Raw genomic sequence first — 57,003 nt, 5'->3', positions numbered from 1 at the left:
CATGCCAACAACCGCCTGCGCATCGGCGCCAGCGGCACCCTCGTCCACGCCAACTTGCGGCGCTGCCCGGCGCCTCTGGAGGGAAGCTGGGAGCTGACGTGGACCAACGCCGGTCACCCCCCGCCCCTGATCGCCGCTCCCGACGCCCCGGCCGGGCTGCTCGACGAGCACGGGATGATGTTCTTCCCTGGCCTGGCCGGTCCCGCCCGGACAGAAAACCGGATCACACTGGCTCCGGGCAGCGCACTGCTCCTCTACACCGACGGCTTGGTGGAGGGCGCCGGAAAGGATATGGACGAGGCGATCAACCTGGCCGTTCGCATCCTCGCCGACCACGCTCAACAGCCCCTGTCCGAGCTGCTGGCCTCAATCGTCGACCAGGTCCCCTCCCCCGATCCAGGCGACGACATAGCTCTCCTCGCTCTGCGCATCCCCCGCCTCGGCCCGCCCGGCGACGCCTGAGGGCTGTCCCGTTGATCCTTGGCGGGCACGCGACGGCAGCTACGCCACCTCACCGCGTTGCCGGAACACCCCATGCGTCCATTTACATCCGGTATGGGAACGCTCCTGCGACCGCCCGCCCCGAGTGGTTCGAGCGCTCACCCGCCCGCAGGACCAGCTGTCCGCCCTCTGTAGCGACCTCGCCGCGAGGAATAGCCGACCGCGTCCCGCCCGCCTCGACGAAACCTTCGACGCCCTCGCCGAACGGCTTCAGCCCGCGGCCGGCCGCGGGCTGAAGCCGAGGGGCGGCCTTGCCGCACTCGGCCTGGGCCTCGGCCTCGGCCTGGCCTCGGCGACGAGGAAACTCCCTGCCACCTCGTTCGCGCCCACCGAACGTCCGGCATCGCACCTGCGTCCGGCATCGCACTTGTCCGGACCGCTCAGCGACTCCTTCCGGTACCGCCTCGGCATCGCCGACGTCACCGCTTGGGTTTGCCGTCCAGCCCACCCTGGCCCGTGTGCTCGCCGCTGGAGAGGACGGGGCGTAACCGGGCTCACCGATACGCAGGACGGCCCGACCACGTGACGCCGTGCCGCGGCCCCGGAAACGACCTGCGGCCAGGCTGTTCTGCGCGGGTGGCGTTCGGCGCGCATGGTGGATGGAGGTGCTCCATTCCCTCGCCCTCGGGCTGCACCGGCCGGTGGGCGCCCCTCTACCGGAAGACGGTGAGCTGTGTGAAAGCGCTCGTGTACCAGGGCCCGCGGGATGTCGCCGTTGTCGACGTCCCCGACGCCAGGATCGAACGTCCCACCGACGTGATCGTCAAGGTCACTGCGACCAACATCTGTGGGTCCGACCTTCACATGTACGAAGGGCGCACCACGATGGAGACCGGCCGGACCCTCGGCCACGAGAACCTCGGAGAAGTCGTCGAAGCCGGTGACGGAGTGGACCGGGTGAAGGTCGGCGACCGCGTCTGCCTCCCGTTCAACGTCGGCTGCGGATTCTGCGCGAACTGCGAGCGCGGATTCACCGGATTCTGCCTCTCGGCCGACTCCGACACGCCCGGCGGGGCCTACGGCTTCGCCGCCATGGGCACGTACGCCGGCGGCCAGGCCGAGTACCTGCGCGTTCCCTGGGCCGACTTCAACTGCCTCGTCCTGCCGGAGGACGCCGCTGAGAAGGAAAACGATTACGTCATGCTCGCGGACATCTTCCCCACCGGCTACCACGCCACCGAGCTGGCAGCCGTTTCGCCGGGCGAGTCCGTGGTCGTCTACGGAGGCGGGCCGGTAGGGCTGATGGCCGCGTACTCCGCGTACCTGCGCGGGGCGAGCCAGGTTCTGGTCGTCGACCGCCAGAGCGACCGGCTGCGACTGGCCGAGGAAGCCGGCGCGACGGCGATCGACGATTCCCGGGGCGATCACGTCGAGCGGATCCTCGACCTCACCGACGGCGGCGCCGACAAAGGCTGCGAGTGCGTCGGCTACCAGGCACACGACCCGCAAGGCGTGGAACGGCCCGAGGCGACCATGAACGACCTCGTCGCCTCGGTGAAGGCGACCGGCGGCATCGGCGTTGTCGGCGTCTTCCTCCCCCAGGACGACGGCGCCCCGACCGAACTGACCCGGGAGGGAAAAATGCCCTTCGACTTCGGCCAGTTCTGGTTCAAGGGACAGCGGATCGGAACCGGCCAGGCCAACGTGAAGGCGTACAACCGCCGCCTCGGCAACCTCATCCACCGCGGCAGAGCGGAGCCGTCCTTCATCGTCTCGCACGAGCTGCCCCTGGCCGAGGCAGCCGACGCCTACCGCCACTTCGACGACCGCGACGCCGGCTGGACCAAGGTCGTACTCAAGCCCTGACCCGCCCGCACCGAACCGCCATCCGGGCCTTATGCCTCGGCCGCGCGGGATACGGGCAGTCCGGGCGGGTAATCGGAGGGCGTGAATACCACTGGAAGCAGCCCCCTGCGCGCCGTCGCCCTCGTCTGTACTCTGTCGCCCTCCCCCGCTCCGTCCAGCTCACAATTGCTGGCCGAGCAGACCATCGCGGCGCTCGACGGGCACGGCGTCACCGGCCGTGTGATCCGGATCGCCGATCACGACGTGAGGCCCGGTGTGGAGACCGACATGGGCAACGGGGACGCGTGGCCGGAGATCCGCGCCGCGATCCTGGGAGCCGACATCCTGGTGCTCTCCACACCCATCTGGCTGGGTCACCCCTGCAGCATCGCCCAGCGCGTCCTGGAACGTCTCGACGCGGAGATTTCCGAGACCGACGACGAAGGCCGCATGCTCACCTACGGCAAGGTCGCCGCGGTCTGCGTCGTCGGCAACGAGGACGGCGCCCACAAGGTCAGCGCCGACATCTTCCAGGGTCTCAACGACGTCGGCTTCTCCCTCGCCCCGAACGCGGTCACGTACTGGGTAGGCGAGGCCATGCAGGGCACCGACTACCAGGACCTCGACGAGACCCCCGAGAAGACGGCCGCCACCACCAAGACTCTCGCCGCCAACACCGCCCACCTCGCCCGGCAGCTCAGGACCGCACCCTACCCGTCCTCCTCCTGACCCCGTCGTGGCCTCGCAGCCGCCCGACCGCGGGCGGACGAGGCCGGTCATGCGCCGACAGGCCGTCCCGTCCCCGGCAGGGGCACCAGTCGCGGTGCCCCGCACCGGTCAGGCGAAGCGGTCACGCTTCAGCGAGCCCACGACCCGAGCATGTCCTTCATGGCACCGGTCATCGCGAGTTGCAGCAGCGGCCCGTAGGTGATCCGGCCGACTCCGAGACGCCGGAAGCGCTCAAGATCGTGCTTGACGGGATGAGCCGTGGAGTTCACGGGAACGGCGACAGCGCCGGTCACGGCCGTGAGCAGGTCGTCGTCGTCCTGGATACGCACCGGATACACACTGTCGGCACCGGCCTGTTCCATGGCCCGCAATCGCTCAACCGCCTCGTCGAGGACGTCGGAGGCGTTCTCGGCGTGCAGGAAGAGGTCGGTGCGCCCGTTGACCCAGACCGGGATCCCCGCATCGTCGGCCGCCGCGCGCAGGCCGGCGATGTAGTGCGCGTGCTCCTGCGTGCTGCGCACACGGCCGCCCTCGGAGTGGACGGTGTCCTCGATGTTGAGACCGACGCCGCCGACCTCGGTGAGCCCGGCGATGAGGTCCGCGGGCTCCTGCCCGTACCCGGCCTCCAGGTCCACGGAGACGGGTACGTCGACCGCCGCGATGATCGGTCCGACGGCGGCGAGTACCTCCTCGAAGGTCTGCCCCTCGTGGTCGTCGGCACCCCGGGAGTCGGCGAGCGGATGACTGCCGATGGTCAGCGCGGGGAACCCGGCGTCGGCCGCCGTCCGCGCCGACCAGACATCCCACACGGTCGGCAGCACGAGCGGCTTGTACTCGGCGTGCAGTTGCTTGAGGCGTTGAGCGCGCTCAACAGTGGTGCGAAGGTCCATGGCGAGCACGCTACCCCCGGATGGCCACGGACCACGTGCTCTTCCCATGGCGCCTTCTCGGGCGAAGGCAGGAACGTCCGCGTAGTCGTCCAGTTCCGCGGCGAAGACCTCGGGAGCGTCATCACCGTCGTAGTCGTCGCGGCCGTATTCGTCTTCGTGTTTTCTTGAAAGGCCAACCAGCCCGCCGTCCCGGGGCAGGCGCGCCGGAGAGGGCCGCTCGCGCCGCATCGCGCCTCGCCGCCTCGGTGGGTGCGGCGCGAGGGGCGCGTACGAGGTGACGCCCCCCGCGTGAGGTCACCGGACGTGGGTGCGGTCCTCCGGCCCGCCGCACTCGTTCCGGGGGAAGGTGCCGACGGCCGGGGCTCCGTCGGGAACGCCCCGGCCGGGTCCCGCGTTCAGGCGCCGAACTCCTTGAGGAACGCGTGGGAGAAGGCGCTGAGGTCGTCCGGCTTGCGGCTGGTGATCAGGGTGCTGGGAGCGGCCGTACAGATCTTGACCTGTTCGTCGACCCAGGTGGCACCGGCGTTACGGAGGTCCGTTCGCAGGGAGGGCCAGGACGTCAGCGTCCTGCCGCGCACCACATCGGCCTCGATCAGCGTCCAGGGCGCGTGACAGATCGCCGCCACCGGCTTGCCTGCCTGGAAGAAGCCCTTGACGAAGGCGACGGCCGCCCCGTCCGTCCGCAGCGCGTCCGGGTTGGCAACGCCCCCGGGGAGCACCAGCGCGTCGTAGTCCGCCGCGCCGGCCTGGGAAACCTTCCGGTCGACGGGGAAGGTGTCCGCCTTGTCGAGGTGGTGGAACGCCTGGATCTCCCCCTCGGCGGTGGAGACCAGAGTCGGCTCTCCGCCCGCGTCGACCACGGCCCTCCACGGCTCGGTCAACTCGACCTGCTCCACGCCCTCGGGCGCTACGAGGAATGCCACGCGCATGAGACTCACGTCCTTCTTTCGTCGTGCTGTCCCGTACCGCCCCTTTTTGGGTGCGGCACGGCTTCGCTCCCGCCTGCCCGAACGTCCGTCTCCCACACCGGGCGGGGAGTACACCGGGCAGGGAGTACACCGGGCTCGCACAGCCCAGTGGATCGGGCGCCCCGGCCAGGAGCCGCGCGAGGTGCGCGGCGTTGACGGCGAGGGTCCGGGGCGTGAAGGCCGTAGGCGTCTCCTCCAGGTTCTGGCAGTCGGTGCCGTGCCTCGCCCGCCCGGTACGCGACCGCTCCCGGAGCCGGAGTGAAGCCCGTGTGCGGTCGGCCTCGATGTCGGGCCCGCTCCCCCACCTTGCGGCATGTGACGCGCGGGCGCAGAGCGGGGAGAACGCTGTGGGACGGCATGCGGGTGGGCAAGGGAGGCCGTCTGTGCTGTCCGTTGCGGCGGCGGCCCGTCGCGTTCTCCGGCGATTGCGCCATCCAGTAGCCCAACGCCCCGCCGTTTAGGTTAATGCGCTTGCCGGAGGGCGATTCGGGCAGGGGGACAGGGAACCACCGTGCCGAGTGCCGCCGCCAGCAGTTTCGCCCGCCGGGCGAAAACATCCTCGGTGCGGGCGGTTCCGCACTGTTCTGGAGGTTTCGCATGTCTGTTTCCGCCGACTCGGGCCCGCTTGCCGCTCTGTCCGCCGCGGGGGTGTCGGTCTGGCTGGACGACCTGTCCCGCGAGCTGCTGGCAGGTGGGCAGCTCAAGAAGCTGATCACGGACAACCGCGTCGTGGGGGTCACCACCAATCCCACGATTTTCGCCTCCGCGCTGTCCAAGGGGGATCGCTACAACAAGCAGCTACGCCGGCTGGGCGACGAGGGAAGCAGCGTCGATGACGCGGTGTTCGCCCTGACCACCGATGACGTGCGGACGGGCTGTGACGTCTTCGGTCCCGTCTACGCGCGCACCGGCGGCATCGACGGCCGGGTCTCCATCGAGGTCGACCCCCGGCTGGCGCAGGATGCCGACGCCACCATCGCCGTGGCCCGCAAGCTCTGGGACGCGGTCGACCGGCCGAACCTGTTCATCAAGATCCCGGCCACCCGCAGGGGCCTGCGGGCGATCACGGCCGTCATCGCCGAGGGCATCAGCGTCAACGTCACGCTGGTCTTCTCCCTGGAGCGCTACCGCGAGGTGATGGACGCCTATCAGACCGGTCTGGAGCGGGCCCTCGCCGCGGGACGCGATCTGACGAAGATCCACTCGGTCGCCTCGTTCTTCGTCTCCCGCGTCGACACCGAAGTCGACCGTCGGCTCAAGGCGATCGGCACCCCCGAGGCCCAGGCGCTCAAGGGCAAGGCCGCGATTGCCAACGCCCGACTGGCCTACCAGGCGTACGAGCAGACGGTCGCGGACCCCCGCTGGCAGCGCCTCGCCACGGCCGGAGCCCGTACCCAGCGCCCTCTGTGGGCGTCCACCGGGGTCAAGGACCCGTCCTATCCCGACACGATGTACGTCGGCGAACTCGTCATCGCGGGCACGGTGAACACCATGCCCGGCGCCACCCTGGCCGCGTTCGCCGACCACGGCGCCCTCTCCGCCCACGCCCCGGCAGCCGACGACTTCGCGGCCGCCGCCGCCCACCTGGCGGCGCTGGAAGACATCGGCGTCGACTTCAGCGACGTCACCGACACGCTGGAGCGCGAAGGACTGACCAAGTTCGAGGACAGCTGGAGGGAGCTGGGTGAGTCGGTGGACCGCGAAATGCACGCGGAGGCCGCCACCTCCGACGCCGGCAGTGGGAGCCAGGAGAGTGCCGATCTGCTGGCGACCTACCTCAACGACCACTACTCCGGCGCCACCGGGGGCCTGGAACTGTTCCGGCGGGCCGCCAAGGCACGTACGGACGCGGAGGGGGGCGCGGCGCTGGCCGAACTGGCCCGGCAGGTCGAGGAGGACCGTGACGCGCTGGCCCGGACCATGGCGGACCTGGGTGTGGACACCAGGAACTCCAAGGCCGCCCTGGGCCGGCTCGCGGAAAAGGCGAGCCGCCTCAAGTCCAACGGGCGTCTCCTCTCCCGCTCCCCGCTCAGCGATCTCCTGGAGGCGGAGACCCTGCTGCTGGGCGTCCTGGGCAAGGCGGCCTGCTGGAGGACTCTCCGCGTGCTGGCCGACTCCGACGAGCGCCTGGACGCCGACCGCCTGGACACACTGCTGGAACGCGCCGAGCAGCAGAGCGCCACCCTGGAGGAACTGCGCTCCGCTGCGGCTGCCCGCGCACTGCGTTCCCGGCCCGCGCCCGAACAGTGACGCCGGCCATGCTCACGCCCATCACCACTCACACGGCAGCGGAGCCGCATCCCGTCGACAGGCGGCCCGCAGCATCCGCCCGTCGGCTTGACGAAGGAGCAACGGCATGACAGACGAGCAACCGGCAACGGGGCGGCGCGACAGGTCCGTGGCGAGCCCGGTGGCGGAGCGCGCGGGGTGGGACGAGGTGGACGTACGGGCCGTGGACACCGTACGGCTGTTGGCGGCCGACGCGGTGCAGAAGGTCGGCAACGGTCACCCGGGGACGGCGATGAGCCTGGCCCCTCTGGCGTACCTCCTGTTCCAGAACGTCATGCGCCACGATCCGGACGACGACCGGTGGCTGGGGCGCGACCGGTTCGTACTCTCCTGCGGGCACTCCAGCCTGACCCTCTACATCCAGCTCTACCTGGCCGGCTACGGCCTGGAGCTGTCGGACCTGGAGGCGTACCGGACCTGGGGCTCGGCCACCCCCGGGCACCCCGAGCACCGCCACACCCGAGGTGTGGAGATCACCACCGGACCGCTGGGGCAGGGCTTGGCCAGCGCGGTGGGGATGGCGATGGCGGCCCGCCGCGAACGCGGGCTGCTCGACCCGGAGGCCGAACCGGGCACCAGCCCCTTCGACCACCACGTCTACGTCATCGCCTCCGACGGGGACATGATGGAGGGCATCACCGGGGAGGCCGCTTCCCTGGCAGGCCACCAGGAACTCGGCGATCTCACCGTCTTCTACGACTCCAACCACATCTCGATCGAGGACGACACCGATATCGCCTTCAGCGAGGACGTCCCGGCCCGGTACGCCGCCTACGGCTGGCACGTACAGACCGTCGACTGGACGCTCACCGGCGAGTACGTCGAGGATGTCGACGCGCTCCTGGCCGCCGTGCGCGCGGCCAGGAACGAGACCGGCAAGCCCTCCCTGATCATGCTGCGCACCCTGATCGGATGGCCGGCCCCCACCAAACAGAACACCGGCAAGGCCCACGGCTCCGCGCTGGGCGAGGAGGAGATCGCCGCCACCAAGACACTGCTGGGCTTCGATCCGCGCCAGCACTTCACCGTCGAGGACGAGGTCCTGGCCCGGACCCGCGCGGTCCGCGACCGAGGACGCCGGGCACGCACCGCCTGGGACGAGGACTTCGCGGCCTGGCGCACCGCGCACCCGCGGCGCGCCGTTCTCCTGGACCGTCTGCGCGATCAGCGCCTGCCCGACGGCTGGGAGGACGCCCTTCCCGTTTTCCCGGCCGACAGCAGGGGAATGGCCACCCGCGCCGCCTCGGGCAAGATCCTCAGCGCGCTCGCGCCCGTCCTCCCGGAACTGTGGGGCGGTTCCGCCGACCTCGCCGGGAGCAACAACACCACCATGGACGGGGAACCGTCCTTCGTGCCGGCCGACCGTCAGACCAGGGACTACAAGGGCGGTCCCTATGGGCGCACCCTGCACTTCGGCATCCGAGAGCACGCCATGGGCGCGATCCTCAACGGCGTCGCGCTGCAGAGCCTCACCCGCCCGTACGGCGGCACCTTCCTGACCTTCTCCGACTACATGCGCCCCGCGCTGCGCCTGGCGGCACTCATGAAGCTGCCGGCCACCTACGTCTGGACCCATGACTCCATCGGCCTGGGCGAGGACGGCCCCACCCACCAACCCGTCGAACACCTCGCCGCGCTGAGGGCCATCCCCGGCCTCGACGTGGTACGCCCCGCCGACGCCAACGAGACCGCGGCCTGCTGGCGCACCGTCCTCGAACACCATGACCGGCCCGCCGGGCTGATCCTGAGCCGGCAGAACCTGCCCGTCCTGGACCGCGACAGCGGAGATCACGCGCCCGCGAGGCACGCGGCCAGGGGCGGGTACGTCCTCGCCGACGCCGCGGACGGTGTGGTGCCCGACGTCATCCTGATCGCGACCGGCTCCGAGGTCCACCTCGCCCTGGACGCCCGCACGTCGCTGACGGCCGACGGGCTCGCCGTACGCGTGGTGTCGATGCCCTGCCGGGAGTGGTTCGCCGCGCAGTCCCAGGAGTACCGGGACGAGGTCCTGCCGCCTTCCGTACGTGCCCGCGTGAGCGTGGAGGCCGCCGTCGGGCAGGGCTGGCGCGACGTGGTCGGCGACGCCGGCCGGATCGTCGGCCTGGAGCACTACGGCGCCTCCGCCGACTACGAGCGCCTGTACACGGAGTTCGGTATCACCCCTGGGGCCATTGCCGAAGCCGCCCGTGACAGCATCCACGACACCCGACAGCCACCACGGCCCGGCGGCCGGCAGCAGACGTCAGCCGCCACCGAAGCGGGTACGGGCGACCGGCCCTGACCCACACCGCGGGGGCTCGGCCGAGAACTCTTCGTCATCCGCCCGATGCGCGGGCACCCGTTGAGGTGCCCGCGCATGGCCCGCGTGCGGTGGGGTACCCGGGGAGCAAGCTGTCCCATCAGAAACCAGGAGGCCGTACATGGTTGTCCCGCGCCCGCAGATCCTCCGCGTGCTGCTGTCCCGCTACGCGGAGGCACGCATCCGGGCGCACGAGGACGACACAGCGGCCGGACGGCGCGCGCTGGACGACGTGGCCTACACGTTGTGTGTGATCACCGGGACTCGCTCCGTCGAAGACGCCCTCGCGCGCGCGGACCGCCTGCTGGCAGTGGACCAGCCGGATCGAGCCCAGCGCCGTGGCGGAGGCCACTGCGAAGCCGTACCGTCACTCGCGGTCTGAGCCCCAGGGCCGTCCGCTCCATGAGAGCGGCCGAGGCCGAGGCGCAGGAGACACCTCCGTACCTCTCCGTGCATCGGCAGTTGAAATGCCGAACGGCGAGGATCACCTGCCGGACAGCGTTTTATCGACGTTTTATCGACGAGAGCGCCGCGCGGTTCTCCTCGGGACTCGACGGGTCGCAGCCCGGCGCGGAGAGCGCGGAAGCAGTGCGGGCGGGGGCACGCCCGGTGCGTTCCTCGCGCGAGCCCTGGCCGTCGCCGTCGGCTTTCCCGGGCCCGACCGGCTCGACGTCACCCGCGGCGCCCGGCCGCCACATGGCCTTCGGCTCCGGCATCCGCCCGTGCCCGAACGTGTCGAGCCGTCGGGACCGGTCGGCATGCCGCCGAGGTGGAGGAAGAAAGTATCGGTGCCGCAGATGCCGCAGGCGCGGATCCGCATCAGCACGTCCTTGGGTCCGGGCACGGGGCGTGCGACGTCCGCCACGTCGATGCGGCTCTGGGCGCCCGTCAGCACGGACTTCATCGTGGTCATGGAGGCTACTCGCGCCAGAAGGTGAACTTCGACGTCACTCAGGGCCAGACGCATCAGATCCACGTCGTGCGACCGGGGCTCCGCGCCCGCGCTGTTCGTCAACGGCACCTGGCGAGACGGCGGCCCGCGCAGATCTGCTGATCCGTGTGCCCGCCGGTCCGTGCGCGGAGCCTCGTCAGGGGGTGCGAGGCGAGCCGACGGGCTGCCGGCCCGCACCGCGCCCGTGAGGGGCGGCGCGGGCAGCCGGTCACTTCCGGCCAACCGTGGAGGAACACCACCGGGCGCCCCTGGCCCCAGTCCTTGTAGAAGATCTCGACACCGTCTCGTGTCGCACACGTCGGCATTCCGCGTCCTTTCGCTCCCACAGGGAGAAACCCCGTCCCGAGCCTGCCCCAGGCCGATAGCAGAAGCCACTCACAGCATCACCCGGCGTAACGCCCCCTCGATCGGCCGAGCCGATGGCCAGAGCCCTCAGCCCAAGCCCGTGATCAATCTCAGCGTTGTTTCCCGCGCGGGACCCCGATCAGCGGTGCCCCGATGAGGGGACAGGGCCCATCGGCCGGAATCTCCGGTTGATGCCGGGGGACGGGCCGGCTGCCGGGTCCGGAATGCGGCGACGGATCGAGGCTGAGGCAGGACGGACGGGCACCAGGGGCGCGGTCCGCGGAGCGGAAATCACCCAACTGGTTACCCGTCGGCCGGGCACTGTACGACGGCGGGTGCGCGGCCAGGCACGGCTGCGTGCGCCGCCACCACCGCAGGACGAGGATGAAACGTTCCAAACGTGTGGTCTTCTCCGCGCGTGCGGCTTTCGGCGGTCGCGCGAAAACTGGGACGCGTCGCCGCGGTGAACCCGAAGGCCGCGCGAGCAGTCCTTACCGACCGCGCAGGATCGTTGGCGCTACCCGCTCATCCGCGGGCGCCACGGTGTCCCGCGGATGAGGCGAACGGAGAACGCGATGCACGGACCGACCGAGGCCCGATCCGCTCGGCAGGAGAACAGGAAACCGTCGACCGGCCGGCTGGGCGCCGCCATCGTGGGGCTCGGCGGGGCGGTCGCGACCACCGCCGTGGCCGGGGTGGAGCTGCTCAAGCTCGGCATATGCGGGCGCGACGGCTTGCCGCTGGCGTCGCGTACCGACCTGGTGCCCTACGAGGAACTGGTGTTCGGCGGTTGGGACCTCTCGGCCGACGACCTCGCCAAAGCCGCTCACCTGCACCGCGTTCTTGAACCGGCCCAGATCGAGGCGGCCGCTCCCCAGTTGCAGCGGCTGAGCCCGTGGCCGGCGGTGGGGGACCCCGACTACTGCCGCGCGGTGACCGGCGCCAATGTCGTACCGTTCGACAGCCCGCGCGAGCGCACCGAACATATCCGGGAGGACCTGCGGCGCTTCCGGGATGAGCAGGGCCTCGACACGGTGGTCGTGGTCAACCTCGCCTCGACCGAGCGGCTGCCGGACCCCGCTTCGCCGGCCCTCGCCTCGCCCGAGGCGTTCGAGACGGCCCTGGACGCGGGTGACGAGGCGCTCACTCCCGCGATGCTGTATGCCTACGCGGCCCTGCGGGAAGGCATGCCGTACCTCAACTTCACTCCCAGCTCAGGGGCCGACGTACCGGCGCTGGTACGTCTGGCCGAGCGGCTGGGTGTGCCGATCGCCGGCAAGGACGGCAAGACCGGGCAGACGATGGTGAAGACGGTGCTCGCCCCCGCGCTGCGCTCGCGGGCGCTGAGAGTGGAGGGCTGGTACTCCACCAACCTGCTGGGCAATCGCGACGGCCGTGCGTTGGAGGATCCCGACTCGATGGCCAGCAAGATGGCCACGAAGGAGTCGGTACTGGACGCGGTGCTCGGCTACCCGGTGGAGGACCATCAGGTACGCATCGAGTTCTACCGGCCGCGCGGCGACGAGAAGGAGGCGTGGGACAACATCGATCTCGTCGGCTTCCTCGGCCGCCGCATGCAAATGAAGATCGACTTCCTGTGCCGGGATTCCGTGCTGGCCGCGCCGCTGGTACTGGAGCTGGTCCGGTTGCTGGGCGAGGCGCGACGCCGTGGGGAGCGCGGGGTACAGGAACAGCTCGGGTTCTTCTTCAAAGCCCCGATCACGGCCGACGGGAGCGTCCCGGAACACGCTCTGTACCGCCAGGAGCAGACGCTGCTGGACTGGCTGGACAACGGGGGCCTGGCGGCAACCAGCGGTCGGTCATGACGCAGGCCGATCCCCGTCCCGCGATGCGGGACGGGGAGGTGCCGTACGGGACGTTGCGCGCCGTCGTTCCGCTGTTGCGTGAGATGGGCGACTTCAAGCGGGTGCGTACGGCGGCCGACGGCGCCTCGATGGCCGAACGCGCCTTCCGCCGGTCGTGGGCGGAGCTGACGCGGGACGGGGACCCCGAGCGGGTCGCGCTGCGCGAGTGCGCGGCGGCCGTGGCCGGGGCGCGTCTGGCGGGGATCGACGGCGCGGTGCTGCGGCGGTGCGGTCTGGCGGCCGACGAGGCGGTGGCCGTTCTGGAACGGTCCGTGGCCCAGCACGCGGACCGCGTCGACCCGGTGACGGCCCGCCTGCTGGTCGAGGCGCTGCCGGACCTGGTGGAGGAACGTGGGGACGGCCCCGTACCCGCGTTCGCGGAGGCGCTGTGCGCCCAGCCGCGCGCGGGTGCGACCTGCCCGGGGCGGCCCCGGTTGATGGTGGAACCGCCGGAGAGCCATGGCGACCACTGCTGGGCGGTGGCGGTCTACGGGGTGCTGCTCGCCGAGTCGTTCCACGCCGTTCCCGGCGACGTGTTCCTCCTCGGCCTGGCCCACCACCTGCCCAACGCGGTGCTGCCCGACGCGGGCTTCGCCGGCGAGGCCCTGCTGGGCCGGCACCTGCCCGCGGTCATGGCACGACTGACGAGGCAGCAGCTCGACGCTCTGCCGGAGGCTCTGGCCGCGCGGGTGGAATCCCTGCTCGCTCTGCGCGAGGCAGCGGATGCCCCGGCCGCGCGGGCCTTCCACGCCGCTGACGTTCTCGACCGCGTGCTCCAGGTGCGCCATCACGCGCGGGCCGCCGCCTTCACCGCCGAGCATGCCCTGGAGGAGCTGGACCTCGTACATCCCTGCGCGGTTTCGGGCTTCCACCGGTCGGTGCTGGACGCGGCGGAGTCGGCGTGAGCCGCCCGGTGGGCCGCGCGGCGGACAGGGACGCGGCACTCGCCCCCGCGGCGGCCGTGAACCGACCGGGCGTGGACGCTCCGACGTCCGGGGCGGCCGGACTGGTCAGCCCGGGAAACGGGGCCCCGTTGCGGTCCTCCGGCCCCGGGCTGTTGTTCGACGGAGAACGACACTGGCCCGTCGTGGCGGGCATCCCCTGGCTGCGCGCCAACCGCGATGATCTGCGCCGACGGGCGGTGCGCCACATCGAAGGAGGTGATCCGGACAGTGCCGCGCTCGTGCTGCTCGCCGACGCCGACGACTGGTGGGACGGGCCCGCCCCCTCCCCGGGCGATCTGCGTGCCGCCCTCGGGGCGGCCACTCTGCGCGAGGCGGTGACCCTGCTCGGCATGGGCAGGGTCGGGGCGTACTTCCTGCACCGCTGGAGCGATCCGACCTGGCTGGCGGTGCTCGCCCTCACCACGAGGCACTCCCCCGCTCGTCTGCCGGTGCTGGAACTGGCCTGCGGCGCCGGGCACCTGCTGCGGGAACTGCGGCTGCGCGGGCACCGTGACGTGACCGGAATCGACGTGGTCTTCGCCAAGCTGTGGCTGGCCCGTCGCTTCGTCGTCCCCGGGGCACGGCTGGTCTGCGCGGATGCCACCGCTCCGTGGCCGCTGCGTCCTCCGGGACGTCCTGCCTACGTGGCCTGCCACGACGCCCTGTACTTCCTGCCCCGCAAGGAGGAGGTGGTACGGCGCGCGCTGGCATACGCCGGCGGTGGCGGTGTCGTCCTGGGCCACTGTCACAACTCCCTCGTGGACGGGCCGGTTTCCGGGCTTCCCCTGGACCCGCCGGGGTGGCGCGCGCTGCTGCCCGGCGCGCTCTGCTACGACGACGCCGAGCTGACCCGCTCCGCCCTGGAAGGAACACCGCCCCGGCCGCGAGGAGCCGGTGAGCTGAGCGGCTGTGCGGCCATGGCTCTGGTGAGCGGACCGCCCCCGCCGTCCGTGTCCGGCCCACTCCGCTATGAACGGCCGGTTCCGGGACGCGCCTTGCGCCCCAACCCGCTCTACCACGACGGTCTGCTGCGCTGGCCCGGGGAACGCTGGCGTGACGAGTACGGGCCCGCCGCCCGCGCCTACCTGCCCGAGCGCGTCGACCTCGGCCGCGCGCTGCTCGCCGATGCCCGGTCCGGGCGGCTGACACCACGGGTGGCCGAGCTGGCGCGCCGCCGGGTGCTTCTCGATCTCCCGGAGCGATGGTGAACACCGCGAACGGGCGAGCCGCTCCCGCCGCCGTGTGCCGGTGGGCGGTCGTCGGATGCGGCTGGGTGGCACGCGACCACTTCCTGCCAGGACTGCTGGCGTCCGCCGGCGGCGAGGACGGCGGCCCGGTGCCCCGGCTCGTCGCCGTGACCGACGTCGATCCGTCGGCCGCCGCCCGGCTGGCGGTGCGGGCGCCCGGTGCCCGCACCGCCGACGATCTGAGCACCCTCCTGGACACGCACCGGCCCGACGCGGTGTACGTCGCGACGCCCAACCACGCCCACCGCCCGGCGGTCACGGCGGCAGCCGCGGCGGGAGCCGCGGTGCTGTGCGAGAAGCCGCTGGCCGCCGACCTCGACTCCGCCGAGCGGCTGGTCACCGCCTGCGACCGGGCGGGGATCCTGGCGGCGACCGCCTACGACCAGCGTTTCCACCCGGCTCATCAGGCCGCGCGGCAGGTGGTGGCCGCCGGGGAACTGGGGACGGTCACCGCGGTGCGCGTCACCTACTGCTGCTGGCTGCCACCCGCCTGGTCGCCGGACGGCCTCCCCTACGACAACTGGCGCGCGGATCCGGCGCGGGCGGGAGGCGGGGCCGCCCTGGATCTCGCGCCGCACGGACTGGATTTGGTGGGTGTCCTGCTGGGAGGGGACGACGTGGAGGAGCTGACGGCGCTGGTGCAGCGCCGGGTGCACCCCTATCCGGTCGACGACGGCGCGGTACTGGCGGGCCGAACCGGTGACGGCGTCCTGGTCGGCCTGCACGTCTCGTACAACACCCCTGACACACTGCCCCGCCGCAGGCTCGACATCGTCGGCACCCTCGGGCAGCTGACCGCCGTCGACACACTGGGGCAGGACCCCGGGGGACGCTTGTGGCTCACCGGTACGGGTCACGCGCGCCCCACGCCCGTGCCGTTCGACACCGGCCTCTCCCCCTTCACCGCCCAGGTCTCGATGTTCTCGTCGGCCGCGCTCGCGGTACGCGCCGGCCGCCCGGTGCGGCGGGCCTGGCCGTGGCCGCTGCGCCGCGACCTGGCCCTGCACCGGATGCTGCTCGACGCGCTGGCCCGCGCCGGCGCGGCTGCGACGCCGGGCACGTCCCGGCCGCCGGTCATGTCCCCCGCCGAGGAAGGCTGACGATGACGCTGTCGATGTACGCCTGCGCCAACTGCGGACACTGGCAACAGTGGTTCGCCACACCGCCGCTCTGCCCGGTCTGCTGTGACGTGCGCAACGCGCTGCCCGAGGACGGCTGGGACCTCCCCGACGAGAAGACGCTGGAGGCGCTCCTGGTCGCGGAGTGGTACCGGCCGGTGCCGGGCGTCACCGGATTCCGTGCCTCACCGTCCTTCGGTCTGAACTCGACCGGCTGGCTGATCGAGAGCGACGGCGGCAACGTCGCCTGGGAGGCCGCCCCTTACTACCCACCCGACGCACTGGCCGAGATCGAGCGGCTCGGTGGCATCGCCCGGCTGGGCTCCAGCCATGTTCACGGCTACGGCGCCCTGTGGCAATTGCAGCGCCGCTTCACCCCGTCGGTGGTGGCCATCGGCGTCCAGGATCTGGCCTGGACGAAGGCGTTTCGGGTGACCTGGCCGGTGGACGACCGCCTTGCGCTGGCGCCCGGCCTGACCGTGTACCGCACCGGAGGCCACTTCCCCGGCCACTGTGTGCTGCACGACGAACGCCGCAAGATCCTGTTCTGCGGCGACGCCCTCAAAGTCGAACTGGACGGCACCGTGCCGCGGGCCCTGTCCTGCCACAAGGCGTACCACGCCCGTATTCCGCTCTCGCACGACGAGGTGCGCCACTACCGGTCGGTGATCGGCGCACTGGACTTCGAGGCGGTGGCCACCCCCTTCGAGTTCGCCGCTCCGGTGACCACCGCGGACGTGTCGCGCCTGTTCGACCGCCAGCTGGCCGGCCGGCCCGACACGAGCGCCCTCGCGCTGGGAGGAGACCGATGAGCCCCGGCGCCGAGCCGTCGATGGTGCGGACGTACCGGGAAGCCCTGGCCCCCGGCCGCCAGCAGGACTTCGACATCAGCGCGGCCGATCGGATCGCTCTGCCGGTCGTCTCGGCCGACCATCTGGACGCGGCGGGCGCCCACAAGAGCGCCTGCGGATACGGAGCGGACCTCGCCCAGGCCCGAATCGGCGCGTACGGCGAACTCGCCGAGGAAATCCTGCTCGCACGGCGCATGGCCCGCACGGAACGCGTCCGCGCGTCCTACGCGGACCTCGTGCGCGAGCGGGGCCGGAACGGAGTCGCCGATCCGGTCGCCCTCGTACTGCCGGCCGGCGCGGACTACACCCCCGAACGCCCTCTGGACTGGGTGCCCGCGCGCCGACTGCGCACCGGTGAGGACGTCATGGTGCCCGCCGAGTTCGCCGCGTCCTGCGCCGCGGACCTCCCCGGCGACCCCCCGCCCGGAGGCCGGCTGACGACCCCGGTCACCAACGGGCTGGGCGCCGGAGACACCCCGCAGCGGGCCCTTTCCCACGCGCTGCTGGAGATCCTCCAGCGCGACGGCAACGCGACCGCGCACCGGGCCATGGACGAGGGCGTGGTCATCGAGCTGGACGAAGTGCGCGACCCGGTCACCCGCGCTCTCCTCGACCGTCTCGACGCGGCGGGTGTCGAGGTGCTGCCCAAACTGTCGTCCACACAGTTCGGTCTGGCCGACATCCACGTCGTCGGTACGGACAAGGATGCGGGAGCGCGCGAGACCACGGCGGCGCTGGCGCTCACCGCGTGCGGCGAGGCCGCCCACCCGGACCGCGAGACGGCGTTGCGCAAGGCGCTGACGGAGTACGTCTCCTCCCGTGCCAGAAAAGTGTTCTCGCACGGCCCGCTGGAGACGGTCGCCCGCAGTGCGCCGCCCGGGTACCTCGAACGCGTACTGTCCGCGCCGCTCACGGAACAGGAGCCCCGCGCGCTGACGGCCATGCGGTCCTGGGCCGCACTCGACGCCCGCCGACTGCGGAAGCTGCTGGAGCCCACCGTGCTGTCCCGGCGCTCCCGCGTCCTCTTCTCCGCCCTGCCGACCGTGCCGTCCGGCTCCCTCGACGACCCCGCCGCTCTCCTGGACGACCTGCTGCCGCGGCTGGAGGGCTTCGACATCCTGGTGATCGAGGAGGGCGGCGGCGGCGCCCACGCGGTCAAGGCGCTCGTCCCCGGCATGGAGGTGGAGACCATGTCGTACGCGAGGATCGGTGAACGCGGCGTCCGACGGCTCATGACACGCGATAGCCCCCTGGCGGGAGTGGGTCCCCTCCCCCACAGCGGAGCACGGCCGGTGCACCTGACGGCCGAGGCACGCGAACGCCTGGGCGGTCCGGCGTGGTTCGACACCGCCGCCGCACACAGCACGGTCGGGGCGCTGTACCCCCTCTACCGCGAACCCGACCGGCACGCACTGGCCCGTACCAGCGCGGGAGCGCCCCGATGACGTCCACCACCGACAGGCTGCGTTACGCCTACAACACCAACGGCATGACCTCGCACCGGCTGCACGACGCGCTGGCGCTGCTGGCCGACACCGGGTACGACGGCGTCGCGCTCACCGTGGACGTGGCCCACCACGACCCCTTCGCACCGGACCTGGCCTCTCGTACGGCGGCGCTGGCCCGCCGTCTGGACCGCCTGGGTCTGGGCACCACCGTGGAGACCGGGGCGCGCTTCCTGCTCGACCCGCGCCACAAGCACGAGCCGACGCTGATCACCGCCGATCCCGCCGGCCGGGCGCGCCGCCTGGCGTTCCTGCGGCTGTGTGTGGACATCGCCGCCGATCTGGGAAGCGAGGCGGTCTCGTTCTGGGCGGGCGTCCCGGCGGCGGGCACGGACGCCTCCGCGGGGGGCACGGCCTGGGGCCACTTGGTGGCAGGCGTGCGCGCCCTCACGGCGTACGCGGCCGAACGAGGCGTCGTGGCGGCCTTCGAACCGGAGCCGGGGATGCTCGTCGAGGACTGCGCCGACTGGTCTCGGCTGGCCGCCGAGGTCCCCGGCCTGCGCTTGGCCCTGGACACCGGGCACTGCCTGGTCACCGGGGAGCTGACACCGGAGCAGGCGGTACGACGGCACGCCGGGGACCTCGGCGCGGTCGCCGTGGAGGACATGCCGTTCGGCCGCCACGAGCACCGGGCCCCGGGCGAAGGGGACATGGATCTGCCCGCCGTGCTCGGCGCGCTGCGCGCCGTCCACTACGGCGGGCTGGTGAGCCTGGAACTGTCCCGCGACGGGCACCGCGCCGACACCCTGACGGGCACCGCGCTGAAGGCCCTTCGCGACGCCGAGCACTCCGGAGTCGGCGGCACCGCACCTGGCCTCCTCTCGCACCACATCGGCACACCCCAGGGAGCACCATGAAGATCTGTTTCGTCTCGCGACGGTACTGGCCAGCCGTGTCGGGCATGAGCGCCTACGCGGAGAACCTGCTGCGCGCGCTGACCTCGGCGGGCCACGAGACCACGCTGATCTCGCAGTACCGAGGCGACCGCCAGGGCCGCGCCGTCTACGGCGGAGGTCCTCCCCCGCCCGAGCGGGTTCCCGACGGCGTACGGCTGGTGGCGCTGGAGTCTCGGGGCGAACAGGCCGTGGGCGACGGCCTGCCCGCGGACTTCGAGGCCGACGTCACCGTGCTGCGCGACACGATCGCCGGCCTGCACGCCCGTCGGCCCTTCGACGTGCTGCACGCCCAGTACGGCTACCCCACGGGACTGGCCGCCCTGGAGGCGTCCGAGCTACTCGGAGTCCCGGCCGTGGTCTCCATCCAGGGCGGCGACGGCCACTGGGTCGGAACCTGCTGCACCACCCACCGCTCGGCCATGCGCAGGGTGCTGCACGACACCTCGGCCCTCCTGATCGGCTCGTCCTCCTTCAGGGACGAGGTCGCCGCCCGCCACCGGACGTCCGCGGAGCGCTTCACGGTCGTTCCGGGAGCCACCGACACCGCTCTCTTCCGCCCGGCACCCGGGTGGCGTCCGGGAGCCGTCGGCGATCCCCCCGTGCTGCTGTACCACGGCAGGATCGACGCCCGTAAAGGAGTCCTGGACCTGCTGGAAGCGGTACGGCTGCTGATCGCCGAGGGCAGGCCGCTGCGGCTGCGCGTCTCCGGTACCGGCCCCGACCTGGACCGGCTGACCCGTCGGGCACGGCAACGCGACCTCGTCGACACCGTGGAGGTACTCGGCCCCACCGGCTACCACGACGCACCGGCCGTCTACCGCGGCGGGGACGTCTTCGTCAGCCCCACCTGGGCCGAGGGCTTCTCCAACACCATCCTGGAAGCGATGGCCAGCGGGCTCCCGGTGGTGTCCACCGACGTGGTGGGCGTCGTGGACTGCGTGCGCGACGGCCACAACGGGCTGCTGGTGCCACCACGCGATCCCCACGCCCTGGCCGAGGCGATCGGCCGGATGCTGGACGACGCGCCCCTGCGCCACCGCCTCGTGCGCACAGCACTGCGGCAGGTCCGGAGCCAATGGTCATGGCCGGTGGCCGCCCGACGCATCAACGCGGTGTACGAAGCGGTACGCGGTGCATGGCCGGCGGGAACGACGAGCGGAGGATCCTCAGCCGTCGACGGCGTGGAACCGACCGTGGATCCACACTGCCGGTTCCGCAGCGAACCCCACTTGCTGTGACCCCGCCCACGCCGCGCACCCGAACCGCGATCGCCGTCAGCCCGCACCTGGACGACGCCGTATTCTCCGCCGGAGGCGTACTGGCGCTGCTGGCCAGAACGGGCTGGCAGGTCCAGGTGATCACCTGTTTCACCGCGACGGTCGCCGCCCCCTGCCCCTTCGCGCTCTCGACGCAGCTCGACAAGGGACTGCCCGCCGACGTCGACTACATGGCCCTGCGGCGCGCGGAGGACAGGGCCGCCCAGCGGCACCTGGGCGCTCTCCTCCCCACTCACCTCCCCCTGCCCGAAGCCCCACATCGCGGATACGACAGCGCACCGCGACTCTTTCAGCCTCCCCACCGCGAGGACACCGCGGAGACAGACCTACGTCTCCTGCTCGGCCCCCACCTGGCAGAGGCGGACATCGTTCTCGCGCCCCAAGGCATCGGCGACCACGTCGACCACGTCCTCACCGCGCGGGCGGTCGCCGCCGCCGCCGGACACGCGCGGATCGGCTGGTGGCGCGACCTGCCGTACGCCGCCCGGACATCGATGCCGGACGCCGGGCCCCGGGACGGCATCGCCGAAGGGACGAGCGAGGTCACCGTGGACATCGGCACGGTCCTGGCGGAGAAGAGCGCGGCGGTACGGTGCTACACGACGCAGCTCGGTTTTCAGTTCGGCGGGAGCGAGCGGGCCGCCGCGGGCCTGAGCGCCATGGCCCGGTCCGAGGCCGCGCGCGCCGGAGCGCCGTACACGCACGGCGAATCGTTGAGAGCCGGGCCCGCGGCACGCCAACTGCTCAAGAACTACGCCCAGGAGGCGACTGGCTGAGGCGGCGGTCCCCGTGGCTGTCGTGGACGGCGCGGTGGGGCTTTGTGGTGTCAGGTGTGGTTGCCCGTGAGGGTGGCGTAGACGACGACGTTGTCGGCGTAGTGGCTGTCGGCCTTGGAGTACTTTCCGCCGCAGGTGACGAGGCGCAGGCCCGCGTGGTCGAGGTTGCGGTAGACCTCCACGGTGGGGAACCGGTCCTTCGGGCGCACCGGATTTCTCGATTCGTCGTCCGCGACGGACGCTCGCGGACCGAAGTGCGCGTTCGCCGCGAGGCGTTTGGGCCGTCGGCACGACACCGGCGGGCGGGGCGTCCCGCCGGGGTCGGCCCGGCGGGACGTGTTGCCGCGACGAACCCGCGGCGGCCCGGGTCGGTCTCGGGACGCCTTGTGCCTGGTCGCCGCAGCGCGCCCATGGGTTGTCTCCTTGTCGTGCTCTCTGTGGGGCGGTGGGTGAGAAGCAGGTGATGACCTGGCCGCCGCGGTGCCGGCGGCGCGGGTCCGTACGGGACGTGGCCCCTCTGCCTCCGGGCAAGTGCCCCTCTGCCTCCGGGCAAGTGCCCCTCTGCCTCCAGGCAGTTCAGGTCCCGGGGCAGCGGGTAGGGAAATTCTGCGGGCCTGCTGACCGGAAGCGGGATCTCCAGCCGAGAGGGCATGGCCGCGCTCACGCAGGCCCGGCTCGTGTCCCGTGTGCCGGCCTGTGGCCGTTGCGCTATCGGGTCGGCTGGATCCACAGCAGCCGGTCGGCGGTGTCGGACCTGGTCGTGGCGCGCGGGGAGGTGTTCGTCGAGGTCACATAGACACCGTCCTGGTAGGGCAGCACGGCGCGGGCCCGTTCCCCGGAGCTGAAGACGGGTGCCAGCCCGTCCTTGTCCTCGTTGGCCGCGTAGAGGATCTGGGCGCCGAGCGCCGCGACGAGCAGGTCATCGCCCGCGAAGGCGATGCCGGACGGCGCCCACGTGCTGTCGCCGGAGCTGATGAAGGGAGCCTCCGTGCCCGCCCGTCGGCTGTCGTCCTGGACGAGCGGCCACCCGTAGTTGCCGCCGGGGACGATGCGGTTGATCTCGTCGTGGGCGGACTCGCCGTGCTCCGCCGAGTAGAGCCGGCCGGCGCTGTCCCAGGCCAGCCCCTGAGGGTTACGGTGCCCGTAGGAGTAGACGTAGGAGTCCGCGAAGGGATTGCCCGACGCGGGACGGCCTTCGAGATTCATCCGGAGGATCTTCCCGGCCAGGCTCTCCCTGTCCTGCGGGTAGTCCTCGTTGTGGACCCAGCCCGTGGTGGCGTAGAGGTTGCCGTCGGGACCGATCGCGAGCCGTCCCCCGTTGTACAGCTCGTGCCCGGGGATGCCGTCGAGGAGGCTGCGCGTCTCCGTCCATGCCTTCCCGTCGTAGTGGACCTGGGCGATCCGGTTCGCGAGGGCGGATCCGTCGGCGTACGTGTAGTAGATGTAGGCAGTGCCGGTGTCGGCGAAGTCGTCGGCGAGGGCGAGTCCCATCAGGCCGCTGCCCCCGTCGTGCCGCACGGGGTCCGAGGTCCGCACGTCGTGGCGTTCGAGACCGCCGTCCACGTCGATCATCGCGATGGTGCCGTCGACCTCGGTCACGATCAGAGTGCCGTCGGAGATCCGGACTTCCCACGGGTAGTTCAGTTCGTCACTGACGACCGTGACGTTCCAGTCGTCGGTGGTCAGCCCGGTCAGCCGGGGGCCGGTGTAGTCGCTGCCCGCCGCCGGGTCCGGTCCGGTGTACGAGGACGAGGACGAGGACGAGGACGAGGGCCTCTCCCGCTCGGTTCCGGGTGCTGAACAGGCCGCCAGGGCGAGCACGGCGGCGAGGGCGAGGGAGAGGTGGCTTTTCATGGGGTCGTCTCCAAGAGGTGTGCCGGACGGGTACGGGGCTCCGTGTCGTCGGCGGATCGCTGTTCGTTCCCGTGAGATCGCGGTCTGCGTTCCGGTCCTGGCTCGCGCGCCGCACGAGAGGGCTGCCCGGTCCTCTCGCTGTCGTCCGGGTACGTACGGTGGATGGGACTGGCGCCTTGGGGCGGGGGCAGGGGCAGGGGCAGGGGCAGTGTGAACGCCTCCCGCAGCGTGTGGAGCCTGTCGCCCTCGGCGAGCGCTTCGATGGTGGTGACCTCTGCGCCCTCCGGACGGACCGCCACGGCGACGGAGCCGCTGGGAGCCGCAGTTCGACGCCTCCTCGGCGCCGAAGCCGAGGGGCCCGGCCAGGCTGCCCACGGCCACTTGTGGTGGGCGTCCAGCGCCGGAGCCACATTCCCGACATCCGTCATGGCGGCCGTGGAACCGGCCTGAGGCTTTCCGGTCCCGCTCTCCGTCGTGCCGCACCCCACCAGGGCCACCGGGGCGGTCACGGCGGCGACGCTCGGCGGTACACGGTGCTTCACGGGCGAGCCTTTGCTTCTCGGAGGCGACGGCGCTCAGGCTGGCGCTCAGCGCTCGGCACATGCGACGCCGACGCACGGGCGGGATGCAGGCTCCAGCACCGCAACAGGTCACAACCGAGGACATCGCAGTTCAACCGTGCGAGGAAGGAACTGATGTGAGGTGTATCGGCAGTACATCCCACCGCGGGAACTCTCGGCGGAACCTCAACGGCATCAAGGGCGATACCGCCGCAGTGAGCGTCACCCGAAGTCCTGACCAGCAGGAAAGCGTGATCGTGCCAAAGCGGGGGCGGGCCCCGTGCCTGACGTCGACCGGCTCGGGACGCGGGCGGCGGGGCCGGGCGTCCGCGTCCCGCTCACTCTCCAACAGCGGTACAGCCTGTTGTTCCACGAGAGTGGATTCGAGGTCGCCCCGTGAATTCGAGGTCGCCCCCGCCGTTCCGCCAACCTCGCTCTGCACGACCGAGCCACCACCGCACTCGACGAGATCAGCTCCCCCACCCCCGGGCGGCTACCCCTACGGCGCGTTCGGCACCGGCCGACGCGACCGCCGCCCCCGGAGGCGGCCTTCAGGCTTTCGGAGAACTCGTCACCGAAAAACCTACCGCCCTCTCAGCCACCCCTGAATGGAACCGTCGACGCGGGAGCAGTCGGGTGGGACACAGGAGTGTCGGCGCCTTCGAGGTGTCGACTGCCTCGGGAACTGTGGAACATGTTCTGTGCTTCCTTCCAGGCCGGAAGGTCTTCGCCCTTGCGTCGGCGGTGGGGCATGAACGAGCCCGGTGCCGGGACAGCCACCGTCGGCGATCGTGAGTGTTCTGCCGACGGCGACCCTGGCGCCGGATTCCTCCCACGCCTTGCGGTCGTCGCGGTTGCCGTTGCCGGGCAGGGACTGGCCGACCATGACGACCAGGCGGGATATCGGCGCCGATGACGACCTGGTGGTTGGTCGAGTACCGGTAGCTCTTGGACTGCTCCGCCACCGCGCGGTCCCGGGTTGGGACCAGGGTGCCGTCCATGATGAGCACGGTGTCCTCGGTTAACCGCTTGCGGGGGTGAAGCTTGTGCATCGGGCCCCAGATGGTCGACGATGCGGTCCGTTGCCGACTGACACCCCGAAGAGCGGAGCGAGCTGACGCACCGTCATGTTCGTACGTCAGCAGGCCGTGAACAGCAGGGCCCAGCCCTTCAACGGCAGGCTCCACGGTCGGCCTTCGCGGACCGCGTCCGCGCCCTCGCGCCGCAGTACGGTAACCAGCTTGCCGAACAGGCGAGGGCTCAGTCCGGAGAACGGGGCTGTCCAGGATGGCTCCGAAGCCGTGATCACACCAGACACCGGACGGTCTCACCGAACGTTGAGCGACGCTCCGCACAGGCTCCGGTGACCCGGGTCAGTCGAAGAGGGCAACGAGGCCATTCACCCAGATCGCGAGGAACACAAGGGCCGCCGCCAGGCAGCCGACGCCCGCCAGCACACCGCCGACCGTCCATGACTCGGAGGGCGCCTCGTACTCCCCTTCCAGGTCGTCCCGGTAGGAGGTGGGGTCGTCCCAGTCGACGGGGTGTCCCAGATTTTCGGCGCAGCCGGTCCGCACCGCGACCAGCTGCCTCTCCGCGAAGGCGGTGGCGGCCTTCGTCTCAGGGCCGTGCCAGGCGAGGGCCTTCATCCGCCACCCAGGAGACCCGTATCGCGCCTCGAAGGCGGCGGTCTCGTCGGCATTCCGGTCCTCTTCGAGGTACATCCAGCGTCCAGACTCGGCGGCGTCGCCGTAGAGCCGGTACACCTCGGCCAGACGACGGCGGAGTGTCAGGTCGTGCGGGAAGGACGAGAGGAGACCGCGCAGCCGCTGGCGCGCGGCGGGAACACGGCCGGCGGCCAGGTCCGCATCGACTCGGGCAAGCGTCTCCTCCAGGGGCATGAACGCATGTTCCTGCACCGAACTGCCCTATGTCGAAGTGGTTTTGTCGCTCAGCACTCGCTCGCTCTCAACGGCATCGGCTGGCCCTCACTGAGACAGGACACCACCGGTTACGGGACAGCCCTTGGCGTGGCACGGCTCCGGGCGACGCGCCGGGTACTCCGTCCTCTACCTCCCGCGCCCCCGACAACGGGATGGCCCCGTCGCTTCACACGCAGCGTCTTCTGGGCCACGGACGGTGACCGCTCGGAGCGGCCTGACGGTACGTACCGCGTCACAGCCCCTGCCGAAGCCGTCGACCCACGCACCCTGCGGGCACGCATGAGGGGCAGGCGCGCGGAACGCGCCTGGGGCGGGCCGCTGGAGAACGACGATCATCGCCCCTCGGGGTCTTCGTCCACGGCCCGCTCCGCCCCATCCGGCCGACCGAGGTCCTCCCCCTGTCCGGGCGCCTGGAGCGGTGGAGTCGAAATGCCCCTCCTGCTGCGAGTACGACGGCTGCCCACCACGAACGCCGCGATCAAAAAGCCGACGACGACCAACCCCACCAGGGCGATCAGCAAAGACGGACGGACTTCGACTGCCAAAACGGTCATTGTGTCCATAGTGTCCGCCTACCCCCGTCTCTCGCTTCCAGCACGGCACACGCCATCAAAGAATGCGCAGCCGCCCGCCGGCCAGCGGTCCACATGCAGAGATTCGATTCATACCTGGCCAACTGGCCGGCGGCGATAGCGTCACCGAAGATCACCCGTAGCGCTGAGAACCGGTAGCCAGTAGGACCGACCTGCTCGATTCCCGCCTGTTCAGTTCGAAGTCTCGTCAACGTTCCCCGGGAGAACCACCCGGAAGTGATCTTGCCAAGCCGGCATCCATATGACTACCTGAAATCGCACGGCAGCCGCCTGTAGCGGGCGGCCGGTGAACGGTGAAGGGTTGACGATGAGCACTGCCCACCCAGCAGCCACGGACGGCGAGGACTCCGCACCTCCGATCCGTACGGTCGCGGGGACCGGGGTCGCGGGAGCCAAGGGGGACGGTGGGCCTGCGATTTCGGCCCAGGTGGACTATCCGAACGGGATCGCGATGGACCGTAGGGGCACGCTCTACGTCGCTGACTACAGAGGGCACCAGGTCCGGAGGATCACGACCGACGGGAGGATCAGCACGATCGCGGGCACGGGCTCCGCGAACTTCGGCGGGGACGGCGGGCAGGCGGCCTCGGCCCAGCTGAGGCGTCCATAGGGAGTCGCGGTGGACGCGTGGGGAACCTCTACATCGCCGCGCAACGTGCGTACGAGGGTGGCGACGCGCGCCACCAGCAGTGGCGGCTGATCCCGGTGGGCTCCGTGGACGGTGCTCAGCGGGCGTACGAGATCGCGAACGGCAACAGCGGCCTGCTCCTGCGGGTCGACTCCAACGCGCGCACGGCGATCAGGCAACACGGGGCGGAGGGCGACCACCGGAACCGGCAGTGGGAGCTGGTGCCCGTGTGACGTGAGCGTGGGCAGGGGCAGGGGCTGACCTCACCTGCAACGACGTCGAGTGGCCCGAGAAGATCGGCGCCTACCGCAGCAGCGTCGCCGAGGACCGTGAGCGCTACCCGCTGTTCGGCGCGGCCACCGCCAACATCACCCCCTGCGCCTTTTGGCCGTACGCCCCGGCCGAGCCGCCCGTCCCGGTCGACGACGACGGGCCGCGCAACATCCTGCTCGTCCAGAACCTGCGCAATGTGCCCACTCCCCACATCGGCGGGAAGATGCTGCGGCAGAAGTTCACCGACCGGTCACGGCTCCTCAGCGTCGACGACAGCGGGCACGGCTCCTACGTGCTGAGCGGCAACCCGTGTGCTCTGAACACCACCACGCGCTACCTCGTCACGGGCGAGATGCCTGTCAAAGACACGCTCTGCCCGGCGAAGTGATCCGATACGGGGGCGAGCGCCCGGCTCGCCCCCGTATCCCGTATCCCATATCCCGTACTCCGTTCCCCGCCCAGGCACGCAGACCTCGGCCAACAGTTCGCCGAGGAACCGGGGCGCCCGGTGGAAGCAGAGCCGCCACCCCGCCCCGGTCAACCTCCACAAGGAGCTGCGCCACGAGCGGCGCACGCCACCGCCCTGCGGGCCGCCGCGAACGCCGACGACCCCGTCGTCGGCGCCAACACCCTCGCCTTCCCGGCCATCCGGCAGTACTCGACCGGCAACCCGCGTGGCGCGATCGACCTCAGCGAAGCAGCCCCAGGCCCCCGCGGATCGGCTCCGCCCGCATGGTCCGATGCGGCCTCGTGTGCGGTATCCGATGAGTTCCTCCGAGCCCTGCTGAGTCCTTGCCGCTGTGGCCGGTGTGCTCTGTCTCCTTGGGGTCTTCTTCGAGCCAGTGACGTAACTTCAGGATTCCTGAAGCGTTCTCACTTCATCCGCTCGATCTGTGATCGGGGTGAAGGCGAGGAGGCTCGGGTCGGCGTCGGCAGCCGTCGCGATCTGCGCGAGTTCCGTGATCCGGTCTCGGCGGAGGAACTGGAGCGGTTCGAGACCGACGTGCTGGCCGGGTTGGTCCTCGCGCGGGCTTCGGCGGGGCTGGCGGACGGCACCACTCGCGGGGGTGTCGGGCATCTGGACCAGATGCGGGCGTGGTTCGGTCGACCTCGGTGGGATATGGAGCCGGTCGACGCCGACGGGCACTTCGGAAAGGTACCGCGGGGCTCGCCGAGCGGCACCCGGCTGGCCCGCGTACAGGCGCTGAGCAGGCACTTCCTCTTCCTGGAGCTGCGGCACAAGGTCGAGATCCATCGGATGACCGGGCGGGTTGTCACCGAGGCCCTCGTCCGTGTCCTGGCCGGTCGCGCCAGGACCATCGGCGTCGCCTCCCCCGGCGAGATCTTCGACACGCCGACTTCCCGCGCGCGCTCGCCCAGCACGTCACACTCGACCTGCCCCGCCCCCGCGGAAACAGCTGAGCGGCGGTGGCCACGGTGCAAGGCCGCTGCTGAGCGCGCGGCGTGGTCGGTGCCGGAGGAAGGTTGCCCAGCGGCTGCCGCCCGGGGCGACGGCCGGTTCGCCTGACGGGCCGCGACAGCGGGTACTGCCTGGACGTGAAGGACGGCTCGCAGACACCCGGCGCCGATGTGTGTCACTGGTACCGCAACGCCGCGGCCGCGCGGGACTGGCGGCTGAAGTACGCAGGCCGCGGCGGCTACCGGCTCGTCGCCCGGTCCAGCGGTCGGTGTCTGGACGTGGCCGGGGGCTCGCGGGCACCGGGCGCCGGGCGCCGACGTACGGCGGTGGACGTGCGACGCTCGCCCGCCGCAGCTGTGGCATCCGCGGCGGGTCCGACCGACCGCCCGACGCACGACGCCTCTCCGGCAGGGGCCGGGGAGGCGTCGGCGTGCGGCGGGAGGCCCGTTACGCGGGGTCCTGCTCCTCGATGGCGGCCGGGCGAATCTGCGCGGCGCGGACCCGCTCGATGTCGAGCTTGGTGCCGCGGTCGAAACGGTAGACGCCGTTGCGTTCCTGGAACACGTCGGTCAGTTGGGTGTAGCAGTAGCCGAACATGCCGGGATCGTCGAGCAGGACGCCCGTGAGCCCGGTGAACCGCGCGTGGAACTCCTCCTCGTCGCGCACCCGTTCGCCGTACCCCCAGGACTCCGTCCGGTCCTCGCCGGAGGACGCGGCCGCCGCGGCCGGGTCCCACCAGACGCCACCGAACTCGCTGACGAAGTAGGGCTGGCCCACGTACGGAACGGAGTAGGCGGCCCCGTTCTCATGGGTGTTGACGTACGGCTCGTCCTCGGCCAGGCCGGACATCTGGCGCTTAAAGGCGGCCGGGTCCTGCTCGTAGCTGTGGGAGTCGTAGATGTCGGTCTCGACGACCCGGTGGGCGTACCCGGAGGTGTCGAGGACCGGCCTGGTCGTGTCCATCGCCTTGGTGGCGAGGAACATCGCCCGGGTCACGGAGTCGAGTTGGGTCATGCGGTCGTGCAGCTTCTGGTACGTCTCGTTGAGCGGGCACCACCCGATGATCGAGGGGTGCGAGTAGTCGCGTTCCAGCGCCTCCAGCCACTGGGCGGTGTAGGAGGCGTCCGGCTGCTGGTTGTCACCCGACGAACCGCCGGTCTCGCAGCCCCAGTCGCCGAACTCCCCCCAGACCAGGTAGCCGAGACGGTCCGCGTGGTAGAGGAAGCGCTCCTCGAAGACCTTCTGGTGCAGCCGCGCCCCGTTGAAGCCCGCCGCCATGGCGATCTCGATGTCGTGGATCAGCGCGGCGTCGGTCGGCGCGGTCATCAGGCCGTCCGGGTACCAGCCCTGGTCGAGCACGAGCCGCTGGAAGAGGGACCGGCCGTTGAGAGTGACGGCCTTGCCCCGGATGCCCACCGACCGCAGACCCGCGTAGCTCTCCGCGCTGTCGGCCACCTCGCCCGCCGCGTCGAGGAGTTCGACGCGCAGGCCGTACAGGTGCGGATCCTCCGGGCCCCACGCGCGCACCCGCTCCCGCGGCACCGGGAGGTGCAGCCTCGGCGCCAGGTCGAGGTCGGCGCGTACCTCGGCGCGGCAGACCTCGCCCTCGTCGTCGGAGAGGACCGCGCGCACCCGGTGGCCGGGGCGGTTGCCGGAGAGCGGCAGCTCCAGATGGAACGCCGATCCCGCCAGGTCGGGCGTGATCCGGGGGCGGCGCAGATGGAGGTCGGGGACGGGCTCCAGCCACACCGTCTGCCAGATGCCGGTGACCCGGGTGTAGTTGCAGTCGTGGTTGGCGTACTGGACGGCCTGCTTGCCGCGGGCCTGCGGACCGGAACGCGGGTCGCGCGCGCGGACCGTGAGGGTGACCTCGCCGGAGCCCGCGAGGTCACCCAGGTCGGCGGTGAACGGGGTGAAGCCGCCCCGGTGGCGGGCCACTTCGACGCCGTCGGCCCACACGGTGGTGTCGTAGTCGACGGCGCCGAAGTGCAGCAGCACCCGCCGTCCGGCCCACGCGGACGGCAGGGTGACCACCCGCCGGTACCACACGGCCTCCAGGAAATCGGTGTCGCCGATGCCGGACAGCTCCGACTCGGGCGGGAAGGGGACGAGGATCTCGCCGGTCAGGGCGCGGTCCAGGAGGCCGCGCTCCAGGCCGCTGTCCCCTCGGTCGGTCTCGAACTGCCAGGCGCCGTTGAGGTTGAGCCAGTCGTTACGGACGAACTGCGGCCGGGGGTGTTCCGGGCGCGGTACGGAGGGAGTGGGCACGCATGCTCCAGTCGGTGTGTAGGGGAGGGTGGTGCGATCACCGGACCACAATGTACATCGATGTAAATCTGTCGCGGACCGATCGTGGGACGGGGCGAGAGGGGGGCGGGGACAGGGCGCAGGGACAGGGGGCGGGGGCCGCCGAACGGCCCGCGTTCCCGGCTCGGGGGCCGGGAGCACAGGCGGCCGGGAGCACAGGCGGCCGGGCCGGTTCAGGTACCGCCGAGTCCCGTGGTGGCCACCGATTTGATGATGCGCCGCTGGAAGAGCAGGAACATGACGATCAGCGGCAGCGAGGCGAGCAGCGCGGACGCCATGGACTGCGCGTACAGGATGCCGAAGGAGTCCTTGACGGTGGCCAGGCCCACCGGGAGGGTCATGAGGCCGGGGTCGTTGGTGACGATGAACGGCCACATGAAGTTGTTCCAGGCGCCGATGAACACGAAGATCGAGACGGCGGCCACGATGGGCCGGGACAGCGGCAGCACGATCGACAGGAAGACCCGGCCCTCGGACGCGCCGTCGATCCGGGCGGCGTCCTCCAGGTCCTTGGGCAGGCCCTCGAAGAACCGCTTGAGGATGAACACCATCATCGGCGCGACCACTTGGGGCAGGATGACGGCCGCGTACGTGTCCACCAGGTTGAACAGGAGCATCTGCTCGAAGAGCGGGACGACGAGCAGCTGCGGCGGCACCATGATGGCGGCGACGGTGACGGCCAGCAGGACCCGGCGGCCCCGGAACGTACCGCGTGCGAAACCGTAGGCGGCGAGCGTGGAGACCACCACGGTGATCAGTGTGACCAGGCCCGCCACGAGGAAGCTGTTGAAGGCCCAGGTCAGCACGTTCCCGCGTTCGAGGATCTGCCGGTACGACTCCAGGGTGAGGGCGCCCTTGAGCGGGGAGAGGCCGGGCTTCGACACGTCCTGCTCGCTCTGGAGCGAGGTGGCGACGGCCCACACCAGCGGCAGCAGCCAGACGGCCGTCAGGACGACCAGCGCGGTCCCGGCCAGGACGCGCGGCAGCCGGCCGGGGCCGAGGAGCATCGGTGAACCGCCGGCCTCGCGGGGCGCACGGCGCCGCGGGCGCACAGGAGTTGCGGTAGCGGACACGGTCAGTCCTCCTGGCGGAAGAAGCGGAGCTGCGCGACGGAGACGACGATCACCAGCGCGAAGAAGATGTAGGAGATGGCCGAGGCGTAGCCCAGCCGGTAGCCGGTGAACCCGACGTCGTAGACGTACTCCAGGATCGGCCGGGTGGTGCCGTTCGGGCCGCCCTTGGTGAGGATGTAGATCTGGTCGAAGACCTTGAGCGAGGCCAGGACCTGGAGCATGGCCACCAGCACGGTGGTCCGGCGCAGTTGGGGCAGGGTGACGGACCACAGCCGCCGCCAGGCGCCCGCGCCGTCGAGCGCGGCGGCCTCGTCGAGGGTCTCCGGCAGGGCCTGGAGCGCGGCCAGGTAGAGCAGGAAGTTGAAGCCGACCGTCCACCAGACGGTGAGGGCGGCGATGGACCACATCGCGACCGACTCGTCGGACAGCCAGCCGACCGGCTCCATGCCGAGTGCGCCGAGCAGTTGGTTCCCGAAGCCTATGTCCGGCTGGTACAGCCACGTCCAGATGAGGGTCACCACGGTGACGGGCAGCAGATACGGCGCGAAGAACGCCAGACGCCAAGCCCACTGGCCCGCGAGCCCGCTGTGGACCAGCAGCGCCATCGCGAGGGCGACGAGCACCAGCGGGACGCACGAGATGAGGGTGAAGACGAGCGTGTTGCCCAGGCTGCTCCAGACGTCCGGATCGCCGAACGCCTCGGCGTAGTTGGCGAACCCGACGAAGGCCGTGTCGCGCAGCGCGAGCGAGCTGTCGGTGAAGCTCATCCAGACACCGTGGGCGACGGGCCAGACGAGGAAGACCGCGAAGAGCAGGAGGAAGGGCAGGACGAAGATCAGACCGTCGCTCCGGCCGGCGGCGTTCTTCTCCCGGAAGGAGAACCGGCGGGCAGGTGGGGCGGACGGTGGCGCGCCGGGAGGCACGGCGGTACCGGAGGGTGCGGTGGTAGTCACGTCTGTAGCTCCTTGTGCTCCGGTCAGGCCACCGGGTTGGGCTGCCGCAGCAGCGTGTCCGCCTCGCGGACCATCTGCCGCACCGCCTTCTCGGCCGAGGTGTTGCCGAGCAGCGCCGCCTGGAGGGGCTGGCACATGCGGTTCTGGAAGTTCGAGGCCGCTCCCGTGAACCAGTTCGGCGGGTCGAGCACCGCCACCTTCCCGGCGTCCGCGTAGGACGACTGGGGGCGCAGCTTCGCGTATTCGGGACGGGCCAGCACGGGCTGGTACGCGGGGATGTGCCCGGCACTCGCCCAGGTGAGGCTCTGCTTGAGCATCCGCGCGACGTACCGGTGCGCCTCGCGCCGCCGCGCGGGGTCGGGGTCGGCCTGGTGGGGCAGGACGAAACTGTGGGAGTCGGTGTAGACGGCGGGGCGTTCGAAGACCTGCGGGAAGGGGGCGGCGCCGAGCCGGATGCCCGACTCACGCAGGGCCGGCAGCTCCCACTCGCCGAGCATGACCATCCCGCCGCGGCCATCGAGGAACGCGGCCATCGCCCCGTAGTAGTCGAGGTTGTTGGGGTTGGTCCGCCCGTCGAAGAGCCGCTGCATGAACGTCACGACCCGGACGGCGGCGTCCACGTCGATCTCGGCGGGACCGCCCTCCGGCAGGGTGAACTCCGCGCCCGTCTGGGCGTAGAACGCGGCGAACTGCCGCCAGCACTGCGCGGTGTCGGTGACATGGCCGAAGAGGATGCCGGAGCCGCCGGTGGCCTTCGCGAGTGCCTTCCCCGCGTCCAGCAGGGCCTCGGGGGAACCCATCGGGGCGAGTTCGCCCGCGGAGTCGAGGAGGCCGGCCTTGTCCGCGGCGTCCTGGTCGTAGAAGACGATGAAGGGGTGGACGTCCAGCGGGATCGCGTACACGGCCCCCTCGTACTGGGTCCGCTTCCAGACGGCCGGGGTGAAGTCGGCCTCGGCGCAGCCGAATTCGGCGAGCAGGTCGAGGTCGAAGGCGTCCAGCAGCCCGCCGGGGGCGTATCCGGCCAGCCGGGAGAGGTGGAGGACGGCCACGTCGGACGCCCGTCCTCCGGCGGCCGACATGGCGAGCTTGGTGTAGTAGGACGGGCCCCAGTCCAGGATGGTGCGGTCGACGGCGAAGCCGTCCCGCGCGGTGGAGACGGCCTTGATCATGTCGTTCATCAGGATGCCGTCCCCGCCCTGGAAGAGGTCCCAGACCTTCAGGGCCGAGGCGTCGGAGGACGCGGCGGGCGAGGCGCAGCCGGCCAGCGCGCCGGAGGCGAGCAGCGCGGTGCCGGCCCCGGCCATGCCGTAGCGCAGCAACCCGCGGCGGCTCACGCCCGCCGTCGGCGGGGGCGGGAGCGCGGGCCGGGGCCCGGGGGCAGGTGGAGAAGAACTCATCACGGACCTTTCGACGGCCGGTCGACCATGCCGGTTGGCGGCGGCCACCGGCATGGGCAACCGGTGGCGGCCCACCGCTGCGACGGATGGGCCTCGCTCCGGCGACCGGCGCGATGCCACGTTTTTACATCGATGTACAACGGCTGTAAAGAGGTGCGGCACTGCTTGCTGTACGGGCCCGCCCGCAGCCGGAAGGCCAGGCCACGGGCGGATACCGCCGGAAGGATCACGACCCGCCACGGCATAGACTCGACGGTGCGCAAGTGGCAAGGGGAGAGGGCCGTGGCACGACCCAGGATCAAGGACGTCGCACGACACGCGGGCGTGTCGGAGAAGACCGTCTCGAACGTGATCAACGACTACGTCCATGTGTCCGACCGGACCCGGCGTGTGGTCCGCGAGGCCATCGACCACCTCGGCTACCGGGTCAACCTGGCGGGCCGTCACCTGCGCACCGGGCGCAGCGGGGTGATCGCCCTGGTCGTACCGGAGCTGGACGTCCCGTACTTCGCCGAACTCGCCCGGCACGTGATCCGCGCGGCGGAGGAGTGCTCGCTGACGGTGCTGGTCCACCAGTCCGGCGGCGACCGCCGGCACGAGCTGGCGGCGCTCTCCGGGTTCGGCTCCGACTTCGTCGACGGCATCATCCTCAGCCCACTGGCCCTGACCAGCGACGACCTGCGCGACAACGCGGGCTCCCCGCCGACGGTCCTGCTGGGCGAACTGCTCGAAGAAGGAGCGGACCATGTGGCGATCGACAACGAACAGGCCGCGCGTGAAGCCACCGAGCACCTGATCGCCCGCGGGCACCGCGCCATCCTGGTCATCGGCGGCCGGGACGAGCCCGGTCTGGGCACCGCGGAGGCCCGTACCCGCGGCTACCGGGCGGCCCTGGCTGCCGCGGGCATCGCCCACGACGCGGCGGCGCTGCTGCCCGTGGGGGCGTTCCGGATGCCCGACGGGGCCGAGGCGGTGCACCGGGTCCTGAACGGCGGTGCCCGCCCCGACGCGCTGCTCTGCCTCAACGACCAGCTCGCCCTGGGGGCGTTGCGCGCGCTGCACGAGCACGGCGTACGGGTGCCCGAGGACATCGCCGTGATGGGCTTCGACGATGTGGAAGGCGGGCGGTTCAGCGTACCGACGCTGAGCACCGTGGCCCCCGACAAGGGGGCGGTGGCGAAGGCCGCCGTCCAACTGCTGCGCCACCGCATCGCCGAGGCCGCCCGGCCACGGGACGGCGCGGACGAGCCGGCGCCGGGCACGCTCTCGCCCCAGGACCGCGTCGTGGCGCACCGCCTCGTCCTCCGGGAGAGCACCGAGGGCGCCGCGCGCTGAGCGGGCGGGGCCCGGTGGTGATCAGGACGGGCACCACGGCCGGTGGCACCACGATTCGGCGGCCCACTCCCCGACGTGCCCGCGCCCCTCTCTCTCGTTTGCCGCCGACGGGCTCCGGCAACCGCCGATGACGCGTGTCCGCAGAGGGCCTCGTGGGGCCCGGCACGGTCTTCCCGGTCTCCCCCGGCGGCGGGCCGCGGCCTCTTCGGCGACGGGCCGCGCCTCTTCGGCGGCGGGCCGCGCCCCTTTCGGCGACGGTCCGCCCGCGGGGCGGTGGCCGCCGGTCGGCCGGGCCGCGGGAGACCACGGCACGCCGGCCCTCGTCCACGACCATGTGCGCTGAACCGCCGGGCCGGGCGTCCGGGCACCGTCCGCGTACCATTCGTAAATCACGCGCTTGACTTAGTTTTGGATCACGGGATTCACTGTCCGGGGTCGAGACGGTCCGGCGGCCGGGCTCACGGCACGCGACTGGCCACCGGGCGAGGAAACGGAGTACGCGGCATGGGTGATTTCGCGGAGCGGTACGGGCCGGTGGCGGTGGTCACCGGGGCTTCCTCGGGGATCGGCCGTTCGTTCGCCGTCCAACTGGCCGGTCGGGGGCTCGATGTCGTCCTCGTCGCCCGCCGTGAGGACCGGCTCCGCGCGCTCGCCGCCGAACTGCGGGACGCGCACGGCGTCTCCGTCACGGTACTGCCGGCCGATCTGGCGGATCCCGGGGCGGCCGGGGAGATCCTGGAAGCGGTGGCGCCGCTGGATGTCGGCCTGCTGGTGAGCAACGCCGGCTTCGGCGTGAAGGGGACCTTCGGGGAGGGCGACGCCGCGGCGCTCGCCGCGATGCTCATGGTCAACTGCCAGGCACCGACCCAGCTCGCACACGGCCTCGCTCCCCGGCTGCGGCGACGCGGGCGCGGCGGTGTCCTCTTCACCAGCTCGGTCGAAGGACTGATGGGGTGCCCGTACTCGGCCGGCTACTCGGCCACCAAAGCGTATGTGAACGCCCTCGGCGAGGCCCTGTGGGCCGAACTCTCCCCGGCGGGTGTGGACGTACTGACGCTGTGTCCGGGCGCGACCGACACCGAGGCGCCGCTGCTCCAGGGCGTCGACCCCACCACCCTCCAGCACCTCATGTCACCGGACGAGGTCGCCCACGCGGCGTTGGAGCATCTGGGCGGCGGCCCCACGCACATCCCCAGCGCCCACTACCGGAACCTCTTCGACACGCTGCTGGCGATGCCGCGGCGCGACGCCCTGGCCGCGATGGCGCGCTCGATGGGGAAGTGAGCGGCCCCCCGCTCCGTGACGCGGGCGCGCCGGACCGGTGGACGCGTGGCGCGCAGCCGACCTGGGCGCCGCCGACGGACACGGAAACGCCCTGTCGGTCGCCGAGACCCTCGCCCCCATCGCCCGAGCGGGAGCCTCCGCCCACGGTCAGCTCCTCAAGCCCGACACCATCGGCCTCATCTTCGACGAACAGTCCAACGGCACGGACCTCGTCAACGCACTGCATCTGCGATGGGGCATCGGATACACACTGCCCGACCGGCGCACCCTGCCCTGGATACCGGACGGCCGCATCGCGTTCTGGGGCGGCTGGGGCGGCTCGATGGCAATCATGGACCTCGACCGTCGCATGACGATCAGCTACGTCATGCACAACATGGGGGCCGACATCCTCGGCTCACCCCGGGCCGCCGCCTACACCACCGCCATCTACCGGGCCTCGATGACTGCACCCCATCCTGAACAGCCCGCCGTCGGCATTGCGAGCACAAACCACACGCGACTCATCTGAGACAGGACACGTCGGCACCCCGGCGGAGCATCTCGTCTGAGGTCCGATCCCACCGAACATTTAAATCCGCTTCACATGAAGTGCGGTGAGAAGGGCGTGGATGTCCGTCGTCACGAACAGGTCATCAGCACCCTTCTCGATTGCCCCGGCCGACCACACCGCCGCTCGGTACACGCGACCGGTACAACTGTCTACCACCGCACCCACGGCATCCGATACTTCCACGGCTGCTACTCCGTCGGCGACGACATCCTGTGGGGCGTCAATCGCCGCAAGAAGGGCGCCGCGAACACCCTGGCCGCGCTGAAGTCGATCCGCGCGGCCCGCCTCGATGGCGCCCCGATCTACGTCATCTCGGACTACCTATCCGCCCACAAGCGCGACACGATCCGGCGCGGGGCGAGGAAGAACCGGGTCGAGCTGTGCTTCACGCCGCCTTAAAGCGTCCGGGGCCAACCCGATCGATGCCCACTTCGGGCCACTGTGGCAGTTCACCCTCGCCCACTCCCACCAGAGCAACCACACCGTCCAGACGCGCGCCCTGCACGCCTACCTGCGCCGGGGCGGACGACTGGCGAAAGTCGGGTGACCCTACCAAGGGCACCGGCGACACTGACGCCATGACCAGTTCTGCACTGCCGCAACTGCTTCGACCGCGTGCCCTGAGGCCCGGAGACCTCGTTGTCATCGCGTCGCTGTCCGGTGCGCTGCCAGCCGCTTACGAACCCAACGTCGGGCAGACGGTGGTCGTGCTCGAGCGGATGGGATTCCGCGTGCGTCGGGCTCCGCTACTCGAAGCAGGACGCCGCCATTGGTGGAGCGCGGCCACGCCGGCGGAGATCGCCGGAGAACTCAATGGTCTTCTGCGCGATCCTGAGGTACGCGCGATCGTCGCGAGTGACGGCGGCCAGACCGCGCTCGGCTACCTTGACCTGATCGACGTCGAGGCGATCAGGGCCGACCCCAAGCCGATCCTCGGCTACAGCGACATCTCGCTGCTGCATCTGGTGCTCTATTCGCGCACGGGTCTGGTCGGGTTCCACGCCGACATGGCAGTCCCTGGCTTCGGCGGACACTGGCAGTCCGCGCCCGTGGCGCGCCAGGCGGAACTCGAAAAGCTCTACTCCAGGTTGCTGACCGGGACCGAGGCGATCGGTGCGCTGCCTGCGAGCCCGTCGTGGGAGTGCTGGCGTCCTGGTCGTGTCGAAGGTCGGCTGATCGGAGGGGTGATCAATCGCATCGTGCTGGCGCAGGCGACCCGTTTCGCGCTGCCGCTCGAATGGTTCGACGGTGCAGTGCTGTTCTGGGAGGAGATGGGCGGCTTGGCGTCGTATGTGTGGGGCTATCTGCAGGTGATGCGACACTGCGGCATCCTCGATCGGATCTCCGGCATGGTCGTGGGCGTTCCGCACGAGATCAGTGGACTCGAGCCCGGCGAGTCCCCCACTCTGCCCGAGATCGTCCTCGACGTCCTCGGCGACCGTGACATCCCGGTCCTGGGCAACGTCGAGTTCGGGCATGCCGGCCCGAATCTGCCGATGCCAGTCGGCATCCGCGTCGGCCTCGATGCGCAGCAGCGAACGTTGTCACTGCTCGAACCGGCGGTAGGACCGCACGCGATGACGGGACCGGTCAGCTGAGGACTGCGGATCAGTGAGCCGACGGCCCCCGGCAGCACCCCCTGGGGCCAACTCACGCTTTGGTGACCGCCGCCCTGGGCCGCTTGTTCGGTCCGTAGGAGGGGCCATGAACACCTGGTGGCTCGTGTTGGTCTAGAAGCTCAGCTCCTGACGTCAGGGATCACCAACCCGGTGAACGTATGCAGTCAGAGCACTGCCCACCCAGCAGCCACGGACGGCGAGGACTCCGCACCTCCGATCAGCACGGTCGCGGGGACCGGGGTCGCGGGAGCCAAGGGGGACGGTGGGCCTGCGATTTCGGCCCAGCTGAAGAACCCGTCTCTGCTCCCTTCCCCTCGGACCAGGCCGGGCGAGCCCGACCCGACGGGAAGGGAGCAGACAGGGCCTGGACTGGTTGGCGGTTACGACGTTGCGGCGGTCAGTGCGGCGCGGATGGCGTCTGTGCCGGCCGGTCGGCCCTTCTCGTTCGAGTAGGGGCCGTACGGTGTTCCCCACACCGGCGTGCCTGTTGCCTGCCGCCAGCTGTCGGCGAGTGTCCCCGCGTCCACCACGTCGTAGCCGATGGAGTCGATGAACGCGCTCGCCGTCGCCTTCGCCGGTGCGGAGTCGCCGGCGATCGGCAGGCTGGAGCGGTCGGGGGCCCCTGCCGGGCGGGCGAGGGAGAGCAGGTGCTTGTAGAAGATGTTGTTGAACGCCTTGACCAGCAGCGCGTCGGGTAGATGCCGCAGGAGCAGCTCGCTGGAGGTGAGGGTCCCGCTGTCGAGGTCGGTGATGTGTCCGTCACGCTCGGGACCGTAGTTGCAGGTGTCGATGACCGGCTTTCCGGCCAGCGGCGCGGCGGGTACGTGAGGGAAGGCGCTGACCGGCACGGTGACCACAACGATGTCACCGGCCGCCGCAGCCTCTTCGCTCGTGGCCGCGGACGCCTGTGGCCCCAGTTCGCGGACGGTCTCCGCGAGCGTGTGGGGGCCGCGTGCGTTGCTGAGCACCACCTGGTGCCCCGCGCCCACGGCCAGGCGTGCGAGGGTCTTGCCGATGGCTCCGCTTCCGATGAAGCCCACCGTTGTCATAGTTCTACGTCCTTTTCACGAGCCGGGCGTGCCGGATTGGTCACGCGCCGGGGATGGTGTTGTTCAGGCGGCGGGGAAGTAGTGGCCGTTGTCCAGATCGGCGAGGAGGCCGGGCTGGGTGGGTTCCCAGCCGAGGGTGCGGCGGGTGATGGCGTTGGACGCCGGATAGCTCTGCGTGACGATGTTGGTCAGGAATCCGAAGTAGCCCGGGGTCATCAGGACGTCATGGGGAATGCTGACGGCGGGCAGGCCCAGACGGCCGGCGAGCGCCTCGGCGATGTCGCGGAAGGGGGTGCCCATATCCTCGACGGCGTGCCAGTAGCTGCCGGCCGGCCCGTCTTCCAGGGCCAGGCGGAACAGGACGGCGGTGTCGCGGATGTGGACGGCGTTCCACACGTTGGCGCCATCGCCGGGGTAGCCGACGAACCCCTTCTCCTTCGCGAGCGCGATCAGCGTGGGAAGGAAGCCCGCCACATCACTCGTGCCGTGCGCGATGTTGGCGATCCGCACGACCGAGGAACGTACCCCCTGCCCGGCCAGGTCGATCACGGCCCGCTCCACGACGTTGCGGACCCGCAGGGTGCCCCGGTGCTCTTCGCCGGACGGCAGGGCAGGGTCTTCCTCGGTGGCCGGCCGTCCCAGGTTACCGGGCGAGCCGATGCTCCCGGCGGTGACCAGAGGCTTTCCGGTCCCCGCGAGGGCGTCGCCGTAGGCGAGCATGATGGGAAGCTCTGCGGCGGCCACGGCGTCCATACCGCCGGTGGGCAGGAGGTCCTGTCGGTGGGCGAGATGGATGACGCCGTCGGAGGCGGCGGCTGCTTCCTTGAGCCCGTCGAGGTCCGCCAGGTCGCCGCGGCGTACCTGCGCACCGAGCACGGACAGGGTTTCCGCGGACGCGTCCGACCGGGCCAGACCGGTGACCTCGTGCCCTGCGGAAATCAGCTCGGGAATGATATGAGAACCGGAATGTCCGGTCCCGCCAGCGACGAATACACGCATCCGAATTACTCCTTGAAGAGACAGACGAGGGTTCCGCGCCGCTCGTGAACCATTACCGAACGGCACGGCGATAAAAGAGAATCGCTATTCAGCGCAGAAGGGTGATGTTGATGAGGCGCCGCATTTCATGCTGCCACCACCCCCCAGGAAACGTCCAAGACCTCTTTGAACCCTGGTGATACCCTGAAGGTCTCACCACGCTGGAGGTCGTATGGATCTCGATCTGCGAAAGCTGCGGTACTTCGTCGCCGTGGCCGACCGGCTGCACTTCGGCCGCGCCGCCGAGGAACTCCACATCGCGCAGCCGGTGCTCAGTCGGCAGATCCGCGCACTCGAACAAGATCTCGGCGCGGCGCTGTTCACTCGGGACCGTCACGGCGTCGAGCTGACCGACGCGGGCCGGCAGCTGCTGGCCGACGCCGGCCCGCTGCTCGCCTCCACGCACGCACTGCGGCGCCGGGTGTCCGAGGCCGCAGGCGGCCGGCGCCGGTTGATGGTCGGCTTCCGCGCCGGCATTCCCATCACCCCGGCGGCCCGCGCGTTCGAGGGCAGGCACCCGGACGTGAGCGTCGACATGCAGCGGATCGAAGGCGACGACCAAGCCGTGATGCTGCTCGACGGGCGCATTGACGTCGCCTTCGTGCGCCTGCCCATCGACGAAACCGGCCTGCGCTTGACACCGCTGTACACCGAGCCGCGGGTGGCGGTGCTACCCGCAGGACACCGCCTCGCCGGCAAGGAAGAGGTCACCGAGACCGACCTGGCCGGTGAGCCGCTGCTGTGGGACGGTGACGTGAGTTCGCAGCCCACCGAGCACCCGTTCGCTAACGCCGGATACCCGGTGCGTGGGGTCGACGAGACCCTCGAACATGTAGCGGCCGGACGCGGTATCTCCTTCCTGGCCCGCTCGGCGTCCGTGTTCTACTCGCATCCCGACATCGCCTACGTGCCCATCCCGGACCTGGCGCCCGACCACGTGCATCTCGCGGCAGCGGCAACGCACACCTCACCACTCGTGGACGACTTCATCACCGCGGCTCACTCGACGGCCGAGATCACGGCAGAATGCGGCAACTACGAAATGTGGCAGCTCGGGGGCGATGCCCTCGCACGGCACGCGTAAGCGGATACTGGAGACTGCCGCCGGAATCGAGTCTCCGACCCCCGCACACGCCCCGTCGTCACGACGCCGTGCGTCCAGGCGCCGCCAGGAAGGGCCGATGCCTACCCGGCTACTGGTCGCCGAAGGGGAACGTCATCCAGGTCACAACCTGGATCAGTCACCAGATTCGGCGGCCGGTCAGCCGCCTACGCCTCGGTTTAGCGCCGGTCCTGAGCAAGGGCGACTCCCTCAGCCCTGATACGGGCGCGATCACGCGCACCTACCTGTGGGCTCCGGGCCGGGCGACTCCGTGAACGTGCTATCTCAGCGACGCGAAGGGGAGTTGGACGGCCTCAAGTACGCCGATCTCCTGTACGACCTGCCCATGGAAAGGGCAACGTACCGGGTCCGGTCAGACGGTGAAGTGCTCGACCGGCTCGACCTGATGGTGGACTTCATTCCCCTCGTTCAGGTCACCAAAAAGCCTCCGATGAGCACACCCACCGCGCCAAGGTCGATATGACGGTCGGCGCGCAGTGCGGCGATCGTGGTGGTGCCGGAGGGTGGCCCGGGGGCCGCCGTCTCATTAACGGTACGATCGCCGCACCCGTCGCCATCATCACCGAGGAGTGGTCGAGGCATCTTGGGAGAATCCCCTCAGACGCCCGGTCATCGGCGGCGGTGTCATCGGGAAGAGACCGAGGATTCGTGCCGGTCGGGGATGCCGTCCGCCCTCCGCGTCGACGCCTATCCGTTGAGTGCGGGGATGACACGCTGTCCGTACGCGTCGATGGCGGCCTCCCGCGCATCGTGCATGGCGTACACGGCGAACTGGTCGACGCCGAGGTCGCGCAGCGCCCGCAGCTTCTCGATGTGGGCCTCGGCCGGTCCCAGCAGGCAGAAGCGGTCGACGATCTCGTCGGGGACGAAACCGGCGTCCGGGTTCCCGCTGCGGCCGTGGTGGCTGTAGTCATAGCCCTGTCGGGACTTGATGTACTCGGTCAGCTCCTCGGGGACCATCGAGGAGTGTTCGCCGTAGCGTGAGACCAGGTCGGCGACGTGGTTGCCGACCATCCCGCCGAACCAGCGGCACTGCTCGCGCGCGTGCGCGAGGTCGTCGCCCACGTAGGCGGGGGCCGCCACGCAGATGGTGATCGCGTCCGGGTCACGGCCCGCGTCGGCGGCCGCCGTGCGGACGGCCTTGATCATCCATTCCGTGAGGAACGGGTCGGCGAGCTGGAGGATGAAGCCGTCGGCCTTCCGCCCGGCCAGGGCCAGCGCCTTGGGACCGTACGCCGCCATCCACACCGGCAGTTTCCCCTCGCGCACCCAGGGCAGCCGCACCGGCCGGCCGTCGATCAGCGCCTCCCGGCCCTCGCCGAGGTCGCGGATGGTGTCGATGGCCTCGCCCAGGGTCGCCAGAGTGTTGGGCCGTCGCCCCACCACCCGCATCGCCGAGTCCCCGCGGCCGATCCCGCACACCGTGCGGTTGCCGTACATGTCGTTGAGCGTGGCGAAGGTGGAGGCGGTGACCTCCCATGTCCTGGTGGACGGGTTGGTGACCATCGGGCCCACCACCAGGTCGGTGGTGTGTTCCAGGATCCGGCTGTAGATGACGAAGGGTTCCTGCCAGAGCACGGCCGAGTCGAAGGTCCAGCCGTACCGGAAGCCGTTGCGCTCCGCGCGCCGCATGAGGTCGACCACCGCGGAGGCGGGCGGATCGGTCTGGAGAACGAGTCCGAAGTCCATGGCGTGAGACGCTCCCTAACTCGGATGAGGTGCTGAACTCGGGTGGGATGCGAGGAAGGTGCTGAACTCGGTACGGAAATCAGTCGAGGTACTGGCAGGTCGAGCGCGGGGTGTACTGGCCGTGCCCGGCACTGCCCTTGAACTCCCGCTCCTCCAGCACGACTTCGCCCCGCGAGAGCACCGTCTCCACCCGGCCGGTGATCCGCTTGCCCTCGTAGGCGGAATAGTCCACGGCCATGTGGTGCGTCCGTGCCGAGACGGTCTGCTCCGCGTGCGGGTCGTAGATGACGATGTCGGCGTCGGCGCCCGGCGCGATGGTGCCCTTGCGCGGGTAGAGGCCGAACATCCTGGCCGGGGAGGCGCAGGCGATGTCGATCCAGCGACGGCGGCTCAACTTCCCCTCGACCACGGCCTGGTGGAGCAGATCCATCCGGTTCTCCACCCCGGGCAGCCCGTTGGGGATCTTCGAGAAGTCGCCGCGGCCCATCTCCTTCTGTCCCGTGAAGCAGAACGGGCAGTGATCGGTGGACACCACCTGGAGGTCGTTGGTGCGCAGCCCCCGCCAGAGCGCCGCCTGGTGTTCGCGGGGACGCAGCGGGGTGGAGCAGACGTACTTGGCGCCCTCGAACTCCGGCTCGGCGAGGTTGTCGGTGGAGAGGAACAGGTACTGCGGACAGGTCTCGCCGAAGACCGGCAGCCCCTTGTCCCGGGCCGCCGCCAGCTCCGCGAGCGCCTCCTCCGCGGAGACGTGGACGACGTACAGCGGCGCGTCCGCGACCCGCGCGAGCTGGATCGCGCGGTGGGTGGCCTCGGCCTCCAGCAGGACCTTGCGCACCTCGCCGTGATGGCGGGGGTCGGTGCGTCCCTCGGCCAGGGCCTGTTCGACGAGGACGTCGATCGCGATGCCGTTCTCGGCGTGCATCATGATCAGCCCACCGTTGGACGAGGCGCGCTGCATGGCCCGCAGGATCTTGCCGTCGTCGCTGTAGAAGACGCCCGGGTAGGCCATGAACAGCTTGAAGGAGGTGACGCCCTCCTGGACGAGGAGGTCCATCTCCTTGAGGGAGGTCTCGTTGACGTCCGCCATGATCATGTGGAACGCGTAGTCGATGGCGCACTTGCCGTCGGCCTTCGCGAACCAGGTGTCCAGCCCCTGGCGCAGCGAGCCGCCCGGGGTCTGGATCGCGAAGTCGACGATGGTGGTCGTACCGCCCCAGGCGGCCGCCCGCGTGCCGGTCTCGAAGGTGTCGGCGGCGAAGGTGCCGCCGAAGGGCATCTCCATGTGGGTGTGCGCGTCGACGCCGCCGGGGATGACGTACTTCCCGGTGGCGTCGACGGTACGGCCGGCGGTCCAGCCCTCGGCCGTGCCGGAGCCGTGCGCGGCGAGCGCGACGATTCGGCCGTCCTCGATCAGGACGTCGGCGTGGATCTCGTCGGACGCGGTGATGACGAGACCGCCGCGGATCAGGGTACGGGTACTGCTCATGCGGGTGACGCTCCCTTTCGTACGGACGGACGGAGCGGACGGGCGGGGCGGACGGGCGGGGCGGACGGGGCGGCGCGGCGCGGGGCGGACGGGCGGGGCGGGGCGGCGCGGCCGAGAATCCAGCCCGGCATGATCCGAACGAGAGGCCCTAGGCGCTTCTCAGGGCCAGTTCGAGGATCTCCGCGCCCTCTTCCGCCTCCGCGACGGTCAGCGAGAGCGGGGGCGCGATGCGCAGCACGCTGGTGTGGTGGCCGCCGCCCTTGCCGATCAGCAGCCCGCCCTCACGGGCCGCCTCCAGGACCGCCGCCGCCGTCTCCGGCGCCGCCTCGGTCGTACCTGGCCTGGTCAGCTCGATGCCGATCATCAGCCCCCGGCCGCGCACCTGCCGTACGGAGTCGGCGCGGGCGCCGATGGCGCGCAGCCGCTCGATCAGCAGTCCGCCGACGCGGCGGGCGTTGCCCTGGAGGTCGTGCTCCAGCAGGTACGAGAGGTTGGCCAGCCCGGCGGCCATGGTGACGGGGCTGCCGCCGAAGGTCGAGATGGAGTTGGCGTCCAGGCAGTTCATGATCTCGGGGCGGGCGACGACGCCGCCGATCGACATACCGTTGCCGATGCCCTTGGCGAAGGTGAGGATGTCGGGCGGGCCGTTCTCGCCGTGTGCCTGCCAGCCCCAGAAGTGCTCGCCCGTGCGGCCCCAGCCGGTCTGCACCTCGTCGCTGATCCACAGGACGCCGTGCCGGTCGAGGACCTCGCGGAACGCGGCGTACAGCCCGTCGGGCGGGGCGGTGAAGCCGCCGACGCCCTGGACGGGTTCGGCGATCAGCGCGGCGGGGGTACGGACATGGCCGAGCAGGTCCTCCAGGTCGGCGACGCACGCCTCGGTGAACCGCTCGTCGGTGAGCCCCGCGTAGGGTCCCCGGTCGCGGACACCACCGTGCACGTACAGCGTCTGGAGCGGGGAGAGGGACGTCGGTGACCAGCTCCGGTTGCCGGTGACGGAGACGGTGGAGAAGGACCGGCCGTGGTAGCTGTTGCGCATGGCGAGGATCTGGTTCGAGCCCCGGTACGCGGTGGCGAGCATCAGCGCCGTGTCGTTGGCCTCGGTGCCCGAGGTGGTGAAGAAGACGCGGGCGTCGGGGATGCCGGACAGACCGGCGACGCGCTCGGCGAGTTCGACCATCGGGCGGTTGAGGTAGAGCGTGGAGGAGTGGATGATCCGCCCGGCCTGCTCGCTGACCGCCTTGGTGACCTCGGGCAGCGCGTGCGCGGTCATGGTGGTGAGGATGCCGCCGAAGAAGTCGAGGTAGCGGTTGCCCTCGGCGTCCCAGACGTGGCGGCCCTCGCCGTGGGTGATCTCGATGGGGTCCTGGTAGTAGAGCGCCAGCCAGTCGGGCAGGACGGCGCGGTGCCGGTCGAACAGCTCCGTCACGGCCGCACCAGCCCCTCGTACGCGTCGGGGCGGCGGTCCCGGTAGAACGCCCACTGCTGCCGCACCTCGTCGATCAGCCCGAAGTCCAGGTCGCGGACGACGAGTTCCTCCGCCTTGTCGCTCGCCGTCTCCCCGACGAACTGTCCGCGCGGGTCGACGAAGTAGCTCGTGCCGTAGAAGTCGTTGTCGCCGTACTCCTCCTGGCCGACGCGGTTGATCGCGGCGACGAAGTACTCGTTGGCGACGGCGGCGGCGGGCTGTTCGAGCTGCCAGAGGTAGCTGGAGAGGCCGCGCGAGGTGGCGGAGGGGTTGTAGACGATCTGGGCGCCGTTCAGGCCGAGCTGGCGCCAGCCCTCGGGGAAGTGCCGGTCGTAGCAGATGTAGACGCCGACCTTGCCGACGGCGGTGTCGAAGACGGGCCAGCCCGCGTTGCCCGGCTTGAAGTAGTACTTCTCCCAGAAGCCTTTGACCTGCGGGATGTGGTGTTTGCGGTACTTGCCGAGGTACGAGCCGTCGGCGTCGATGACCGCCGCGGTGTTGTAGTAGAAGCCGGACTGCTCGATCTCGAAGACCGGCACGACGATCACCATGCCGGTCTCCCGGGCGAGATCCCGCATCCGGGTCACGGTCGGTCCGTCCGGGACCGGTTCCGCCCACCGGTAGTGCTCGGGCTCCTGCACCTGGCAGAAGTAGGGCGCGTTGAAGACTTCCTGGAAGCCGATGATCTTCGCGCCCTGCCGGGCCGCCTCGCGGGCGTGCTCCTCATGTTTCGCGATCATGGATTCGGTGTCGCCCGTCCAGGTCGCCTGGACAAGTGCGGCGCGTACGACTGAGGCCACGAGCTGCTCCTTCGGCGGATGCGTCGGCGGATGCGTCGGTGCGCTCTACGCACGTAGATTCGATGCGTAGGAGGAGAACGTAAGCCCCGTCCCACACGGGGGCAAGACCATCGTCGTTAACCCGCAGAGTCGATCAAGTTTCACACCCGAGCGGTCGACATCGGGCGGTTCAGGCCAGAATGGGGTACGCGCCGGGGTCAGACGTGCCCGATCCCCGCCACGCGCAGCGCGTGGACGAGGTCGCGCTCCCTGGCGACCGAGACCGTACGGGCCGCCTCGATCAGCTGCGGTACGAGCCGGCCGGGATCCGGGGCGGCGACCAGCGCCGCGTCCTCGGGCGCGCGGGCCTGTACGAAGGCGGTGAGCAGCGCCCGCGCCTCCTGCTCCCGGCCCGCGTCGCCGAGCGCGAGAACGGCGTCGCTGATCTCGCCGGCGGGCCGGGAGACGCCCTGGCGCAGCAGTTGGTGGCAGTCGTCGTCGCGGCCCGCCAGGGCGAGCGCTCCGGCCGCCGCCGCGAGCCGCGCGGGCGGCAGGAAGGCGGCCTCCCAGAGCAGTTCGGCCCAGTCGGCGCCGAGCCCGGCGCGGTGCAGTTCGGCTGCGAGCTGCGGCAGTTGGCCGGGCGGGCGCCCGGCGGCCTCGCACAGGACGACATGGGCCTCGCCGCTGCGCCCCTCGGCGCGCAGCCGGATCAGCCGCTCGACGGTCTCCGCGGCGGCGCGCCGGTCCTCCGGGGTGAGCGCGGGCGGCGTCGGGCCGACGGGCCTGGCCTCGGGCACCCCGCCGAAGCGGGCGCCGCGCGGGGTGGCGGGGGCGCCGGGCGGGGGCGCGAGCGGCACGGGAGCGGGCCCGGCCGGTTCGCTCTCCTCGACCTCGATCCCGGCGAAGCGGGCGCCGCGCGGCTTGCGTTGGGTGGCGGGCCGCTTCTCCTTGCGCGTCTTCTTCCCGCCGCGGCCGTCCGGCCGCTTCCCGCCCGTGCCGTCCTGGTCGACCCGGTCGCCCCCGCCGCCCGTGCCGCCCTCGCCGCCCCGGCCGGACGGCGAGGCCGCGTCGGCCGGGCCGCCCCGGCCCGCCGCGCCCGTCGGCTCTCCGTCCTCGGGGCCAGGCTCCGCGGGGCCAGGTTCCGCGGAAGCAGGCTCCGCGGAAGCAGGCTCCGCGCGGCCCGGTTCCGCGCGGAACCAGCCACCCGGGGCGGGCGGGCGCGGCGGCGCGGCGGAGCCGGGCGCCGTCAGGGCGGAGAGCCTGGTGCGGAGTTCGGCGCAGCGCGCGGTGGCGCGCGCGTGGTCGTCACGGACCCAGGCCAGGTCGTGGCCGAGCCGCTCCCCCTGGGACGAGTCCCGCGGCAGGCCGCGGAGCAGCCGCGCCAGCTCGTCGGCGCGGCCCGCCGCGTACGTCTGCTCACGGAGCATCAGCCGCAGCCGCTCCGCCAGCGCCTCGGCGCCGCCGGGGAGCCGGTCGTACGCGGCGGCGGACGCGGCGTGCAGCCGCCGGGCGCGCTCGCTCTCCCGCGCCACCAGCCGCTGGTCGTGCCCGGCCGCGAAGTCCTGGAGCAGCGAGTCGACCACGTCCCAGGGCGGCACCTGGGCCCCGTCGAAGCAGGCGCGCAGCCCTTCCGGGTCCCGGTGTCCGAAGACCCCGTACCAGCCGGCCGACGGGTCGAGCCGCGCCGCCAGGCCCTGTAAGTACTGTGCGAAGTTCCCGATTTCCGCCGGGAGTTGATGCACCGTCATCGCTGCCCGCCCCTGCGAGTCCGTCGCCGGAGGGAACACCCTTCGGCCCCCGGGCATTTCACCCCAGGCGTGTTACGGGGCCGCTACGGACAGTTTTCCGGCAGGGGGCGGAGGGCTCACCCGGCGTCGGCGCCGAGCGTCACCGCGATCCCGGTGTGCGGGCGCTTGCCGCGCCGTACGACCATGGCGGGCCAGTCGGTCAGCCAGAACTGCCAGGTGTACTTCGCGGCCAGCAGGGTGCGCGCCTTGGCGAGCCCCGCCCCGTCGAGGAGGCGGGCCGTCCCTTCGGCGCTCGCGGCTCCCGGCGCGATCCGGCCGCGCACGTCGCAGGCGGCCACCAGCACCTTGCCGTTGTTGCGGATCCGCTTGACCTTCCAGGAGTCGGAGCGGGTCCAGATGTACAGTTCGCCGCCCTCCACCGCGTGCCAGACGGGCGTCGCGACGCCCGTTCCGTCCTTGCGGTAGGTGGTGAGGCTCAGATAGCGGCTGCGGGTGAGTTCGTCGAGGGTCGTCGTCACCTACCGAACTCTATGCGCCGCGCGGGCCGACCGGCCCCTCAGACCGGCACCAACGCGCAGGAGGCCGCGATCTCGTCCATCGACAGACCGAGCGCGCCCGCCAGCGCCGCCACCGTGAAGAAGGCGGGGGTCGGGGCACGACCGGTCTCGATCTTGCGGAGGGTCTCGGCGGAGATTCCGGCGGCGGCCGCGATCTCCACCATGCTGCGCGAGCCGCGCGCCTCACGCAGGAGTCCGCCGAGCCGCTCACCGCGCTCGCGCTCTCGGGGGGTGAGGGGGTTTCGTACCATGCCGTCATTGTAATACCGGCGCCGGGCATTCCGGCTCCCCCCGTCCATCGGTATGGTTATCGGGATGGTGGAGATCAAGACCGACGCGTCCCTGGAGGCGATGCGCGCCGCCGGCCGGGTCGTCGCGCGGACGCTGGCGACGGTGCGCGAGGAGGCCGCCGCGGGCGTCTCCCTGCGCTCGCTCGACGAGACCGCGCGGAGTGTGCTGCGCGAGGCCGGAGCGGGCTCGCCCTTCCTCGGCTATCACCCCTCCTGGGCTCCCACGCCCTACCCCGCCGTCATCTGCGCCTCCGTGAACGATGTGATCGTGCACGGCGTCCCGGGCCCCTACCGGCTGCACGACGGCGACCTCGTCTCCATCGACTGCGGCGCGGTGCTCGGCGGCTGGGTCGGGGACTCGGCGATCAGCTTCACGGTGGGCCGCGCCCGCCCCGACGACCTGCGGCTGATCGACACGGCGGACCGGGCGCTGGCGGCGGGCATCGCGGCGGCCGTCGTCGGCAACCGCGTCGGCGACATCGCGCACGCGGTCGGCCGGGTCTGCCGGGCGGCGGGGTACGGCATCCCCCACGGCTTCGGCGGCCACGGCGTGGGACGCCGGATGCACGAGGACCCCGGGGTGCCCAACGAGGGGCGCGCCGGGCGCGGCGTGCTGCTGCGCCACGGGATGGTGCTGGCGATCGAGCCGATGCTGACGGGCAGCGGTACGGACCGGCACTTCACGGCGCGCGACGGCTGGACGGTGCGCACGCTGGACGCCAGCCGCGCGGCCCACGCGGAGCACACCGTGGCGATCACCGACGGCGGACCGCGCGTCCTGACGGCGCTCTGACTGCGGACACCCGGACGACTGGACGGCTGGAAGCCCTCCGCCTTGGACGCCCGGACGCCTTCCCCCCGGACGCCCGGCCCCCTGGAAGCCCTCCGCCCGGACCCCGGAAGCCCGCCCCCCGGAAGTACGGCCGGTACGGACCGTCCGGGCCCGCGTCACGGGCGGCTCCCGCCCCGGGGAGCCGCCCGTGACGCGCGGGCGCGGGCGCGGGCGCGGGCGCTGCCGCCTCTACTGCTTCCCGGCCGGCCGTACGACCATGGCCGAGCCGCCGCCCCTGCGTTCGCGCTCCGCTGCGGCGAGCCATCGCCCGTCGGGCAGGCGCTGCACGCCGGTCGCCGCGCCGATCTCCGGGTTCTGGGTGAAGACGTGCCCCAGCGCCTCCAGTTGACGGCGCACCGGGCTGTTCCACAGCCCCGGCTCCAGCTCGGTCGCCGCCGCGTTGCGCTGGCTGGCACGCGGGGCGGCGATCGCGTCGACCAGCGGGAGCCCCCGGTCGAGACGGCCCGTCAGGGTCTGCAGCACGGTGGTGATGATGGTCGCCCCGCCGGGCGAGCCGACGGCCAGCACCGGCCGGTCGTGCCGGTCGAGCACGATCGTCGGCGAGATGGACGAGCGCGGGCGCTTGCCGGGCCCCGGCAGGTTCGGGTCGTGGACCGCGGGGTTCGCCGGGGCGAAGGAGAAGTCGGTCAGCTCGTTGTTGAGCAGGAAGCCCCGGCCTGGCACGGTGATGGCGCTGCCGCCCGTCGACTCGATGGTCAGGGTGTACGCGACGACGTTGCCCCACTTGTCGGCGGCCGTGAGGTGGGTGGTGTTCTCGCCCTCGAAGGTGGTCGGCGCGGCCGTGCCGCCCCGGTCGCACGGCGTGGGCCTGCTCGGATCGCCGGGCGCCAGGGGGCTCTTGAGGACGGCGTCGTCCTTGATCAGGCAGGCGCGCGAGTCCGCGAACCGCTGGGAGAGCAGGCCCTTGGTCGGTACGTCCTCGAAGGCCGGGTCGCCGACCCAGCGGCCCCGGTCGGCGAAGGCGATCCGGCTCGCCTCGATGAAGCGGTGCAGGTATCCGGCCCGGCTCGCCTTCGAAAGGTCGGTGCGCTCAAGGATGTTGAGGGCCTCGCCGACGCTCGTACCGCCCGAGGACGAGGGCGCCATGCCGTACACGTCGAGCCCCCGGTAGGAGACCTTGGTCGGCGCGCGACGCTTCGTCCGGTACGCCGCGAGGTCCCGCTCGGTCAGGTCGCCCGGCCGCGCGACACGGTCGGCCGCCGGATCGACGGGCGGCTTGCGCACCGTACGTACGATGTCGCGGCCCAGCTCGCCCCGGTAGAGCACGCCGGTGCCCTTGCGGCCCAACTCGGCGTAGGTGCGGGCCAGATCGGGGTTCTTGAAGACCGATCCGACGACCGGCAGCCGACCGCCCGGCAGAAAGAGCCGCGCGGTGGCGGGGAAGTCCGCGAACCGCTCCTGGTTGGACTGGGTCTGGGAGCGGAAGGTCGCGTCGACGGTGAAGCCGTTCTTCGCCAGCCGCTCGGCGGGCGCCAGGACCTCGCCCAGGGACCGGCTGCCCCAGGCGCCGAGGGCGGTGTCCCAGGTGGCGGCGGTGCCGGGCGTGCCGATGCCGAGGCCGCTGGTGACGGCGTCGGCGAACGGGATCGGGGCGCCGTTCTCCAGGAACAGGGAGCTGTCGGCGGACTTCGGGGCGGTCTCGCGGCCGTCGATGGTGTGCACCGTACGGGACTTGGCGTCGTAGTAGACGAAGTAGCCGCCCCCGCCGATCCCGGCCGAGTACGGCTCGGTGACGCCGAGGGCGGCGGCGGTGGCGACGGCCGCGTCGACGGCGTTGCCGCCGCGCCTGAGCACCTCGATGCCGGCGGCCGAGGCGTCGGCGTCGACGCTCGCGACCGCTCCCCCGTACCCCGCCGCGACCGGCGTCTTGGTGACGGGCGGTTTCGCCGGGGAGCCGACGGCGGCCGGTGGGGGCGGCGCCGCCCCGACCGACAGCAGGGCGGCGGCCAGGGCCACCAGCGAGACATTCCGCGCAGCGGAGCGACGCATCCGTACCTCCAGTCAGGAACAGTGCGCGCAGCCTAACTTCAGGGTGCCCGCCGCGTCAGGACCGTCTCCGCGACGCGAGAGGGCCCCCGCCGTCGCGGGGCGGCCGATACCATGCGCGCCCATGACTGACGACATACGCGATATCGTGCTCGGCGTGGTCGCCGCGGGCCTGAGCGCCACGCTGGGCTGGCTGGCCCGTACCTACCTCTGGCGACGCGGACTGCGCAGGAAACAGGCGTTCTTCGGACTGCCCGGCCACTCGGAGTGTCTGCTCGTCGTCAATCGCGAGGCGGGCGGCGACGGGGCGGTCCACCGTTACGACGTCTTCGCCCTGCTGGAGCTGTCGGCGCTGATCAAGGACTGCGGGGCGCACGCCGAGATCGTCCAGCACGACACGGCGCGGCGCGGATTCGGGGAGCGAACCGAGTTCTGCGTGGGCGGCCCCGCGTCGAATCGCCGGATGGCGGCGCACCTGTCGTCCCTGCTGCCCGGGATCAGGATGAACACGGAGCCCGAGCCGAAGGCGGAGCGCGGCGCGCTGCGGATCGGCACCGAGTACTACCGCGTGGAGCCCGGGGTGACCGAGTACGTGCTGCTGGCGCGGCTGACGGCCGGGGAGGAGGCGCGGCCGGTGTTCCTCTTCTGCGGGCAGCGGGCGATCACCAACCAGGCCGCCTCGCGCTATCTGGCCCGCCACCACGAGAAGCTGGCGCGCAAGCACGGGGACAAGTCGTTCTGTCTGCTGCTGAAGGTCGTGAACTCGCAGGCGTACGGGCCCGATGTGGTGGAGCTGGTCGCGGAGGTGACCCGTACGGCGCTCGCGCCGGTCCCGGAGCCCGAGCCGTCGGCGAGTTGAACCCGGGCACGGCCCGACCGGCGCGCAGCTGACCTTCTCCCCTGCGGAGGGGAAGTGATCTCCGGCCGCGAGCCGGGCGGGCCCCTGCCCTGTGCTACTGCGCGCCCGGCAGCAGCGTCCCCGGGGAGGCCGGGGCGACACCCGCTCCACCGGTTCTGGGATTGCGCCGCTGACGCCTGGCCAGCCAGTGGGCGAACCAGGAGAGCAGCATGCACATCCCGATGTAGATCGGCGAAATCACCATCACCACGGGGATGAACGGCAAATCGTAGTCGAGATTGGAGGCGATGAGCTTTCCGGCATGGAGGAACTCCTCATAGGTGATCAGATATCCCAGCGATGTGTCCTTGAGAGCGACCACCAGCTGGCTGATGATCGTGGGCAGCATGGCGCGGACCGCCTGCGGCACCAGCACGTACGACATGACCTGCGTCTTGCGCATGCCGAGGGCGTACGCGGCCTCCCGCTGACCGCGCTCCACCGAGTTCACTCCGGTGCGCAGCACCTCGGCGAGCACGGAGCCGTTGTAGAGCGTGAGTCCCGCCACCAGCGCGGGCAGGGCCTGCACCTTGAGCGCGACGAAGATGAAGAAGATCATCACCAGTACGGGCATGGCGCGGAAGAACTCGACCAGGGCGGTGGCGATCCAGCGCACCGGCCGGTGCGCGGAGAGCCGGCCCGTGGCGAGCAGCGCGCCGAGCGCGAGCGAGAGCACCGCGGCGAGCGCGAACGCCTTGAGGGTGTTGGCGAGGCCGCGCAGCAGCAGGTCCTGGATCCCCCGGTACGCGAAGGGGCTCCACTTCGTGGCGGTGAACTGGTCGGTGTCGAAGAGCAGGTACAGCAGCCAGCCGACGAGCCCGGCGATCACGGCCGTCGCCGCGACGCCGTAGAGGCGGTGGCGGCGGCGGGTCCTGGGGCCCGGGATGTCGTACAGGGCGGTCGGCCCGTCGATGACGGTGGCACGGCTCATCGGGCGGTCCCCCAGCGCTTCTCCATGACCGTGAACAGCGCGCTGATGGACAGCGTGATGATCAGGTATCCGACGGCGATCCAGACGAAGGTCCAGATGATGCTGTAGCCCATTTCGCTCAGGCTCTTGTAGGTGCCGAGCAGCTCGGTGACGCTGAACGCGCCGGCGATCGCCGAGTTCTTGGCGAGGGCGATCAGGGTGGAGCCGATGGGCGGGATCACCGTACGGAACGCCTGCGGCAGCACCACCGCGCCCAGCGTCCGGCCGAAGCCCATGCCGAGGCTGCGGGCCGCCTCGCCCTGGCCGGTGGGCACGGTGTTGATGCCGGAGCGCAGCACCTCGCAGATGAACGCGGAGGTGTAGCAGCCGAGCGCGAGCACCGCGAACAGCTGGAAGGGCAGGACGAGGCCGAAGCGTGGCAGTCCGAGGACGACCGCGAAGAACAGCAGGGTGAGCGGGGTGTTGCGCAGTACGGTGACCCATACGGTGCCCAGCGCGCGCAGCGAGCGGACCGGCGCGACGCGGAAGGACGCCATGACGAAGCCGAGCGCCAGCGCGAGCAGGGAGGCGTAGAGGGTCAGCTCGACGGTGCCGAGGAAGCCCTCTCCGTAGAGGGAGAAGTTCTTGGTGAGTACGTCCATGGCGCCTGCCTCAGCTCGCCGGGTAGCGGTCGATGGGCGGGGGCGGGGTGGCTCTGCGTCCGGAGAGGCCGAGGGTGGCGTCGTACGCCTTCTGCCAGTCACCGTTGCGCTCGTGGACGGCGAGGGCGTCGTCGAGCGCGAGCCGCAGCGCGTTGTCGCGCCGGGGGACGCCGATGCCGTACGGCTCCTCGGAGAACGGCTTGCCGACCACCTTCAGCTCCTGCGGCACCTTGGCCGCGTAGCCCTGGAGGATGGTGTCGTCGGTGGTCACGGCGTCGACCTGATAGGTCAGCAGGTTGTCGACGCAGACGGAGTAGGCGTCGTAGCCGACGAGTTCGACCCGCGGGTAGTCCTGCCGCATCCGCTGGTACGGGGTGGATCCGGACGCCGAGCAGACGCGTTTGCCGTCGAGGTCGCGCGGCCCGTCGATGCCGTGCTCGTCGGTGCGCACCAGCAGGGACTGGCCCGCCATGTAGTAGGGGCCCGCGAAGCCGACGAGTTTCTTGCGGTTGTCGTTGATGGTGTACGTGCCGACGTAGTAGTCGATCTGCCCGTTCTGGAGGGCGGTTTCGCGGTTGGCGGAGGCGATGGTGCGGAACTCGACGGTCTTCGGGTCGAAGCCGAGCGAGGCCGACATCATCTTGGCGATCTCGATGTCGAAGCCGGAGTAGACGCCGGTGGCGGGGTCCTTCTCGCCCATGTACGGCTGGTCCTCCTTGGCTCCGACGACGAGATGGCCGCGGCGCTCGGCCTTCTTCCAGGTGGGTGAGTCGGGCAGGGTGAAGGACCGGTCCACCCGGTAGTGCGGCAGGGCGTCGGCCCGCGGGCCCTTCACGGGCGGGCTGCCCGCCTTGCCGCAGCCCGCGGCGGTGAGGGGCGCGAGCAGGGCCAGCAGCAGCGGGACCAGCGCCGTGAGGGTTCTGCTCCGGCGTCGCGGAGGTGTCATCGGCCGTGCCCCCGTCAGTGCTTGAGGATCTTGGAGAGGAAGTCCCTGGCCCGTTCGCTCGCCGGCGCGGTGAAGAACTCCTCCGGGGTGCGGTCCTCGACGATGCGGCCGTCGGCCATGAAGATCACGCGGTTGGCGGCGGACCGGGCGAAGCCCATCTCGTGGGTGACCACGACCATGGTCATCCCGTCGCGGGCGAGTTGCCGCATCACTTCGAGGACTTCGTTGATCATCTCGGGGTCGAGGGCCGAGGTCGGCTCGTCGAAGAGCATGACCTTCGGGTCCATCGCCAGCGCGCGGGCGATCGCGACGCGCTGTTGCTGACCGCCGGAGAGCTGGGCGGGCAGTTTGGCGGCCTGGTCGGCGAGGCCCACCCGGTCGAGCAGTTCGCGGGAGCGCCGGTCGGCGTCCGCCTTCTTGAGTCCGCGGACCTTGATCGGGGCGAGCGAGACGTTGTCCAGTACGGTCCGGTGCGCGAAGAGGTTGAACGAC

Annotated in this window: 50 protein-coding genes and 5 pseudogenes (1 of these 55 only partly in view); 29 read left to right on the top strand and 26 right to left on the bottom strand. The window is 71.2% G+C overall.

All coding sequences use genetic code 11. The features are described 5' to 3' along the window. The 3 genes from DVH02_RS16460 to DVH02_RS16450 all read left to right on the top strand — a co-directional run. On the top strand, nt 1–462 hold the end of the coding sequence (locus DVH02_RS16460; protein WP_114624568.1) for a GAF domain-containing SpoIIE family protein phosphatase. The gene continues 1,389 nt to the left of window position 1, outside the view; the window shows 462 of its 1,851 coding nt (coding positions 1,390–1,851); its start codon lies beyond the left edge, outside the window; its stop codon occupies nt 460–462. A gap of 714 nt (nt 463–1,176) precedes the next feature. Continuing rightward, nucleotides 1,177–2,307: a glutathione-independent formaldehyde dehydrogenase gene (locus tag DVH02_RS16455; protein WP_114624567.1), complete on the top strand. Its 1,131-nt coding sequence runs from the start codon at nt 1,177–1,179 to the stop codon at nt 2,305–2,307. Between the two features lie 105 nt (nt 2,308–2,412). Next, on the top strand, nt 2,413–3,015 hold the full coding sequence (locus DVH02_RS16450; protein WP_199566312.1) for a flavodoxin family protein: 603 nt from the start codon (nt 2,413–2,415) through the stop codon (nt 3,013–3,015). 128 nt (nt 3,016–3,143) lie between these two features. Here DVH02_RS16450 and DVH02_RS16445 read toward each other — a convergent pair whose 3' ends face one another. Together DVH02_RS16445 and DVH02_RS16440 are read right to left on the bottom strand one after the other, a co-directional pair. Next, nucleotides 3,144–3,905 (bottom strand): isocitrate lyase/PEP mutase family protein, encoded by a 762-nt coding sequence (locus tag DVH02_RS16445; protein ID WP_114624591.1) that lies wholly within the window; start codon nt 3,903–3,905, stop codon nt 3,144–3,146. A 395-nt stretch (nt 3,906–4,300) separates the two neighbouring features. Beyond that, entirely contained in the window at nt 4,301–4,834 is a 534-nt protein-coding gene (locus DVH02_RS16440; RefSeq protein WP_114624565.1) for a type 1 glutamine amidotransferase domain-containing protein, read from the bottom strand. Nucleotides 4,835–5,470: 636 nt separating this feature from the next. Between DVH02_RS16440 and tal the strand changes: the two genes are divergently transcribed. The 3 genes from tal (at nt 5,471) to DVH02_RS16425 (ending at nt 9,843) form a co-directional block, all read left to right on the top strand. Next, nucleotides 5,471–7,123: a transaldolase gene (tal, locus tag DVH02_RS16435; RefSeq protein ID WP_114624564.1), complete on the top strand. Its 1,653-nt coding sequence runs from the start codon at nt 5,471–5,473 to the stop codon at nt 7,121–7,123. A 106-nt stretch (nt 7,124–7,229) separates the two neighbouring features. Further along, on the top strand, nt 7,230–9,443 hold the full coding sequence (tkt, locus tag DVH02_RS16430) for a transketolase (protein WP_114624563.1): 2,214 nt from the start codon (nt 7,230–7,232) through the stop codon (nt 9,441–9,443). A 139-nt stretch (nt 9,444–9,582) separates the two neighbouring features. Next, the gene (locus DVH02_RS16425) at nt 9,583–9,843 is read left to right on the top strand and encodes a DUF5133 domain-containing protein (protein ID WP_114624562.1); all 261 of its coding nucleotides are present in this window, start codon (nt 9,583–9,585) and stop codon (nt 9,841–9,843) included. Nucleotides 9,844–10,628: 785 nt separating this feature from the next. On the opposite strand, the pseudogene DVH02_RS36165 reads toward DVH02_RS16425, so the two are convergent. Next, a pseudogene (locus DVH02_RS36165) lies at nt 10,629–10,718 on the bottom strand (alpha/beta fold hydrolase); the annotation flags it as partial. Nucleotides 10,719–11,333: 615 nt separating this feature from the next. Here DVH02_RS36165 and DVH02_RS16410 point away from each other — a divergent pair. The 9 genes from DVH02_RS16410 to DVH02_RS16370 all read left to right on the top strand — a co-directional run bounded on the left by DVH02_RS16410 (nt 11,334) and on the right by DVH02_RS16370 (nt 21,237). Next, nucleotides 11,334–12,584, top strand: coding sequence for an inositol-3-phosphate synthase (locus DVH02_RS16410; protein WP_114624561.1), 1,251 nt, complete (start codon nt 11,334–11,336; stop codon nt 12,582–12,584). After that, nucleotides 12,581–13,528: an HD domain-containing protein gene (locus tag DVH02_RS16405; RefSeq protein WP_199566306.1), complete on the top strand. Its 948-nt coding sequence runs from the start codon at nt 12,581–12,583 to the stop codon at nt 13,526–13,528. The genes DVH02_RS16410 and DVH02_RS16405 overlap by 4 nt, the downstream gene beginning before the upstream one ends. A 182-nt stretch (nt 13,529–13,710) precedes the next feature. After that, the gene (locus tag DVH02_RS16400) at nt 13,711–14,775 is read left to right on the top strand and encodes a methyltransferase domain-containing protein (RefSeq protein WP_199566305.1); all 1,065 of its coding nucleotides are present in this window, start codon (nt 13,711–13,713) and stop codon (nt 14,773–14,775) included. After that, the gene (locus DVH02_RS16395; protein WP_114624560.1) at nt 14,769–15,914 is read left to right on the top strand and encodes a Gfo/Idh/MocA family protein; all 1,146 of its coding nucleotides are present in this window, start codon (nt 14,769–14,771) and stop codon (nt 15,912–15,914) included. The genes DVH02_RS16400 and DVH02_RS16395 overlap by 7 nt, the downstream gene beginning before the upstream one ends. 2 nt (nt 15,915–15,916) lie before the next feature. Beyond that, on the top strand, nt 15,917–16,744 hold the full coding sequence (locus DVH02_RS16390) for an MBL fold metallo-hydrolase (RefSeq protein ID WP_114624559.1): 828 nt from the start codon (nt 15,917–15,919) through the stop codon (nt 16,742–16,744). Further along, nucleotides 16,741–18,228, top strand: a complete 1,488-nt coding sequence (locus DVH02_RS16385) for a YcaO-like family protein (RefSeq protein ID WP_199566303.1) — start codon at nt 16,741–16,743, stop codon at nt 18,226–18,228. Before DVH02_RS16390 ends, DVH02_RS16385 begins: the two co-directional genes overlap by 4 nt. Then, the gene (locus tag DVH02_RS16380; protein WP_114624558.1) at nt 18,225–19,145 is read left to right on the top strand and encodes a sugar phosphate isomerase/epimerase family protein; all 921 of its coding nucleotides are present in this window, start codon (nt 18,225–18,227) and stop codon (nt 19,143–19,145) included. Before DVH02_RS16385 ends, DVH02_RS16380 begins: the two co-directional genes overlap by 4 nt. Next, nucleotides 19,142–20,422, top strand: coding sequence for a glycosyltransferase family 4 protein (locus DVH02_RS16375; RefSeq protein ID WP_114624557.1), 1,281 nt, complete (start codon nt 19,142–19,144; stop codon nt 20,420–20,422). Before DVH02_RS16380 ends, DVH02_RS16375 begins: the two co-directional genes overlap by 4 nt. Further along, nucleotides 20,419–21,237, top strand: a complete 819-nt coding sequence (locus tag DVH02_RS16370) for a PIG-L deacetylase family protein (protein ID WP_199566302.1) — start codon at nt 20,419–20,421, stop codon at nt 21,235–21,237. The genes DVH02_RS16375 and DVH02_RS16370 overlap by 4 nt, the downstream gene beginning before the upstream one ends. A gap of 50 nt (nt 21,238–21,287) precedes the next feature. Here DVH02_RS16370 and DVH02_RS16365 read toward each other — a convergent pair whose 3' ends face one another. From DVH02_RS16365 to DVH02_RS16345, 4 genes and pseudogenes are all read right to left on the bottom strand, one after another. After that, complete coding sequence (locus tag DVH02_RS16365) at nt 21,288–21,446, bottom strand: class F sortase (RefSeq protein ID WP_407697635.1); 159 nt, start codon at nt 21,444–21,446, stop codon at nt 21,288–21,290. A 499-nt stretch (nt 21,447–21,945) separates the two neighbouring features. After that, nucleotides 21,946–23,091 (bottom strand): PQQ-dependent sugar dehydrogenase, encoded by a 1,146-nt coding sequence (locus DVH02_RS16360; protein ID WP_114624555.1) that lies wholly within the window; start codon nt 23,089–23,091, stop codon nt 21,946–21,948. Between the two features lie 1,229 nt (nt 23,092–24,320). After that, nucleotides 24,321–24,969 (bottom strand): annotated as a pseudogene (locus DVH02_RS16350) (transposase); the annotation flags it as partial. A 55-nt stretch (nt 24,970–25,024) separates the two neighbouring features. After that, entirely contained in the window at nt 25,025–25,552 is a 528-nt protein-coding gene (locus DVH02_RS16345; RefSeq protein ID WP_114624554.1) for a DUF6584 family protein, read from the bottom strand. 6 nt (nt 25,553–25,558) lie between these two features. Between DVH02_RS16345 and DVH02_RS37135 the strand changes: the two are divergent. After that, a pseudogene (locus tag DVH02_RS37135) lies at nt 25,559–25,903 on the top strand (DUF6009 family protein); the annotation flags it as partial. A 23-nt stretch (nt 25,904–25,926) separates the two neighbouring features. Here DVH02_RS37135 and DVH02_RS37130 read toward each other — a convergent pair. Further along, a complete protein-coding gene (locus DVH02_RS37130) occupies nt 25,927–26,148 on the bottom strand; it encodes a hypothetical protein (protein WP_407697634.1) in 222 nt (73 codons plus the stop codon). A gap of 346 nt (nt 26,149–26,494) precedes the next feature. Between DVH02_RS37130 and DVH02_RS36955 the strand changes: the two genes are divergently transcribed. The 5 genes and pseudogenes from DVH02_RS36955 to DVH02_RS36945 form a co-directional block, all read left to right on the top strand. Next, on the top strand, nt 26,495–26,797 hold the full coding sequence (locus DVH02_RS36955) for an NHL domain-containing protein (RefSeq protein ID WP_325051373.1): 303 nt from the start codon (nt 26,495–26,497) through the stop codon (nt 26,795–26,797). Nucleotides 26,798–26,814: 17 nt separating this feature from the next. Then, nucleotides 26,815–27,048: an RICIN domain-containing protein gene (locus tag DVH02_RS36950; RefSeq protein WP_325051372.1), complete on the top strand. Its 234-nt coding sequence runs from the start codon at nt 26,815–26,817 to the stop codon at nt 27,046–27,048. 62 nt (nt 27,049–27,110) lie between these two features. Continuing rightward, entirely contained in the window at nt 27,111–27,476 is a 366-nt protein-coding gene (locus DVH02_RS16330; RefSeq protein WP_114624552.1) for an alpha/beta hydrolase, read from the top strand. A gap of 732 nt (nt 27,477–28,208) precedes the next feature. Further along, nucleotides 28,209–28,616, top strand: coding sequence for a hypothetical protein (locus tag DVH02_RS36160; protein WP_233518264.1), 408 nt, complete (start codon nt 28,209–28,211; stop codon nt 28,614–28,616). Beyond that, nucleotides 28,553–28,756 (top strand): annotated as a pseudogene (locus DVH02_RS36945) (RICIN domain-containing protein); the annotation flags it as partial. The gene DVH02_RS36160 and the pseudogene DVH02_RS36945, both read left to right, overlap by 64 nt. Nucleotides 28,757–28,955: 199 nt before the next feature. Here DVH02_RS36945 and DVH02_RS16305 read toward each other — a convergent pair. The 4 genes from DVH02_RS16305 to DVH02_RS16290 all read right to left on the bottom strand — a co-directional run bounded on the left by DVH02_RS16305 (nt 28,956) and on the right by DVH02_RS16290 (nt 34,238). Further along, nucleotides 28,956–30,776, bottom strand: coding sequence for a glycoside hydrolase family 2 protein (locus tag DVH02_RS16305; RefSeq protein ID WP_114624551.1), 1,821 nt, complete (start codon nt 30,774–30,776; stop codon nt 28,956–28,958). A gap of 212 nt (nt 30,777–30,988) precedes the next feature. Next, nucleotides 30,989–31,888, bottom strand: a complete 900-nt coding sequence (locus DVH02_RS16300) for a carbohydrate ABC transporter permease (protein ID WP_114624550.1) — start codon at nt 31,886–31,888, stop codon at nt 30,989–30,991. Nucleotides 31,889–31,890: 2 nt separating this feature from the next. Further along, nucleotides 31,891–32,841: a carbohydrate ABC transporter permease gene (locus tag DVH02_RS16295; protein ID WP_114624549.1), complete on the bottom strand. Its 951-nt coding sequence runs from the start codon at nt 32,839–32,841 to the stop codon at nt 31,891–31,893. A gap of 23 nt (nt 32,842–32,864) precedes the next feature. Further along, complete coding sequence (locus tag DVH02_RS16290) at nt 32,865–34,238, bottom strand: extracellular solute-binding protein (RefSeq protein ID WP_114624548.1); 1,374 nt, start codon at nt 34,236–34,238, stop codon at nt 32,865–32,867. A gap of 282 nt (nt 34,239–34,520) precedes the next feature. On the opposite strand from DVH02_RS16290, the gene DVH02_RS16285 reads away from it, so the two are divergent. The 5 genes and pseudogenes from DVH02_RS16285 to DVH02_RS16265 all read left to right on the top strand — a co-directional run bounded on the left by DVH02_RS16285 (nt 34,521) and on the right by DVH02_RS16265 (nt 39,008). Further along, nucleotides 34,521–35,573 (top strand): LacI family DNA-binding transcriptional regulator, encoded by a 1,053-nt coding sequence (locus DVH02_RS16285; RefSeq protein WP_114624547.1) that lies wholly within the window; start codon nt 34,521–34,523, stop codon nt 35,571–35,573. A 504-nt stretch (nt 35,574–36,077) separates the two neighbouring features. After that, on the top strand, nt 36,078–36,857 hold the full coding sequence (locus DVH02_RS16280; protein WP_114624546.1) for an SDR family NAD(P)-dependent oxidoreductase: 780 nt from the start codon (nt 36,078–36,080) through the stop codon (nt 36,855–36,857). A gap of 37 nt (nt 36,858–36,894) precedes the next feature. Beyond that, entirely contained in the window at nt 36,895–37,368 is a 474-nt protein-coding gene (locus tag DVH02_RS16275; protein WP_114624545.1) for a serine hydrolase, read from the top strand. A 192-nt stretch (nt 37,369–37,560) separates the two neighbouring features. After that, nucleotides 37,561–37,927, top strand: a pseudogene (locus DVH02_RS16270) (IS630 family transposase); the annotation flags it as partial. A 61-nt stretch (nt 37,928–37,988) separates the two neighbouring features. Next, nucleotides 37,989–39,008: a S66 peptidase family protein gene (locus DVH02_RS16265; protein ID WP_114624544.1), complete on the top strand. Its 1,020-nt coding sequence runs from the start codon at nt 37,989–37,991 to the stop codon at nt 39,006–39,008. A gap of 401 nt (nt 39,009–39,409) precedes the next feature. Here the strand turns inward: DVH02_RS16265 and DVH02_RS16255 are convergent, their stop codons facing one another. Both DVH02_RS16255 and DVH02_RS16250 read right to left on the bottom strand, forming a co-directional pair. Beyond that, entirely contained in the window at nt 39,410–40,078 is a 669-nt protein-coding gene (locus DVH02_RS16255) for an NADPH-dependent F420 reductase (protein ID WP_199566301.1), read from the bottom strand. A gap of 63 nt (nt 40,079–40,141) precedes the next feature. Then, nucleotides 40,142–41,077: an SDR family oxidoreductase gene (locus DVH02_RS16250; protein WP_114624542.1), complete on the bottom strand. Its 936-nt coding sequence runs from the start codon at nt 41,075–41,077 to the stop codon at nt 40,142–40,144. 211 nt (nt 41,078–41,288) lie between these two features. Here DVH02_RS16250 and DVH02_RS16245 point away from each other — a divergent pair, with 211 nt between their 5' ends. Then, entirely contained in the window at nt 41,289–42,200 is a 912-nt protein-coding gene (locus tag DVH02_RS16245) for a LysR family transcriptional regulator (protein ID WP_114624541.1), read from the top strand. Nucleotides 42,201–42,926: 726 nt separating this feature from the next. Here the strand turns inward: DVH02_RS16245 and DVH02_RS16235 are convergent. From DVH02_RS16235 to DVH02_RS16205, 7 genes are all read right to left on the bottom strand, one after another. Continuing rightward, nucleotides 42,927–43,928 carry a TIGR03842 family LLM class F420-dependent oxidoreductase gene (locus tag DVH02_RS16235; protein WP_114624539.1) on the bottom strand — a complete coding sequence of 334 codons (1,002 nt, stop codon included), beginning with the start codon at nt 43,926–43,928 and terminating at the stop codon, nt 42,927–42,929. A 79-nt stretch (nt 43,929–44,007) separates the two neighbouring features. Beyond that, nucleotides 44,008–45,414 (bottom strand): dihydropyrimidinase, encoded by a 1,407-nt coding sequence (hydA, locus tag DVH02_RS16230; protein WP_114624538.1) that lies wholly within the window; start codon nt 45,412–45,414, stop codon nt 44,008–44,010. Between the two features lie 148 nt (nt 45,415–45,562). After that, nucleotides 45,563–46,843, bottom strand: a complete 1,281-nt coding sequence (locus DVH02_RS16225) for an aspartate aminotransferase family protein (RefSeq protein ID WP_114624537.1) — start codon at nt 46,841–46,843, stop codon at nt 45,563–45,565. Then, entirely contained in the window at nt 46,840–47,682 is an 843-nt protein-coding gene (locus DVH02_RS16220; RefSeq protein ID WP_114624536.1) for a nitrilase-related carbon-nitrogen hydrolase, read from the bottom strand. The genes DVH02_RS16225 and DVH02_RS16220 overlap by 4 nt, the downstream gene beginning before the upstream one ends. Before the next feature lie 197 nt (nt 47,683–47,879). Further along, nucleotides 47,880–49,409 (bottom strand): hypothetical protein, encoded by a 1,530-nt coding sequence (locus DVH02_RS16215; RefSeq protein ID WP_199566300.1) that lies wholly within the window; start codon nt 49,407–49,409, stop codon nt 47,880–47,882. 116 nt (nt 49,410–49,525) lie between these two features. Further along, nucleotides 49,526–49,927, bottom strand: coding sequence for a PPOX class F420-dependent oxidoreductase (locus DVH02_RS16210; RefSeq protein ID WP_114624535.1), 402 nt, complete (start codon nt 49,925–49,927; stop codon nt 49,526–49,528). A 38-nt stretch (nt 49,928–49,965) separates the two neighbouring features. Then, entirely contained in the window at nt 49,966–50,217 is a 252-nt protein-coding gene (locus DVH02_RS16205; RefSeq protein WP_114624534.1) for a helix-turn-helix domain-containing protein, read from the bottom strand. 64 nt (nt 50,218–50,281) lie between these two features. Between DVH02_RS16205 and map the strand changes: the two genes are divergently transcribed. Continuing rightward, nucleotides 50,282–51,049: a type I methionyl aminopeptidase gene (gene map / locus DVH02_RS16200; RefSeq protein ID WP_114624533.1), complete on the top strand. Its 768-nt coding sequence runs from the start codon at nt 50,282–50,284 to the stop codon at nt 51,047–51,049. A 228-nt stretch (nt 51,050–51,277) separates the two neighbouring features. Here the strand turns inward: map and ggt are convergent, their stop codons facing one another. Beyond that, nucleotides 51,278–53,098: a gamma-glutamyltransferase gene (ggt, locus tag DVH02_RS16195; protein WP_114624532.1), complete on the bottom strand. Its 1,821-nt coding sequence runs from the start codon at nt 53,096–53,098 to the stop codon at nt 51,278–51,280. Between the two features lie 121 nt (nt 53,099–53,219). Between ggt and DVH02_RS16190 the strand changes: the two genes are divergently transcribed. Beyond that, nucleotides 53,220–53,954 carry a hypothetical protein gene (locus DVH02_RS16190; protein WP_114624531.1) on the top strand — a complete coding sequence of 245 codons (735 nt, stop codon included), beginning with the start codon at nt 53,220–53,222 and terminating at the stop codon, nt 53,952–53,954. Between the two features lie 94 nt (nt 53,955–54,048). Here the strand turns inward: DVH02_RS16190 and DVH02_RS16185 are convergent, their stop codons facing one another. From DVH02_RS16185 to DVH02_RS16170, 4 genes are all read right to left on the bottom strand, one after another. Next, the gene (locus DVH02_RS16185) at nt 54,049–54,924 is read right to left on the bottom strand and encodes an amino acid ABC transporter permease (RefSeq protein ID WP_114624530.1); all 876 of its coding nucleotides are present in this window, start codon (nt 54,922–54,924) and stop codon (nt 54,049–54,051) included. Then, complete coding sequence (locus tag DVH02_RS16180; RefSeq protein ID WP_114624529.1) at nt 54,921–55,565, bottom strand: amino acid ABC transporter permease; 645 nt, start codon at nt 55,563–55,565, stop codon at nt 54,921–54,923. Before DVH02_RS16180 ends, DVH02_RS16185 begins: the two co-directional genes overlap by 4 nt. Nucleotides 55,566–55,575: 10 nt before the next feature. Then, nucleotides 55,576–56,511 (bottom strand): glutamate ABC transporter substrate-binding protein, encoded by a 936-nt coding sequence (locus tag DVH02_RS16175; RefSeq protein ID WP_114624528.1) that lies wholly within the window; start codon nt 56,509–56,511, stop codon nt 55,576–55,578. A gap of 14 nt (nt 56,512–56,525) precedes the next feature. Continuing rightward, nucleotides 56,526–57,003 (bottom strand): amino acid ABC transporter ATP-binding protein (locus DVH02_RS16170; protein WP_147286068.1); only part of this gene is annotated, 478 nt, incomplete at its 5' end.

The sequence above is a fragment of the Streptomyces corynorhini genome (assembly GCF_003346515.1).
Lineage (GTDB): Bacteria > Actinomycetota > Actinomycetes > Streptomycetales > Streptomycetaceae > Streptomyces > Streptomyces corynorhini.
Note: the sequence above shows the minus strand (reverse complement) of the source record. Positions and strands in the feature narration are given on the sequence as shown.

Coding starts and splice junctions, on each gene's coding strand:
- DVH02_RS16445 (WP_114624591.1), bottom strand. CDS start 3,905: ATGGACCTTCGCACCACTGTTGAGCGCGCTCAACGCCTCAAGCAACTG.
- DVH02_RS16440 (WP_114624565.1), bottom strand. CDS start 4,834: ATGCGCGTGGCATTCCTCGTAGCGCCCGAGGGCGTGGAGCAGGTCGAG.
- tal (WP_114624564.1), top strand. CDS start 5,471: ATGTCTGTTTCCGCCGACTCGGGCCCGCTTGCCGCTCTGTCCGCCGCG.
- tkt (WP_114624563.1), top strand. CDS start 7,230: ATGACAGACGAGCAACCGGCAACGGGGCGGCGCGACAGGTCCGTGGCG.
- DVH02_RS16425 (WP_114624562.1), top strand. CDS start 9,583: ATGGTTGTCCCGCGCCCGCAGATCCTCCGCGTGCTGCTGTCCCGCTAC.
- DVH02_RS16410 (WP_114624561.1), top strand. CDS start 11,334: ATGCACGGACCGACCGAGGCCCGATCCGCTCGGCAGGAGAACAGGAAA.
- DVH02_RS16405 (WP_199566306.1), top strand. CDS start 12,581: ATGACGCAGGCCGATCCCCGTCCCGCGATGCGGGACGGGGAGGTGCCG.
- DVH02_RS16395 (WP_114624560.1), top strand. CDS start 14,769: ATGGTGAACACCGCGAACGGGCGAGCCGCTCCCGCCGCCGTGTGCCGG.
- DVH02_RS16390 (WP_114624559.1), top strand. CDS start 15,917: ATGACGCTGTCGATGTACGCCTGCGCCAACTGCGGACACTGGCAACAG.
- DVH02_RS16385 (WP_199566303.1), top strand. CDS start 16,741: ATGAGCCCCGGCGCCGAGCCGTCGATGGTGCGGACGTACCGGGAAGCC.
- DVH02_RS16380 (WP_114624558.1), top strand. CDS start 18,225: ATGACGTCCACCACCGACAGGCTGCGTTACGCCTACAACACCAACGGC.
- DVH02_RS16375 (WP_114624557.1), top strand. CDS start 19,142: ATGAAGATCTGTTTCGTCTCGCGACGGTACTGGCCAGCCGTGTCGGGC.
- DVH02_RS16360 (WP_114624555.1), bottom strand. CDS start 23,091: ATGAAAAGCCACCTCTCCCTCGCCCTCGCCGCCGTGCTCGCCCTGGCG.
- DVH02_RS16345 (WP_114624554.1), bottom strand. CDS start 25,552: ATGCCCCTGGAGGAGACGCTTGCCCGAGTCGATGCGGACCTGGCCGCC.
- DVH02_RS37130 (WP_407697634.1), bottom strand. CDS start 26,148: ATGACCGTTTTGGCAGTCGAAGTCCGTCCGTCTTTGCTGATCGCCCTG.
- DVH02_RS36955 (WP_325051373.1), top strand. CDS start 26,495: ATGAGCACTGCCCACCCAGCAGCCACGGACGGCGAGGACTCCGCACCT.
- DVH02_RS36160 (WP_233518264.1), top strand. CDS start 28,209: ATGGAGCCGGTCGACGCCGACGGGCACTTCGGAAAGGTACCGCGGGGC.
- DVH02_RS16290 (WP_114624548.1), bottom strand. CDS start 34,238: ATGAGTTCTTCTCCACCTGCCCCCGGGCCCCGGCCCGCGCTCCCGCCC.
- DVH02_RS16280 (WP_114624546.1), top strand. CDS start 36,078: ATGGGTGATTTCGCGGAGCGGTACGGGCCGGTGGCGGTGGTCACCGGG.
- DVH02_RS16265 (WP_114624544.1), top strand. CDS start 37,989: ATGACCAGTTCTGCACTGCCGCAACTGCTTCGACCGCGTGCCCTGAGG.
- DVH02_RS16255 (WP_199566301.1), bottom strand. CDS start 40,078: ATGACAACGGTGGGCTTCATCGGAAGCGGAGCCATCGGCAAGACCCTC.
- DVH02_RS16250 (WP_114624542.1), bottom strand. CDS start 41,077: ATGCGTGTATTCGTCGCTGGCGGGACCGGACATTCCGGTTCTCATATC.
- DVH02_RS16245 (WP_114624541.1), top strand. CDS start 41,289: ATGGATCTCGATCTGCGAAAGCTGCGGTACTTCGTCGCCGTGGCCGAC.
- DVH02_RS16235 (WP_114624539.1), bottom strand. CDS start 43,928: ATGGACTTCGGACTCGTTCTCCAGACCGATCCGCCCGCCTCCGCGGTG.
- hydA (WP_114624538.1), bottom strand. CDS start 45,414: ATGAGCAGTACCCGTACCCTGATCCGCGGCGGTCTCGTCATCACCGCG.
- DVH02_RS16215 (WP_199566300.1), bottom strand. CDS start 49,409: ATGACGGTGCATCAACTCCCGGCGGAAATCGGGAACTTCGCACAGTAC.
- DVH02_RS16205 (WP_114624534.1), bottom strand. CDS start 50,217: ATGGTACGAAACCCCCTCACCCCCCGAGAGCGCGAGCGCGGTGAGCGG.
- map (WP_114624533.1), top strand. CDS start 50,282: ATGGTGGAGATCAAGACCGACGCGTCCCTGGAGGCGATGCGCGCCGCC.
- ggt (WP_114624532.1), bottom strand. CDS start 53,098: ATGCGTCGCTCCGCTGCGCGGAATGTCTCGCTGGTGGCCCTGGCCGCC.
- DVH02_RS16190 (WP_114624531.1), top strand. CDS start 53,220: ATGACTGACGACATACGCGATATCGTGCTCGGCGTGGTCGCCGCGGGC.
- DVH02_RS16185 (WP_114624530.1), bottom strand. CDS start 54,924: ATGAGCCGTGCCACCGTCATCGACGGGCCGACCGCCCTGTACGACATC.
- DVH02_RS16180 (WP_114624529.1), bottom strand. CDS start 55,565: ATGGACGTACTCACCAAGAACTTCTCCCTCTACGGAGAGGGCTTCCTC.
- DVH02_RS16175 (WP_114624528.1), bottom strand. CDS start 56,511: ATGACACCTCCGCGACGCCGGAGCAGAACCCTCACGGCGCTGGTCCCG.